Raw genomic sequence first — 53739 nt, forward strand, 5'->3', positions numbered from 1 at the left:
ACCACATCCAGACTTCAGGACGTTCGCTGCATGCGCAGGAAATTGATTTCAATGATATCAGAACGACGCTTCAGGCACTTTACGCAATCTATGATAACTGTAATTCTCTTCACACCAATGCTTACGACGAGGCTATTACAACGCCGACTGAGCAGTCTGTAAGAAGAGCCATGGCGATCCAGTTAATTATTAATAAAGAATTAGGGTTAGCTAAGAATGAAAACCCTCTTCAAGGATCATTTATTATTGAAGAGCTTACGGATCTTGTGGAAGAAGCAGTTTATGCGGAATTCGACAGAATTACAGAAAGAGGCGGTGTGCTTGGCGCCATGGAAACCATGTACCAGCGTTCAAAAATTCAGGAAGAATCCATGCATTATGAATGGTTGAAACACACAGGAGAATATCCGATTATCGGAGTGAATACGTTCCTTGGAAAAGACGGCTCACCAACAGTACGTCCGGGGGAAGTTATCCGTTCTACTGAGGAAGAAAAGCAGGTTCAGATCGAAACTTTACATAATTTCCAGAAATCAAATGAAGACAGATCTGCAGAAGCTTTAAAACAATTACAGTATGCAGCCATCAACCAGCAAAACTTATTTGCCGTGATGATGGATGCTGTTAAATACTGTTCTCTTGGACAGATTACCAATGCTTTATTTGAAGTGGGTGGTAAATACAGAAGAAATATGTAAACCCAGACAATTTTAAACATTGTTGAGCAATATTCAACTTATAAATTAAACCTCAAGGAGATTTCTTTGAGGTTTTTTGTATTTTTACACAACAGCAACATTTTAACTAATGAAATATATTTTATTCCTGATTGGAATTATTTCCTCCGGACTCTTCAATGCTCAAGAAGCTGATAACAACCTCCAGGGTTATTTTATGACCAATTCTAAAGAAACGTTATACCCATATTTTGCTTTTGATGGTAACGGAAAGGTCGATATTGCAGGATATGGAAAAGGAGATTATTTTGTGAAAAATGATTCTGTGGTTGTTTTCCCGGATAAGGATATTTTTATTTTTAAAATGTCTAAAAACCGTTTAACCGGTAATTCAACCTGGGTTAAGGACACCAAGTGGGACCTAAAGAAAGACAGCCTTGCCGAAAACAACAGAAAAGATGATGCCCTGGCTAAGAAAAATGCACAGCTTCTTTATGAATATTACCGTAAAACAAGAATCAAATCCAATGATCTTGACAAATTATTTGATGAAAACGCAATGACAAATTATACAAAAACCATTGACGATTTATGTACCAGAGGTCTTGCAAAGGCATGTATGGAGAAATTTGGATTGATGATCATGAACGATGTCGGCGGAATGGAAGCCGTTTTAAAAAACAAACTGAAAAAGCCTAAACAGAATCCTGAAATCATCAAGTTAGGACAAAAAATAATCAGCATGGGCGAGGTTGAAGGCCATACGGTTTTAGGAAGCTATTATTATAGTCTGGGTGACAAAACCAAAGCAAAAAAAGAATGGCAAACAGCAACTGATAAAGGAAGCACAAAAGCCGGATTGGCACAATTTGAAGCAGAAATGAATGATGCAGCAAAATAAAACGCAGAATGAATTAATGAAACCAAAAGCCGTATTCAACTGGAGTAGTGGAAAAGATTCTGCCCTTGCATTTTATAAAATCCAACAGGAAAATCAGACTGAAGTTACAACTCTGCTTACCAGTATCAATAAAGAGTTTCAGAGGATTTCCATGCATGGTGTTCATGTCTCACTTTTAGAAAAGCAGGCTGAAAATATAGGACTGCCTTTGATTAAAATGGAGCTCCCCAAGGAATCATCCATGGAAGAATACCGTGAGATTATGGGTAAAACGATGTCAGACATTCAAGCTATGGGCATTACGCAGTCTGTTTTTGGGGACATTTTCCTGGAAGACCTCCGGAAATACCGTGAAGACCAGCTGAATTTGATAGGAATGGAAGCTATATTTCCACTTTGGAAGCAGGATACAACCGACCTCATCCACGAATTTCTTAATCTTGGCTTCAAAACGATTGTGACCTGTGTGAATGAAACTTATCTGGACAAAAGCTTTTCAGGAAGAATCATTGACCAGGATTTCATCAATGATCTTCCTGAAAATGTTGATTCATGTGGAGAAAACGGAGAATTCCACACATTTACTTTTGATGGGCCTATCTTTAAAAATCCTGTTCAGTTTGAAATAGGAGAAACAGTAAAGAAAACCTACCCTAAACCTAAAGTAAATCCTGAAGATGAAGACGGTGAGTATGTTTTCTGGTTCTGCGATCTTATTTTGAAATAAGATTCTATTAATTACAAGGCGATTTTTAATTTAATCTGAATTCAGAGATTAAAAATTAACGCAATGATAAACAAGTTTTATTACTTTACTCTAGCGTTGCTATTATGTTTTTCATCACATTAAATATCAGCTCGACATCCTTTTCGGTGGTTTGCCAGTTAACAAAAGCAGCTCTGATTCCTTTATGCTTATTATAAAAAGTTGGAGTCATGAAGACTTTTCCGGTGTCATTCAGTGCTTCCAGAAATCTGTTAACCTGATCCTGTTTTGCTTCCTCTTTTAAAGTAAAACATACTGTATTTAGCCTTACGGGAGCCAATAATTTGAAATCCTTACTGTCTTCAATCAGTTGGGCAAGTTGTTTAGACAGCGTTATATTGCTTTCTACAATATCCTGATATCCTTTTCTGCCATATGCCATGATAGAAAACCATGCAGGAAGCGCCTTTAATCTTCTTGAATTCTCAGGAAGAAAATTCAAATAATTAAAATTCTCCAACGGATCCCCCAGATAAGGAGCATTGGAATTCTGAAAGGTTTCCATCTGTAAAATTTTGTATTGTTCTTTTACAAAAAATACCGCACTTTCATAGGGAACGTTTAACCATTTATGACAGTCTACTGTAATACTGTCTGCGTATTCCCAGCCGTCAACAAGATGTTTATAAGTATCTGAACAGGCTGCAAAACCTCCGAATGCTGCATCTATATGCCACCAAAATTTATATTTTCCTTTCAGCTTTCTGATCTCTGCAAAATTATCAAAATCAACCGTATTCACGGTTCCTCCACTGGAAATTAAGATGAACGGTTCTCCATTAAGCTGTATGATATGATCTTCAAGATCCTGTATGTTAATCGCTTCGCGATCTTCTGCAGCAGTTTTTATCTTTATAATATTATTGCTTCCTATCCCTAAAAGTGACAGCGATTTTATGGATGATGAATGGGGTGTAGCTGTCAGTATTTTAACAGTTCCTGAAATTCCTTCTTTAGCAATATCCCTTCCCTGCTCTTTTCCCAGCCATTGCCTTGCGACAGCCAGACATGTAAAATTAGACATTGTAGCTCCGGTTACAAAACCTCCCAGAAAACTTTGCGGCAGGCTAAGTAGATCCAGCAGCATCTTTATGGTTTCCATTTCTACATTGCCCGAGATATCTCCCTGGCCTGTTGTAGTTTGAGTATTCTGATCGTAGACTGTTGCCAGCCAATCTCCCGCAATGGAAGCTGGAGTAGTGCCTCCGGTTACAAACCCAAGGTACCGCGGCCCTGATGATCCTACTATGATGGGTTCAAATCTTTCATTGAATATTTTTAAAGTCTCTTCAGTTCCAAAACCGGACTCCGGCAATCTTATGTTTTCAGGTGCCCGATTATTATTTACAGAGGTGGGCCTTTCTGCCAGGGTATTCAAGTATTGAGTTCCTTGCTGCTTTATGATTTCAAGTATATGATCTATTTGCACTGAATCGCTTTTCAAATATTCTTTCATTATGATATATTGTAAAATAATTTATTCAAAAATATTAAATACTTGTAAGATTCTACCCTGGCTTAGCACAAATTTTGCTTCTCTTTGAGACTTCAAAGGATTTTCTTACATTTAAATATGTATCAGTCCTAAAGTCAGTAACTTTTAATATAAAACACCTGTGATAAAAAACGTTTCCTTTCTTCTGCTTTTCTGCTTTTTGTTTTCATGTAAAACTGAAACTCTCCAAAAACCGGTTAACAAAAATGTAATTATTGATTCCACAATTACAGCTTTTCAAAAAACACTTTTGGAACAGCAGATTGATTCTGTATTTAAAAAATATAATTTTAATGGAAGTATTGCCATATTTAAAGATTCTCTGCAACTGTACAGGAAAGAAAACGGCTATTCCGATTTCAAGAATAAGGTAAAAATCGACAGCAATACGGTTTTTGCTATTGGGTCTGTAAGCAAACAGTTTACTGCTACTCTTATTCTTCTCCAGATGGAACAGGGAAAACTGAACGTTAGTGACAAAGCATCCAAATACCTGAAATCATTTCAAATCAAAGAGTATGAAAATATTACTATTCACCAGCTTTTAAATCACACTTCGGGATTAAATACTTTCGGAGGAAAACTGATGTTCAAAAGCGGTTCGGATTTTTTCTATTCTAATGACGGCTTTAATGCTCTGGGCCAAATTATAGAAGTTGTTTCAGGAAAATCATACGATGAAAATGTCATGGAACTGTTCAAAAAAGCTGAAATGAAAAATTCTTCCACGGGAAATATCTTTGAGGGTAAGAATTTTGCAGGTGCTTATTTGGGAAATGCTACAAAATTTACAGCCGTTCCGAATATGCCAAAAAGATTGGGAGGAAAGGATATAGGAACTCCGGCGGGTGGCATTCTTTCAACCATAGAAGATCTCCACATCTGGAATAATGCGATCTATAGCGGAAAAATCCTCAAAGCTGAAACTTTAAAGCAGTTTGTTTCTAAAAGTTCGGAAAGGCATCATGCCATTTTAGGGAAAATGGGCTATGGCTACGGCATCATGATCAATATCGGAAGCCCTGAAAGTTATTTTCACAGCGGCTATGTAAAGGGCTCCCCTTCGCTGAATATTTATTATCCTCAAACCAAAACCTCTGTTATTATTTTATCTAATATTGCGGATGAAGAAAAGGGAAAAAGTTCAACTTTCAGGCCTCATGTGGAAGTTAAAAAGATTACGGACCATCTTGAGAACACTTTGCTACAGCTCAAAGCAAAACACTAATTTATTTAACCTGAATTCGGATAAGAAAATTAAGCCTGAGGTGCTGGAAGTTACTATTGGACTGATAGCTACCGCCGAATATCAATTGCCCGCAGGCTGAAGAAAATCCTGCATTCTTTTCAGGGTCTTTTTATGTTCAAAAAAATTGAACAGGGTGAAAATCACAAAGGTCTGCATAACAAAGGGAACAAGCAATGTAATAAGTGTTCCGGCTATTTCGGATGTATTTTGCATTCTGAAAAACTGGTAAGCATAATGCCCGGTTTTTCCAACAATCTGCAACATGGAAATCATACATATTACCATCAAACCCGTATTCTGCTGGTATGAGGTGTAAAAACACTTTCCTTTGTATTTAAAATCTGTTCTCATATATTTCCAGATTTTAATATTTAATAACCATACCGTCCCCATTATCAGTAAAAACAGTCCATTCAGTAGTCTGAAAAATATTGTGTATTCTTCCTGATCTTTTGAAAAATAAATCAGCAGCAGGTTAATTCCAAAGAAAGCAAGACCTATTATAAGAGATTTTTTCAGGAGTATATTAAATTTTTCTTTAATGATCTTTTTTACAATTAGTGGAATCTCTACAGGAGAAAATAAAAAGTAACTTACCATTTTAAATTCTCCGTCCCATGATTTTTTTACGTTCAGAAACGCGTCTTCAAAATTCAGATTTTTGCGAAGCTGAACATCTGCAATCTGGGAGATCATATGGTCCTTTATTTCCACTAAAATATCAAGAGGAAGTTCCTGAAAAATAAGATAATCTGTAACCTGTTTTTCCTGTGCTTTGGTCATCATATGTTAAAAATGGTATTGAGGTTTAACAAATAACTTTTCATCTCGTTTTCCTGAACAGCCTGGTGTTTCTTTCCCTTTTCTGTCAGGAGGTAATATTTACGGTCCCTACCGTTGATCTTTTGGATCTCTGAGGTGATCATCCCGTCATTCTCCAATTTATGCAGCAGCGGATACAGCGCACCTTCCGTCATCTCAAGCTCCCCTTCTGTAAGTTCTTTGGCACGCTGGGTGATCTGATAGCCATACATTTTCACTTCTTTAGAAAGCAGTTTTAGAATAATGTTCTGGAGTGTTCCTTTGTAAAGACTGTTCTTTTTCAAAAACCTTTTTTTTATACCTTGTAAATCTATGCATAATTTTCTTATGTATTATTTTTTTTCTGAAAAATATCTATTTTGCGGCATGAAAAAAATGTATTTCATCGCTATTTATCCTCCACAGGGTATCATTGATGAAGTAAAGGTGTTCAAACAAGATCTTGCTGCGAATTATGATAATTCAAAAGCATTAACCAATGATGCACATATTACTTTATTATCACCTTTTGAAAGAGAACTTGAACTGGAAAGTGATATTCATACTGCTTTCCAGAAGATAGATACGAATATTCCTCCCTTTGAAATACTACTGAATGGTTTCGGAAGTTTTCCCAATCCAAAAAATGCGGTCATTTTTGTACAGCCTGAAGCCAACGAAAATTTAAATTTACTTCATCAAAGGGTAACACAGCACTTCAGTTTTGGCAAGAAATCTTTTACGCCTCACATGACCGTTGGTTACAGAAACCTTAGTTTTGACAACTATCTGAAAGCGTGGGAGATTTACAAGAACAAAGAATACAAAACTAAATTTTTAGTCGACAAAATTCTACTTCTTCGCCATGACGGAAGATGGATTCCTATTGCTGAAAAACAATTAAAATAAGGCTCAATCAAACTTTACCACAATTCAACAAAAAAGATTTATAAACCCTATCTTTGAAGCATGATTTCAGAGAAGATAATTTTAGGGATTGATCCCGGAACAGCGATTATGGGTTTCGGCATTATTTCCGTGACCAAAAGTAAAATGGAAATGATTTCCATCCACGAACTGATCCTGAAAAAGTATCCGAACCACGAAACAAAACTGAAATATATCTTTGATAAGACATTAGCTCTGATCGATGAATATCATCCTGATGAAGTGGCCCTGGAGGCTCCATTTTATGGGAAAAACGTGCAGAGTATGCTTAAATTGGGCCGGGCACAAGGCGTTGCAATGGCCGCAAGCCTGTACAGAAATATTCCCATCACGGAATATTCTCCCAAAAAGATCAAAATGGCCATCACCGGAAACGGAAATGCCAGCAAGGAACAGGTAGCCGGAATGCTCCAGAACCTTTTAAAACTGAAAGAATTTCCTACCAAATATTTAGATGCTTCAGATGGCTTGGCTGTTGCAGTCTGCCATCATTTTAATTCCGGGACTATTGCAGATACAAAATCCTACAGCGGATGGGATAGTTTTTTGAAACAGAATCCGGGGAGGGTAAAGTAGACATCGTATGATTGTAAATAAATTTTAAAATAAAACCACTGTTTTTCACAGTGGTTATTTTTTTTTTAAACGTAAAGACACCGCGCCAGATTGGGTATAAGTTGCGCAATTGAATGAATATGAATCTACTATTTGTCCATTTCTTTTTATTAATTCATTAATAAAAATGTTGCCACGTTATATGTATAAACCCACTGCAATTGCGGTTGGTTCTACTATCTTCACATGCGAATATCCCTGTCAATTAGAAAAATTTTAATCGTATAGATTTATAGAAGAATACCCATAATAAAACTACACTTATTATAATATTATAAATCCCCAGAGTTTTATCCGAAGGAGAATACAAATATGTATAAGTAAAGTATTCCATTGTAAAAAATAATATTACAGAAAGTAAAAAATATATTCCTTTATTTATTTTAAAAATAAAATATAGAGGTAAAATTAAAACCAATATTAAAGGGATTGTATATATTGAAGCAAATAAAATATAATTTAAAGTAAGTTTAGATACTTCAGATGATGTTCCAGCATTATCTAAAACAATATTTTTAAATCGATCTCCAATAAAAGCAAGTAGAAAAAAGAAAAAAATGTACTTAATTATTAAATACAAAAAGATATTGATTAAATTAGTTTTAAGCATTAATTTCTTTTATAAAATTTTGATGGATAGTATGAAAAATCTTTTTTAGGGGATGCTGCTCCTCTTGGAGTTAATTCCTGATGCATTGGGTGTGATTCTTCCAAAGCCTACCCTTACATCCTAAATAATTTTTTATTGTAAACCACCGCAATTGCAGTGTTTTTTTTATCTGCTCAAAGTCACAGACTTTGCGAAGCGGGGTAAAGAGTAATCAAATACTGTTTGTACTGAACCATAAATCATTTGCTGAAAATTTATTATAATCAATTTCCCAATCTAATAATTGATTTTTCAAAATATTATGATCTAGTTTTAAATTCTTATCATCCAAATTTTCAACAATAATTGTACACAAAAATGGAAATTGATTAGTATTTGAACTGATAATATTTTGATAGTTTCTCTCAATAATTAATTTTTCTGTAGCAAGAGCGGGTTTTTGTGTTATATGAATTTATTTTTGCAATAAAATATCTAATTTATTCAATTCTTCGGTTTCCCAGTTTTGTTTTTTACATAATGTACTACATAAGTTTGCAATTTGAAAAACTTCGTTAACTAGAATCTCAAATTTTATTTGCACAGTAGATAAAATATTTTTTGATCTATGATCTTCAAAAAACTCAATTATGCAATCTTCTTCATTTAACATTTTAACTTTTATAAAAAAAGGACCATCAAAAATAACAGTTCAGCGTGTTCGGAAACTTTATATTTAATATCTCTTAATGACTTAACCCAATTATTCATCATCACAATGATAAGATCATTCCAATTTTTTTCAGGAAATAAAAAATCATTAATTTCCAAATAAATAATTCCCGTAATAGTTTCCTTGTATTTTCTGAAAGAATTTTTGTCTATATGTAATTTTATTTTATTCATTTCTGTTTATTTGACAATAGGGCATGCGGTTTCTATCGTTTTAGTGGATTTATTTACCCACATTTCTATCCCGTTTCCTTGAAAGAGAACTCTTTCTCCTTGAGTTTTTACTAATTTACTATTCTTATAAGCGTTTATAACTAATTTTTTAACTTGAGATTTGCTGAAAATAAAGTTTTTAAAGAAGAAACTCTTTCACCTCCAATCATATGGCCTGAAGCAATATGTTCTATCAACAGCAATTTTTTTCCATGAAGGGAAATTTACTGCTTTATTTAATGCAGAAACATTACCATGCTTCACTTGAACAGCAATTGCTGCCAATTGAACAACTTGAATAGCTTCCTGATCTTCAGGGTCTTGATAATCAACCACCGCATCAAGAGTAGCCCATCCTGCAGAAGCTAGAAGATTACTTCCACCTATTAGGAAAGTTCCCATGGTAAAAGCCAGATTTCTTTCAAATTTTTCTGTAGCAAGAGCTGCTTTACTATTTCTGATACCAAAAGCTAATCTATCCTGAGAACCATGATAAGCACTTAAACTTTGGATTCCCATAAATGACAGCTTAGAATCAGTTACATTTTTTGTCAATATAATCTCTCCAATTTCAATAGGATTATTAGGAGTAGAACCTTTCTTTGGTGGATCTTCCTCTCCAATCATTCCTGTTGGGTCGTTAAATCTTATAAGGTTTCCATAAACATATGAATATGGATTGTAAGCAAATTGTAATTCACTCAACGGTTCCACCACACCCCATCTTCTTATCTGCCACACGATGCAATCGTGCGGTAGCGGGGGGCCATATCTGGACCTTCTTTTATAGCTGCTTACTCCACCTTTAGTATATAACCTGCGTCACATCCAATGCCAAACTTTACCTAGTTTTTATACAGCCTCTTTTAATAAAATTAGAGCATTGAAATTCAATACTCTAATTACTATATTTTTGGAAATAATTTTATCCGAAAATCAATTCATTTTCAAATGTTATGTTAATGCATTTTTTGATTTTTGGAAACCACAAATATACATGTTGTGGAATAGATAAAAATAATTTGTTTAGACCTATAAAATCTTTAAAGCTAGCTTCATAACCTAATTCAGTTAAATTATCCCCGATAACTATTAATTTTTCATTCAATAATTCAGGAAAAGCATTTAAAATTTTCAAGAATTCATCATCTACTTTTTCTAAAAGGTTAGCTTCAGAATTGAAATCAATAAAAAATAAAGGTTTCTTTTTATCCCAATCAATACCACTAAATCCCATAGGATAATTTGCCTCTATTTCACTAATAAGATCTTTAATATTTTCGTGAATAATTATTGTATTTTCTTTTATTTCTGTTTTGAGTTTTGCTAATAACTCATTATCGTGGATTGTCTTCATTATTTTGAGAATCTAGTTATAATTTTATTAACTGTTTTTTCAGAACTATTGAATTGGAAATGTGGACCTTTTAATTTACCTGACCAAACATTTATATGTGCTCCGCTACGGGCATCAAATTCAACTCTGAATCCCACTTTACCTTCAGCAGTACTCATCCCAATTGATTTACCTTTTGATGTTCCAAATTTTCCAAATACTTCTTGCTCTGCCTTAAACCCCTGAGTGTCAAGCCATTTTAAAGCAGCGCTTCTAGCTTGGTTATAATCATTATATTTATATCCATTTTCAGCTCCTTTCCCCCAAATACCCGACATCTCTGTTCGAGAAAGAGTTTTCATACTTTTTTCCGCTCCTTCTTCTGCAATTTCTTTAGCAGCAGTTTTAGCAGCATCTTTGGCAGCTAGTTCCAAGCCTTCTTCTACCAGCTCTGTACCAATGGTTTTAACACTTCCTTTGATGATAGATCCTGCTCCCAGTGTTGCTATGTCCAGAGCTAATCCTCCTACACCAATACCAGTCTGCACCCAGTTGCCGTCTCTTATGCCTTCATAAATATCCAATCCACTTCCTACAACAGGAATGAAACCAACTCCAATTCTTGCTGCATCTCCCCAGCTAAAATTAGAACTGTTATTTTGGTTTGATGAAGCACTAAATGTCCCTAAATCAATATTTTCAATATCTCTTGTTCCATCTGTTCCTATTGAGTATTCTGTGTGAGATAAACTCAGTCCATTTACTTCCATATCTCCCTGATCATTAAGAATGTATGCTTCCATACCTTCTATTTCCCAGGCATCAATGACCCTATTTTCAGAGAAATTGTAATGCGACTGATAAGCATATGCTTCACTTAGCGGATCAATATTGAAAAACCTGCCCACATCTGGCATATAGTTTCTCCATTTAAAGCTATACCAACCATTCTCCTGAAGCTCCTGGCCTTGATATTTATACTGATAAGTATTACGAGGCGTAACTGTATAATTATGCAGCATACCAAAAGGATAGTAATTGTTTACTTCAACAATTTCACCTGGCTTCCAGTAATCTATGCAATTGGGTGGATTCCAAGGATCCCAAGGTCCATCGCATTGCTGTACACGGTACTGCCTCGGCTGTATAATTCCATCTTTATTAGTGTCCGTATAGCTTAACCTTATATTTCCTAAATGATCTGTAAAATTATAGATATATGTATTGTTTAGTACATCATAATATCCTTCTGATGTATGAATAATTCTCAGCTTTACTACAGGAATTTCATTAGGATCTGGTTCAGGAATCAAGCCACCTGCTGTGCCTTCCTCCGATGGTCTTGTAGATTTATACTGAAACCCATCCAGATAATCTGTTTCTATATCTCCAAAGAGCTTCTTTACTTTTACTCCGTCTGCTCTGTAGGTGTAATTTGTTACTTTGGCATTCTGAGTAACCTGTTTGGGTAAATTTAGATAATTATATTGTATTGAGGAAATACCCTTATCCAGATGGCTTGTCATATTTCCATTACCAATACCCCCATTATCATATTCAATGGTATTAGGATTGACCAGATAAGGATAGCCTGAAGGGTTTTGCTGTTCATCCGTTACATTTATTAATCTGTTTCCAACATAATCATATTTCAGATTATCAATTACCTGTGCCGTATTACCTCCAATGAGAGCTCCTTCTGACCTTTTTAATCTCTGGATATTACCATTCAGATCATATTCCAGTTTTTCAAAGTATTCTTTTGCAGTTTCACTTCCTGCCTTTTGGTAAAAGCCTCCTAAAAGCCTATTTAATGAATCATAAGAATATCCGTATCTTTTTAAAGGCTCATTTTCTTCAGTAAGTGTTTTCCAATCTACTTCTGCGATATTCCCATTATATTTGGGCTTTACTTTAAGATCAGGAAAATCTGAGTTAGGAATCTCTAAGCCTTCACGCTGGGTGTATTTGATTTTATATCCGAATAGATCATTTCCTAAGTTATTGGGATTATTAACTGCTGTCATCCAGCCTCGAATGTTATAAACGTAATCAACGGTCTGAAGTGGCATTGAAATATTTGTTCCACCCACTTTCTTTGTCTTTAACTGCGAAAGTTCATTATATTCATTCTGGGCTAAAATTTCCTCGGTATTATTGTCAATTTTATGTTTTTGTACTTTCAACCTGTTTTGGTTATCATACTCAAATGTTTCAATAACAATTTTTTCTGTATCTGTATTAAGTCTTTTGTGATAGGTTTTGGTTTGTTTTGCGACACCTGAAAAATCAAGTTCTGCTTCAGTTTTAGTATATCCTCCCAGGTGATTGACAGAATGGGTTCCTACTACTCTTCCTTTTGTATCATACCAAATAAAATCTCTACTCCAATTGTCATCCTCTATATTTTTCACATAAGAAGCCGTGGGAAGACTTTTTGTACTTCTTGATGAGATTTGTGCATCCTGTGTTAATACTTCTTGTGTTGGATTTATGATATAAGAGGGAATCGAAATACCTGCTGGAAGTGGAGGATAAGTATCATAATAATTGATTGTTAAGACCTTTCCTACATTTACAGGAGTAGCTATGTTGGAATAATATATAGGCATTCCATTTATTGTAAAGGTAGCTGTGCTTCTGGATTCGTATAGATTGGTGCTGGCGTTTGCATTGGTTTGTAATGCCTGTCTTGTAAGGGAAGTTATTGAAATACCCGTATAAGCTACTCTTCCAAATTTATCATATTTAGTAAACATCCAATTCGAAGATGACTTCATATTGGCATCCTGGCTCATAATGAGTTTATTAGCCTTGTTATACACCATATATTCCCAGCCTTTTCCTGGAATTTTCTTTTCAACTAATCTATTTTTGTTATCATAACGGTACTGATAGCATAAATTATCTAACATCGTTGTTGTCAGTGCAGATGAAGCAGATGCTAATGGCGGAATCACATAAGCCAGATGATCATTACTATCATAGACATAGTATGTATCAACATTATGAACCCCGTCATTTTTTCTAATCAGTATAATATGACCATAAAGATCTTTAAATATTATCTTTTCATTGTTGTCTTCATCCTTAATACTAAACTTATATAATGAATTTTCATCATACAAAGTTAGCTGAGAGAGATTTGAATTATAAATCTGATTGGTATTATCCCATGCTATAGTAACCTGATATTTCTTAACCTGATCAGCTGTCGAATTGGCATCATAATCATATTTTACAGTATGATCTGAACTCATTTTCCATTCTTCTCCAGGACTGGCAGATTGAAACATTCTGCTTAAAGGTGAGGATTCAAGCTCTTTTTCAGAAAATGCATTGGTAACCCCATAATATGAATTAACCGTACTTTCTGTAACTGAAGTTTGAATACCAGCATTAGAAGTCTGTACAGGAACAGGTAAATAATCTTTTGTTTTCCTTCCGAACTGGTCATATACTATTGGTAAAACCATATCCTGCCCTGATGGCGTAGATTTTACAGATATTACCTGCTTAGGCCTCCCAAGCCCATCTAAATATTGAACTTCTTCTAATTGTTTCTGTACAGGATCAGAAGGGTCAGATAGATATGTTTTTTTGTAAATATAATTTTCAGTATCCGTGAGATTCTGAGAGTAGGAATAACTAAAAATTACCCCTAATAATATGATTAATATTTTCTTCATGATTTTAGTTTTTGTAATGATACTTATATTCCTCTATTACCTTACCATCAACATCTATCACTTTTTCAAGCTTATGGCTCTGAGTATCATACTTATAACTTTCTCTTAATCCGTCAGGATTTGTAAGGCTTGTTATTCCGATCAAAGGATCATAAGTATAAGTTGTGATCTGATAATCCTTAAAAGCTATATTTTTTCTAAGATCATCCAGTAGTGAGATCAGGATATTTTCTGAGGCTGTATCTACATCAACATCTGAAGCGTCCTGCAAGTATCCAATATTAGTATTGGCGTTTACGTAATTATAGGTAGCGCCTACGATTTTTGCAATGGGCTGAGATTTATTGTACCCATAAATAAGGGTTGTCGGAATCCCTGAAGCATCAGTATATTGCAAAATATGTCCCTGTCCATCATATAAATCATAAGTCATTTTTGTATCCACACTTGTATCATTTGCGTAGTCGTTGAGACCTGTTTTTATTGTTCTAGCTGAAACTGGAAGTATAAAATTATTTGTGGTTGAGTTTTTGCCAAAAATAGTTTCAGTTCTGGAAATAGGCTGTTGAGCTTCATTATATTTTGTAACCGCCAAAGGAATTCCTATCATGTTTTTAGCAATCATATCAGAAAAAGGCTGGCTTGAAATATTCATATCTGATGGATACTGAAACTTAACAGTCTTAAACTTGGAAAGATCAAATTTATTAGGATAATCTTCTATTTTATCAATAAGAGTATAGCTGGGATCTATAGGACTTTTATAATAATATTTTTTTAATGATTCTATTTTTCTCCCATCTTTAAAATATTCTGTTGTAATCTCAGAATCTAAAACCTTGTCTGAGTAATAAATAAGATATGGATCCATTTTTGAATTACACTCCATACATCCTGGCTGTGGAATTCCAAAAAAGCCCCCTGGATCTATTGGGTGTGATAAACCGTAATATTGCCAATTGGCTGTGAAAAAATCATAATCAACTCCTCGTGATGTCAAATTTGATATATTTTTATAACTGTAATTGTTTTCGAGGATTTTATTTTGATTGGAATCAAAATATACTTTGCTTTTCGACATTCCTCTTTCAAAGGAAAAGTCAATTTTTTTAGAAAGCTTATTAACAGGTCTTAAACCATTTAAAACATAATAATCTGGATAATCATTAAAATCACTAAATGTGTATTTTATATAACCATCATTATTTTTTTCAAAAGCAGTGCTGTAGGCCACATTAGAATTAAAAAAATCTGATTTTGGTCTGATTCCATTAGCAGATGATGTCCCCCCTGAATTATAAACCTCAGGATTATATGCATCTGGAAAAAGATTGTATACATTATGTCTGGTAAAAAATAGTGGTTCATGCATCAATATTCCTGAAGAAATATTGTTATCCATGTCATCAAAAGAATTATTATAGAAAAAATCTCTTTCTTTTCTTTCATCGTAAATTTTCTTGATTCTTAAACCACCACCCCCGTTAGCAAAAGGTTGTAATAAAACGGCTCCAGTAAGTGTACTGTAATTACTTGATATTCTTTGACGGAAAGAATGGGGTTCAAATACAAAATTTGTGCTTCCTCCTGTAGGCCAGGTAATCTGCTGAAGAGAGCCATATAAAATTTTAGGAGCAACGCTACCTCTTGTAGAATACTTATCAGCTTCAAAATTTTCCCAAAATGCATACCTTCCCGATGTAGAAACAGCAGTATTATAGCCATTGTAATATCCCCACATATCTGTCTTTTCAGATAAATAGCCTGGTAAACTATTAGGATTATTATATAAAAATGTATATTTCTCGTCAATATTTTTGGCAACTTTATATAGAAATACTCTTGGATTGGCATTAGCATATTCAAAGTTTATTATGTTCACTAGTTTATTGACATAGCTAACTTTGATTTCATTTAACAAATAATGCTTATGTACATATGCATTTGTATTAGGAATTTCATCTGTAGATATATTCCCTGCCTCAAAATTCCTCCAAAATCTATTATATATCTCGTTAGGTGTAAATAAATTATTACCCGAATCTGAATATTGTATAGCATCTGTTACTACATAAGTAAAATCAGCTGTTGCTCCAGTGAATGAATTTATTTTCTTCAAATAAGAGGGTTTATAAAAATAACCACTCCCTTTATATTTTTTCCAAAAATTTGCATCGGTAAGATCAACGTTAGAATAACCAGTAGTTGAATTTTGCTCCTCAATAGAAGAAGATGTTTCAAAATTTGCTTCTGTATATAAATTTGTTAACAAATATTCTCCAGTTTTATATTCAAAATTATATACTATTTTTCCATTTGGATCAACTACCTTTTTCAAATTCCATTTCATTACGTAAGGCCATAGAAAATTTGTATCAAAATAGCTTCCTAAATGGATTTCCATACTCTTAACATCATTATCTCCAAAGATATATTGAAAGCCTTTATCATCTATAAGCGTTAGTCGTCCTATTGATTTTCTTTTGTAATCAGAATATGGCGTATGAAGTGACTGATTCATAATCCCATCCATAGGATTAACCATATCAGAATCTTTATTGTAAACAACCTTTAGATTGTCTTTTGAAGATACTTTCCAAGTACCATCATGTCCCATAAAAAAAGATCCGCTTTTGCCAAAAAAATTGAAATAAAAAATATCTGGTTCTGTATCCATTCTCCAATATCCTCCAGATGCACCTGATGCCCAGTTTATCATAGTTTTCAGGTTGGATTCCGTATTCCAATTATCATGATTGATAAAATCTAGTTTTTCGAAAAAGCCCTTCTGGAGCCCCAATAAAGTCCCTAGCCCTGGTTGGCTTGATGATGCCCCATTCTCTAATTCATCAAAACACATTCCCTTAACTTTCCTCGTAATACTTCCTCCTGCATTCAAATTCCAATTTTGTCCTACTATTCCAGACACATTATTTATTAGGACTCCTGTTGCATCATAATTTAAATTTAAATCTAACGAAAGGTTATCTTCCTTCAATTGCTGAAGAGGAATATTAATATTAACAGTACCAGTATATAAGTCAACTCCAAAATCCCTTTCAAAATTTAGAGCTTTATTATTTTCGTAATCAAGTGGATTTTGTCCCCCTGCTGCAGAAGCTTGTGCATTGTACAGCAAAGAATTAATTACAGTTATAAAAATTAAAATCTTCTTTTTCTTCATTTGTTTATTTCTTAATAATTTTGGCATTTGCCGTTTTATTCGTATCCGTTTTAATGGTAACCAGATAAGCCCCCTGTATCAAATTCTGAGTATTAATCTTAGTAACCTTATTCTTTGTTTTCAAACTCTGAAGCTGTCTTCCGCCCATATCATACAGCATAATATCAGCTTCTTTAAAGTCAAAGCCTATTTCTACATAAGCATAATCTGAAACAGGATTAGGATAAATTTTGATGTCCTGTTTTTCTATAAGCTGATCAAGCTGCTTATCTCCTAACTTTACGATCTTCCAATTCTCTTTTCCAAGCTCTTCTGCACTGGTTCCAGCTAGGATAATGGAGCCATCCCTGTTGAGTTTAATATCAGACAATCTTTCCTCACGTTTCCTGGATTCTCCTTTTACGTGTTTTCTCCATTGCTCATTGCCATCTGCACTGAGATAAAGCATCCAAAAGGTTTCATCATCAGTCTCAATTTTTCCTTCTGCCTGGGTATAGCCTCCCAAAAGAATTCCTTTTGAAGACTTATCATCTGCTGAATGAAGCACACTTGCTCCCATCAGGATATCTCTGTTCCCAAAATTGTAGGATTTCTGCCAGATATCTTCGCCTCTTTCGTTTAAGGAGATCAGCCATAAATCTGTTCCTTCTTCTATACCTGCGGTTTTGTTTTCTGATCTCTCGGATCTGGATTCACCGCCGATTAAATATCCTGAAGAGGTCAATGCTAAGGTTCTTAAATGGTCATCTGCTTTGCCCCCAAAACTCTTTTCCCATTCTGTTTTTCCTGTTTTATCAAGCTTGATCACCCAGTAATCTCCTTCACCAAAATTTTCGGTTTTCTTTGATCCGCCTATAGTACTTCTGGAATAGATGCCTAGCAAAGCTCCGCCGTCTTTCGTTGGAATCATTTTCTCTACTTCATCTAAACCTTTTCCTCCTAAAACTGACTGAGAGAGTCCTTTTCCATCCTTATCGAGTTTTACAATCAAAACATCTTTTGAACCATAACCCTTAGCTGAATTCTGAACGTTACCGGCTACAAAGAATCCTAAATCAATAGTCTGAATGACTGACCTTGCTTCTTCATCGGATGCTGATCCTAAAGTTTTCTGCCACAATTCGTCTCCAAATTCATTCAATCTGATCAGCCAAATATCAGATCCACCTTTGGAATCTTCTTTTTTATCCAGACCCTTTCCTGAATATGAGGTACCAGAAATCAAAAATCCACCATCTTGTGTAGCAACGGTTGCAGATAAATAATCATGGTTGTTTCCGGCAAAGAACTTTTCCCAGACCTCTTGACCTTGCTGGTTCAGTTTTATCGCATGAAAATCGTAGCCGTTATTTTGTTTCTGGTTTGAGGTCCCTGAGCCTATTGAAGGGTTGGATTGAATTGAGCTTCCCGTGATCAGATACTGCTGATCTATTGTTGTGGTCACCTGGCTTAGAAAATCCTGTGTAGAGGATTTGATGTCTTTCTGCCATAATATTTCCTGGGCCGACAGACCCAGGATTGTGCACATCGTAAATGCACTTATGTAGAGCTTTCTCATCTATTTATGTATATTAGTCCGTATAATTTTGCAAATTTAACGTTTTTTAACACAATCAAGTCATGTTAATGTGATTTAATATAATTTCTTCACTTTAAAGTGTTTTTTTATCACTTTGCTGATTGTATTAGGCAAAGATATCTGGGCAAAACGACAGAACGTGGCGTATTAAAATCATAGATATAATATTTTAAATTGATTATTGAACGTTCTTATTTGGCAACAATTAGTATAATGTAAATCAATCAATTAAATCAAAATGTTTAATTACTTGGCAAAACATAATACTATCTTTTACATTGGTATGATTTTTAGTGCTACATTTGTATAAATTTTCACTAATGAAAACAAACCAACAAACTATAAATCAAGCGAATCATAAAATAAACTGGTTCCAGAAGTTTCTGATGGTATGCTCCGGAGGAAACATTCATATTTTAAGAAAGACTCCGAGTGAATGGAATAAATTTTCAGGAATTGGAGGAATTGTATTATTCACTGCCGTTTTTGCCACTTTATCTGCAGGTTATGCCATGTATACTGTATTTGACAATATATGGACTTCAGTGGGTTTCGGAATTCTGTGGGGATTAATGATCTTCAACCTGGACCGTTATATTGTTTCCTCCATCAAAAAAACAGGAACATGGGGAAATCAGATTTTAATGGCTATTCCCCGTCTTGTGCTGGCAACATTTTTAGGAATTATTATTTCTAAGCCTCTGGAGCTTAAAATTTTTGAAAAAGAGGTTAACAAACAACTCAATACCATCATTCAAAGAAATAAAAAACAGCTTGAGGGTGAAATGAGCGGCAGAATCCTGAAACAGAGCAGCCCTTTTGAAACTGAAAAAAAACAGATTGCAGAAAAAGCCGTACAATATCAGAAAGCTTATGATTCGGCAGCTGTAGAGCTTGAAAAAGAAATCCTTGGAAAACAGTCCGGGCTTACGAGTGGAAAAGAAGGTTATGGTCCTAACGCAAAACGTAAGCAGGAATTGAAGGAACAGCGTCGTCAGGATCTGGAAAATTTCCAGAAGCAGAATGCCCCCAGAGTCGAATATTTAGATAAAGAGATCTCTAAAGTTTATACGAACCTGGAAACAGAAAGGAAATCTTCGGAAACCTTTGAGGATAAATTCAATGGTTTTGCTGCAAGACTCCAGGCTTTGGATGAATTGGGCAAAAACTCAGCAATTATAGGTTTGGCGGCCGCTTTTATCATGGGGCTTTTCATATGTCTTGAAATCTCTCCGGTTCTGGTAAAATTAATTTCCCATGTCGGACCTTATGATTATCTGTTAGAAAAAACAGAGAATGATTTCAGGCTCTATTCTAAGGAAAAAATTGAAAAGGGAAATGCCCTGACTGATTTCAGAATTGATGATTTTAAGGATAATTTAAAAAAATAGCGTATTTTTCACGCATGATTATTGATAAAGAAGAGATCCAGAAGAAAAAGAAAAAGCTGGACGACTGTAAAGCATTCCTGAAAAAAGAATTCATCGGAATTGATAAGATTATTGATGATTTAATGGAATACATCCAGATCTGGTATCTGATGCCCGAAATCTTAACCCGTCCCGTAGTGATTAATCTGTGGGGAATGACAGGTGTAGGAAAGACAGATCTTGTAAGAAAAACCGTCCGGTTCCTGGAATTTCAAAATCGTTTTGTAGAAATAGAGCTCAGCAACAGCGATGAAACTTCATGGAGTAAAAGTGTATCCGATATTTTCCAGAGTAACCGCCTCAGTGATGAAAAACCGAGCATCGTTCTTTTTGATGAGATCCAGCGTTTTAATACAATCGATCCCGACGGCACTCCAGTACCACAGACAAAGTTTACCGATTTTTGGGAGCTTTTAAGTGATGGAAGGCTAAGCAAAAGAGAACGGGATGATCTTGAACATTATCTGTTCTCCTATCTTTTGCGTAAAAAAGAAAATGAACGGCGAAAGATGAACGGCGAAACGGAAATGGACGAAAATCCTTATCTGAATCTTTGGGACGCCAAGGAACTGAAAAAGTACCTCAGCATGGAAGATGATGTGATGAGCATCATCGATATGAAAGAGGAAGATATGATCAAGCTGATTCTGAAGAAGCAGAAAGAGAAAAAAATCTATGAGCCGGTAGATTACAGCAAAATGCTGATCATTATCAGCGGAAACCTGGATGAAGCTTTTCAGATGTCCCGTGAAACCAGCGAAGCGGATATAGATGCGAATATATATCATGCATTCACAAAGAAAATAACCGTTGTTGATATAAAAAATGCTTTGTCAAGAAAATTCCGCCCGGAGCAGGTAGCACGATTTGGAAATATCCATTTGATCTATTTTTCATTAAAGACCGAAGATTTTCAGCAACTTATCCAAAGGGAAATAAACAATCTTAAAACTAAGACAAAAACAAAATTTGGGATCAGCTTAAAAATCAGCAAAAGCATCAATGAGCTGATCTATAGAAACGGAGTCTTTCCTGTACAGGGTGTGCGCCCGGTATTCAGCAGTGTAGTTGATATCCTTGATACAAACCTCAGCAAATTTCTATTTGAAGCCATCATTAATGATGACAAAACCATTGAAATTGATTATCTGGTGAAGCAGAAAACAATCACCGGGAAAGTAGGAAAACGTATCATTGAAATTCCTTATACCGGAAGAATCGACAGTATACGGCAATCCAGCCAGCAGGATGCAGTAGCCAATATCAGTGTTCATGAATGTGGCCATGCAGTATGTTATATGCTTTATACAGGTTTTGCCCCTTTACAGCTGAAAAGCAAAGTAGCCAGCAGTTATGCTGCAGGATTTACCTTTCCGCACCAGATCCATGATACAAAGGAGAGCCTGCTTGACAGGATTAAAATTTATCTGGCCGGTGGTATTGCTGAAGAAATCATTTTTGGAGAAAATAATGCAAGCATAGGAAGAAGCCACGACAGGGAGCAGGCTACCATACTTGCCACCGATTATATCAGAAAATACGGATTTGATGAAGAATATCAGGCAACATACAGCCTGGAGGATTATCCGCATCGTATGCAGCATGATATTACAGATAAAAAAATTGAAAGGCTGATGCAGGATCTCGCTGTAAAAACGAGGGAAGATCTGCTTCTTCATTTAGATCTTTTGAAAGATATGAGCATTGAACTCAGCAAAAAAGGCAGTATGCTGCCTAAAGAAATCTACCTGACCGCAAAAAAACATACACTTGAGGTGAGCATTAAAGAAGAAGGACATCTGCATATTGCAACGTATCATAAGATGCTCGGCCAGTAGAGAAAAAATCCAGAAAAATAGAAATTAAAATTAATAACATCTTACCTTTCAGTCAATTCTGAGAGGTTTTTTCTATATATAATTATTTTATCCGAATATTTTATAATTTTACTCTACTAAACTAATCCATCATGAAAAACTCAATTTTAGCACTCACGCTGTTCATAAGCGTTGCATTCATTTCTACTTTAAAAGCACAGTATGAACCTTTCCTTGGACAGATTGCTTTTGTACCCTACAACAGAGCACCAAACGGATGGGCAGACTGCAATGGGCAACTCCTGCCTATAGCTCAAAACCAGGCTCTTTTCTCCTTATTGGGAACCACTTATGGAGGAAACGGAACAACTAATTTTGCGCTGCCTGATATGAGAGGAAGAGTTTTAGTTTCCCAGGGACAGGGACCAGGCATTTCGCAGAATTATTTAATAGGCGAAATTGGCGGCAGTGAAACTGTTACACTGACGCAGCAACAGATGCCTATTCATAGTCATACCATAAATGCTGTAACAGCTGAAGGAAATCAAAACACACCTACAGGGAATATCCCTGCAGATACTAAACTTTTAGACAAGGAATATTCAGACGCCAATGCAAATACAACAATGAAGGCTACCATGGTGAATCCAGCCGGAGGATCTCAACCCCATGAAAACAGACCTCCCTTTGTTACAATGAGATGTATCATAGCTTTACAGGGTATTTATCCATCTTTTAATTAATAAGTTATGAAAATTCTATACTTATTAGCAATAGCTCTTGGAAGTACGATGGCCGCACAGACCATTACTTTCAATGGGTGTCATAACCTATTTGACAACCAGAATTTTATATTCACGAAAACCGGAGTTGATGCATTCAACAAAAATATTTACATTACAACACCGGTTGATGGCCAGCCATGTGGTGGTTTGGGGACCTGCGAATTTAAAATTCAATGGAACAATGCCCTTACCAGGTGGGAATTTCTCGCTGATGAAGGAAACGGAACCTTTACTGCTCCTTCGCTTATTTATTACAATTCAACAGGAAATAACGCCAGTATGAATCCACCAAGCAATACGTTTGGAACCTGGGTGGAAAATTCAGCCGTAACGAGTGGGCAATGCGGAGGAAATCTTACCGGCACCAATTCCACAATGACAGGGGATGTACACAGCTCACCATTGGGAACATCGGAGGTCATAAAATCTAAAATTCAGATTTTTCCAAACCCAGTTTCAGATGTTATCCGTATTTCGGGAATTGATACCGGGCAGACGACACAAATCTATAACTTAGATGGGCAGCTGGTAAGGTCTGAACCGTTTGATCAGAAAATTGATGTATCTCATCTTTCTGCAGGAGTATATCTTTTAAAAATTACTACTAAAAATTTTGAAGCTCATGAATTTAAATTCGTGAAAAAATAAAACCTATAATGTCTTATAGCATTACTTGATTATTGATATAGCCTTCGGAATTTCTGAGGGCTATTTTTGGGAATATTTTTTGCAGGTTATATTCCATGCCTTCAAGTGTTGTCAACAGCTATACGTATTTTCCTGAGACTGAAATATTAAGAATTGTATATCAGTCCGGGGCTGTTTATGATTACCTTAAGGTTCCGGTATCTATATCTGAAAAATTCAGAGAAGCCCAATCGAAGGGAAGATTCATGAATAATGTTATCAAGCGAAGATTTAAATATATTAAAATCAACTGAACCAATCATAATAAAAAATGCCTCCAGTACCGGAGGCATTTATATTTTGTATGACCAACTTTTATTTAATGATCAGTTTAGAAGTTTTGCTATCTTTCCCATTGGAAATCTGAACCATATAAACTCCTTTTTCAAGCTGTTGGTTATTTGTAGGTTTTAAATAAAATTGGCCGTACAAATTATGTACAGCCAGTTTTATAATATATCTTTAAAAAGAATAATTCGGAGCTTCCTGAGTAATAATTACATCATGTGGATGAGATTCCTTCAAACCACTTCCAGTGATCATAACCATCTTGGTATCTTTCTGTAAAGCTTCAATATCTTTAGCCCCGCAGTATCCCATACCCGCTCTTAAACCTCCGGTCAGCTGGAAGATCACATCTTCTAACTTTCCTTTGTGTGGTACTCTTCCTTCAATTCCTTCTGGAACGAACTTTTTAGCCTCACTCTGGAAATATCTTTCTTTTCCTCCTCTCTTCATAGCGGAAAGACTTCCCATTCCCTGGTAAGATTTGAATTTTCTTCCCTGGAAAATAATTTCTTCTCCCGGAGCCTCATCAGTTCCGGCTAAAAGGGAACCAAGCATTACTGCTCCTGCCCCACTTGCGATCGCTTTTACAATATCTCCGGAAAGCTTGATCCCTCCATCGGCAATTACTGTTACGTTTTTGGAAGCTGCATATTCGTATACATTGTAGATCGCAGATAACTGGGGAACCCCAACACCGGCAACCACTCTCGTTGTACAGATAGAGCCAGGTCCAACTCCAACTTTAAGAACGTTAGCTCCAGCTTCAATAAGGTCTTTTGCTGCTTCAGCAGTTACAATATTTCCTCCTACGATATCTAAATCCGGATATGCTTTTCTGATTTCTGAGATTTTATCCAAAACTCCTTTGGAGTGTCCGTGTGCAGAGTCAATAGCCACGATATCAACACCAGCATTTACTAATGCTGCAATTCTGTCCATCGTGTCTTCTCCAACGCCAACACCTGCTCCTACGATAAGACGCCCTTTGTGATCTTTATTGGAATTCGGATATTCCAACTGGTTATCAATATCTTTAATGGTAATTAATCCCACCAGCTTATTGTCTTTATCCACGATCGGAAGCTTTTCAACTCTGCTTTTAAGAAGAATTTCTTTAGCCTGCTCAAGGTTGGTATTTTTATCAGAAGTGATCAGATTTTCCTTGGTCATAATCTCTTCAACCTTCATATCAAGATTTTCCTGATATTTTACATCCCTGTTGGTAATGATTCCTATCAGTACATTATCTGCATCCACTACAGGAAGGCCAGAAATTTTATATTTGGCCATAGTTTCCTTAGCTTCAGCCAAGGTGTGATCTTTAGAAAGGGTAACAGGGTCAGAAATCATTCCGTTTTCTGAACGTTTTACACGGTTCACCTGTGCAGCCTGCTCAGCGATCGTCATGTTTTTATGGATAAAACCCAAACCTCCGACTCTTGCCAGAGCAATAGCCAGATCTCCTTCAGTAACTGTGTCCATCGCAGCAGAAACTATCGGAACATTCAGCGTAATTTTGTCGGTAAGTCTTGATTTTAATGATACCTGGTTAGGTAAAACTTCTGAATAAGAAGGGACTAGAAGAACGTCATCGAAAGTGATGGCTGTCTCTACAATTTTGTTATGAATAGACATCTTTACTTTCTTTGCAAAATTAGGTTATTTTGACGAGATATGAAAATCCTTTTCAATAGTTTAAATAAAATTTAATAATCAATAACTTAAATGAAAAAACCGCTCTTATTAAGAACGGCCTTTCTGTACAAAATAATTAGTATAGTATGAAACTACTTGTTATATCTTTAATGATGCGTACTTATGAACAGTGGTTACTTATCTGTAGCGGCATTAATTACGTTTGAAATATCATCTGCTGTAAAGTTTCCCTTCACATCCACGAAAACCAGTTCTTTATCTGAATTGACAGTAATCATCATATTTTTAATGGTTTCCCCATTCTGCTTTACCCTTACATTGACATTTTCACCGTTATGCTTTATGGTTGCCCATTCTTCAAAGTTATTGTCATTCAGATACCTGGAATATTCGTTCAGCATTTCTTTACTCCCGTTATCTACGGTCATGACTTTTATTTTTGAGACCTTTTTAACCAGAGCAATGACTTCTTCACTTTCACCATCTTCTCTCAAAGCTTTCTTGATAAAAGGTTTTGCCATAAATACAGGTACATTGAAGCTGGCAAATCTTGCTCCTTTAAAATCATACCCGGACTGCTTAAAGAAGTCCATATTAGGTTTTCCTGAAACAATACATGACTGAAGCGTAAGTAATGTAAGGATTCCTAAAAAAATGTTTTTTAAAGTTTTCATGGTTATCATTTTTTAATCGATAGGTTTCAGATTACCTCCGGACATTTTACTGATATTGGATTCTATTTCAGGTCTTCCTCTATATTTCACCATTCCTCCTGAAGAAGCTTTTACTTTCAGTTTTGTGGAAACATTTACCGAAAGGTTTGCCCCGGATGTAGCCTCCACTTCAAGGTTACCCAGCCTCAGATCGTCAGCTTTACAAAGAGCACCGCTGCTGATATCTATTATTCCGGAATCTGCTTTTCCTTCAAAGGCTGTATTGGACCCGCTTGATGCTTTTATCATGATAGTTCCCGCCGTAATTCCTGCTCTTATCACTGCTCCTGATGAAGTTCCAACATCCAGTGTGTTAGAGACCTTAAAGTCTCCTTTCACATTAGCTCCGGATGATGCATCAATAACCAGGTTATTTTCTTTTAAGGAGTTCACTACATTAAAGTTAGCTCCTGAAGAAGCTTTAATATTGTCCATTCTTGGAGAGGAAATGTTAACGCTTAAGTTTTTAAACTTTAAATTCTTTGTTCCCTTATTGTCTACGTAGACTTTCAAAACTCCATTTTCCACTTTTGTAATGATATACTGAAGTTTATCAGAATCAGCGATTACCTTTACGTTGGCAGGACTTTCCTGTTTGAAAACCACATTCACTCCGTCACTTACCTGAATTCCTGAGAACTCGCCTACATTTCTTGCTTCCCCGTTAAGATAAGAGGAATTGTTTTCAGAGGTAAGACTGTTCCTTGTATTGGTCTTGGTATTAGTCTTGGTTTCGCTGGAATTAATGATTTTATTCACATCATCCATAGAAAGCTTTCCATCCAGCATGACCAGGATATTTTCGCCTTTTCCTCCATCAATGCTAAGCAGGAGATCATCCAACATTCCGTCTTTTGCATCAGAAGAAAGAAATTTTATCTTTGATCCGGAATTATTGACAGACATGATCTCATTGTAATTAAGGTTTTTTAAATACATAGAAACATCTTTGCTGAGCCTGGAAAGATTATCCTGAACTTTGCGTCCTTCTGTTGTATTAATATTTTCCGGATTTTCTGTAATAAGGATTTTCAATCCGTTAATTTTCGAAAGCAGAGGCTTGATCTGATCCAGCTGGGAATCATCAATATCAAGGCTGCTCAACATACTGAACATTGGCTTTGCAATTTTAATAGAGGTTACTCCTTCTACCTCCTGGTACCTGTCAAAAAGCATGTCGAACTTATCCCGTTGCCCATACACTGTAAAGAAATGGGAAAAAGCGAGTGCGAATACTATAAATATTTTTTTCATGAGTCAATTTTTATTTTCTTAAGCTGATTATTGTTACCTGATCAGAGCATAATCTATTGTTGTTGTTAATAATCGTCGTCTACTACTGTAGGCTGAGCTAACTTTTCACTAACGTTATTGGCAAATATCTGGAATGAATATTTAGTTACATTGATAGCTTCATCTACATTATCGATCCTTTTACCGTTAACTATGACATAAGAATCCTTATATCCGGTAGAATCTTTTAAAGCTTTATTATTTTTGAATGAAGAGTTACTGACAAACTTCGGTTTTGTTTCTTTTTTCAATCTTCCTCTTTTTGGCAATATCTCATCCAGCACATCCTTTTCCGCTACTGAATTTTCCTGGAAGATAGAATCTTTTCTCGTTCCGGAAATGGAATCGGTATGGTTAACCGCTACCTGTTCCTGATGGTCATTATTCTCTTCAATAAATTTTGATTTCTGCTTCAAAACCTCATCTTTAACCAGCTTTTCTCTTTCCATAACTCCTGTACGGTAATCATTAAAGAAAAAACCAACACTGAAAAGAAGCACTAATCCTGCTGCCATCCAAAACCATTTCGGAAATGAAGGCTTATTTTTTTGGAGCGGAATGATGGGCGCCTCGTTCGTTTCGGAGCCTTCAGCCCCACCTTCTGCTTTCTGAAGAAAATCTTCAAAACTCCAGTCCATCTTTTCTTCCTTTATATCGTGGAAGATCTCATCGTATTTATTCTGAAATTGATCTTTGTTCATAGCTCATCAGTTGTGATATTTGTTCTTTTACTTTTTGTCTCGCCCGCATCAGGTTTACTCTTACTGCGTTTTCTTCCATTTCCAGCATTTCGGAAATTTCCGAGACCTCATATTCTTCTACATCTTTCAGATGGATCACCATTTTCTGCTTTTCCGGGAGCTGGTTGATAAAACCTATAATATGCTCCTTCAGATTATTGATGTCCATGCTGTACAATTCTGAGCGGTGAAGCTGCAAATCTGCAAATCCCAACTTCACATCATGGTGCTTCAGCCGATTCAGACATTCATTCCGGACAGATTTCAAAGCATAGGATTTTAAATTTCCAAACTTCTCCAGCTCTTCTTTCTTCTGCCAGAATTTAATCATCAGATCCTGCACCACATCTTCTGCCTCATCACTGCTCATAACGAATCTTTTCGCAAAACGATACATCTCGTCTTTGAGAATAAACACCGTATTCTTGAAAGTTTCTTGGGTCATGAGTTTTGTTTCTATTAGTAAGACAATTAAAATCTTAATTCTATTACATCATAAATAAAAAAAACTTCAAAATTTTGAAGTTTTAATTTTTATCGATAAGTTTTCGGAGATAAGCAATCTCTGTGTCTTTATCTTTTAGTCTTTGTTCATACTGTTCTATTAATTTTTCAGAAGCATTAATTGTTGCATAATTCTGTGCTATTGCAACATCATTATTATTTTGATTTACAGTAATACTGTCCCCACTTAAAAAATCTAAAACACTTACATCCAGGATTTTTGCAATTTCTTCTACCTGCGAAAAGCCAGGTTTGCTTTTATCATTCTCAAAATTAGAATATGTTTTCTGAGATACACGTAGAACTTCCGCAAGATATTCCTGTGTAAAGTTTTTGTTGATCCTCGCTTTTTTCAGCTTTTCACCTAAAGTCATAGCACAAAGTATTTTCATCAAAATTACATATTTTTTTCTTTTAGAAAAATAATACGGATATCAGTAATTTTTGACTGCATTTTCTCCAATTGTTTTTCACACATTTGTAGAGTTATAAAAAAGAATTATATTTAATAACCTAAAAAACAAATGAAAAATGGGGAAAAAAATTATTCTCAGGTTGCTTTTTCTGACAGCCTTTATGGCTCTTCTATGGTCCTGCCGCAGCGAAGATCTATTTCCACAGGAAAGCCCTGTCGTATCTACTGAAAATCTTAGTGCTGCCAAATATGCTTCCCAGAGCTTATGGAAGGAAGACGAGGTCTATATAGACAAAGTACAGCAGGTTTTCCTGAAGCATGCCAACCTAGAACATGTAAGGACTCAATATGGTGAAATGAATTGGGATTATGCCATGACTTTTGGTAATTTTAATGAAACATATGCATTAGTTCCTATTATTAAAGACAATAAGGTTGTACTTTTAATGGAGGCGGTGCGAACAGGAGATAAAGTGTTTTTTTACGAAAAAGATAATAAGGACCTGATTGAATTTTTTAATCTTGCCGTCTATTCTAATGTCACTAAATATGATGAAGTAATCAATACAAATGAAAGTATATCATCTAAAGTGTCTGCTTTTGTATGTACTACAAGGTGGTTATCAATAGGATGTTCCGATAATGAGCCGAATTGTGTCCCTTATGTAAAATCAGTTACCAATTGTGAATTCCAGGGAGGTGGAGGTATCCCGCCAAAGACATTTGATCCTATTGGAATGGATGGTGGTGGAGATGGAAATAATGGGTATGAATATCCTGATCCGCCCGAAGAACAGGATCCTTGTTCGAAATTGAAAGTAATAACAATCAATCCTACTTTCAAAAATAATATTATAGACCTGGAAGGAAAAACAGGAAATGGATATGAAAGTGGGTATAGAATTGGCATTAATCCTGATGGGTCATTACAAAATCAAATGCTTCAAAACAAACCCGGAACCAGCCAGGTAGATATGAAAATATTTTCAAATACCACTACTTTAATGCATTCTCATTACGATACATTATACCCGATGTTTTCACCAGGAGATATCATTTTATTTAATCAATGGATTGTTTGGGCACAAGGCTGGAATGCCGTAGCAACAAATACTCCTAAAATCCCATTAAATAATCTTACTCTTACTGTAGTAACAAGCAATGGAAATTATTCATTTAATTTTGACGGATCATCTGCAACTGCTTTCCCTAATTATACGCAACAGCAATATGATGATTTAAATGATTTATATGCAAAAAAGTTAAATGAAGCAAGAAGTGTAGCTAATGTAAGTGGTAATGTAACCTATGATATGCAAAAATTAGAAAAACAATTTTTAAACTTTATGGAAACTAAAATGAATATGACCGGACTTGTATTATTTAGAACCACAGATGCTGGAAATACAAAACTTGGTCTTAATACTAATGGAACTTTAAACGAATCAAATTGTCCTTAGAATAAAAACATAAAATTATGAAACAAATATTTTTAATCATACTTTCAATCATTACAATTTCTTGTAAAGCACAAATTTATCCTTTAAATACTAGTTTGGATAATCTTCCTGATAACGCGTACCTAAAAGATACTAATAATGAACTTGATCAATATGTAGGCCTTTGGAAAGGAAATTGGGGCGGTAAAACAATTTATTTAGAATTAAAGAAAGTGAAATATTATTATAGTGGGAATAAACCATTTTATGAAGATAAAATATTTGGTGAAAGAAAAATAATCGCATCAAATGGAACGATAGAAATAGATAGGATTACAAATTTTGATGATCAATCTCCTGAATTTAGAGGTATTGGAAATAGTTTAGTAAACGGAAACTGGAAAAGAATATACTTTTCCCCAAAAAATATGTGTAATAAAAAAGCTTTTCTTGATATTACAAGTTTTACAGGAAACCAAATGACTTTACATTTTGAATATCTTCCAAGTTTTATTGATGAAAATTGCCAACATAATGCATATGTAGAACAGTATGGTGATTTCCCTATCAATTTTCCAAAAGATATTGTGCTAACGAAGCAATAAATGAAAAGTTTTTTATTAATAATCTGTTCGTTAGTTCTGTTGGCTTCGTGTACAGTAAAGAATGTCAATTCTGAGTTCATTCAGTTTAATCATATGAATGCTGTTGTAATAGGAGGAGATAAATTAACAATTACATTGATTCCTACTTATAAAAAGAGAACAAGACCTGTAATAGTAAAAATCTTTAGAAGAGGAGAGTACTTTGATAATAAAAGGATTTCTTATGAGCAGTATCAGCAAATTTCTGATATTATTTTAAACATAAAACAAGAAGAACTAGAATTGCCAAAAAAACAAAATTATCTTATTGGAATCTTAGATGGAGGTAGTAATTCGATTTACTTTAAGAAAGATAATACGGAGAAGAAATTCTATACTCATGGAATTTCAAAAGAATATCACGGGAAATTTTATGAAGTAACAGAACTTATTTTAAAGGCTGCAAACCTTGAAATTAAAAATATTAATTAGACAACAAAAGTCATAATGAAAAAGTAATACAAAACCTCCAAATGGAGGTTTTTATCATTTAATACGTATTAAAAATATGTTTCAGTATAGCTTTATCTTCATCCGTTAATGCCACTTTTCTTCTTGCCATTGCTCTTTCTGCCACTTCATAGGCTTTATCCAGCTTGAATCTTTCATCATCTTTACTTCCACCCCATGAGAAATTCTCCACAAGGTTTGGCGGAAAACCTGGCTTAAATATATTAGAAGCAACTCCTATTACTGTTCCGGTATTCAATTGGGTATTGATCGCTGTTTTAGAGTGGTCACCCATAATAAGACCTGCAAACTGAAGCCCAGTGTCTTCAAAAGCTTTCGTTCTGTAGCTCCACAATTTGACCTGGCTATAGTTATTTTTAAGGTTGGAAGAATTCGTATCTGCCCCGAAATTACACCATTCGCCGATCACGGAATTTCCAACAAAGCCTTCATGTCCTTTACTTGAGTATCCGAATATAATGATATTATTCACTTCGCCTCCCACTTTGCAGTGAGGACCAACAGTCGTGGCACCATAAATTTTTGATCCTAAATTAAACTTGGAATCCTCTCCGAGAGAGATCGGTCCACGGAGATTACAGCCTTCCATCACCTCAGCATTTTTCCCAATATAGATTTTTCCTGTTTTTGTATTGATGGTAGAAAATTCCACCTGGGCACCTTCTTCAATGAAAAGATCTTTTTTATCCCCTAAAAATCCATTGGTGGAAGATAATTCCTGTGAAGTTCTTCCTTCAGTCAGCAAATTGAAATCAAAATCGATGGCAAGATGATTATACGTAAATAAGTCTGCAGGCTTTTTAAAGAAAGTCAGTTTCTCTTTTATATCCGTCATCTTTTCGATTTGGTTTAGAGAAAAACCTTTCATATTGATCCTGGCGGCAATCAGTTCATCTTCGTAAACTAGGGCTTCCCCCTGCTTAAGATCTTTAATCTGCTGAATGACTGTTTCGGTCGGCAGAAAATTAGTGACTAGAAATAAGCTTTCTATATCTTCAGGGGATTTAAATTTATTCTGAAGATAATTTTCGGTAAAGTAAGACACCTCAGTATTTCCTAAGACCTTCTGCCATCGCTCGGAAAAGGTAAGAATTCCGCATCGCATGGCGGCAACAGGACGGGTAAAAGTTAACGGAAGAAAATCTTCCCAATACTGGGCATCTGAAAATACTAATTGCATTGTAATATAGAAGTTAGAGATTAGAAGTTAGAAGTTAGAGATCCAAAGTTGAGATAATGATTTGCTAACAATTTGGAGCATCTAATTTCTGTTCAAAACAAAAATACGAAAATAGCTGGAAATAGAATTTGAAATTTAGATTGCAGAACTCAGGATCAATATGTGCCTTCCAACTAGACCTTACCGTTATTCTAATTTCTAAAATAAAAAAAGTCTCCCAATAAATTGGAAGACTTCAGTATGTTTGGTAACAAAAAATTACTTAGCGAATTTTTTGTATTTGTTCATAAACTTATCAACTCTACCTGCAGTGTCAACTAGTTTCACTTTACCAGTGTAGAAAGGGTGAGAAGTTGAAGAGATTTCCATTTTGATTAATGGGTATTCTTGTCCTTCATATTCGATACTGTCTTTTGTTTCTGCAGTAGATTTGCAAAGAAACACCTCGTCGTTACTCATATCTTTGAAAACAACAAGTCTATAATTTTCTGGGTGGATTCCTTTTTTCATAATACAATTTTTAAAAAATTAAAGTTTGCTTCCGAAATAGTAATGGTATTTCTCTGCTAATTTTAGGTTGCAAAAGTACAACATTTTTTCAAATATACAAATACCAGATTCAATATTTTTTATAGATAAGAAATTCAAAGTATTTTCGTTAAATTTGAAATCTTAAACTTAAATTTCGATGAAAATCAAACTATTACTGGCTTTTTCTTTTTGGATGCTTCTTGTAGCAGTATCGTGCAATAAAGATGATATTACTTTTGATGCTCCATCACAGCAGTTAAGTTTTTCAAGGGACACTGTATTCTGTGATACGGTCTATCATCAGGTACGTTCTGAAACATATTTTGTAAAAGTATATAATAATGAGGATAAGGATGTTTTAATTCCGAGGATCAATCTGGAAAAAGGAAGTGCATCATTATATAGAATCAATGTAGACGGGAAACCAGGCTATGATTTCAAGGATGTACCATTGAGAAAGAAAGACAGTATGTATATTTTTGTGGAAATCGCACCTGAAGCTACCGGACCCGAGGCTATAGCTGAAGACAAGATCCTTTTCAGCAGTGGTGCTGGACAGCAACATGTGACTTTATTTTCCGTTGTTCAGGATGCGGAATTTTTCATCGAAACACCAGGCAATCCTAATGTAATTGCTACCCATACAACATGGAATAATAATAAGGCCAAGATCATCTATGGAGATCTAACCATCAATCCCAATATCACACTGGACATCCAGGCGGGAACTAAAGTTTACTTTCACAAAAACAGCGGTATGAAGGTGTCATCTGGTTCAACCTTAAACATCAACGGAGCTTTTGATAATGAAGTGATCCTGCGTGGAGACAGAAATGACCCATATTATGATACAATTCCCAAGAACTGGAATTCTATCCGAATGGAGCCCAATTCTATCCTCAATATGAATTTTGCAAGACTTTTCGGAGGAACAAGAGGACTGGATATGAAACAAAATACGGCAAATATCAAAAACTCATTCATCCATACTTTCTTTGAATACGGTATTTATGCAGTGGGTTCAACGGTTACGGCTAATAATTTAGTGATGAACAACTGTGGAGAATCGTGTATCGGGATTTTCAGAGGTGGAAATCACAGCTACACCCATGCTACGATTGCGAATTATTCTAAAACAATGGGATCTTTTAACAGGAATGGAATTATGGCAGCCAATGAATGGAAAAATGCCGCAGGAACTACAGAACAGGGAGCGCTTCAACGACTTGATATAAAAAACAGTATCGTCTTTTCAGACAGGGATAATTCGGTTAATTTTGAGCAGACACCCGGACAGCAGTTTGAATTCCTTATTCAAAACTCCCTTATCAAATATTCAGGAGTTCCCGAAGCCGGATTTAATTTTGACACCAGTCCTAATGTAATACAAAGTATTAAAAATCAGGATCCTCAGTTCCTCAATTATTTTGCAGCGAAGATGAACCTACGGGTAAAAACAACATCTCCCGCAAGAGGAAAAGGCAACGTCACTGTAGCCGGAACTGTACCTTTTGATATTGTGAATGTGTCAAGAACAACTAACCCTACCCTTGGAGCCTATCAATAATGGAAATCACAAAGTTGCAGGAACAGGTTGACGAATGGATAAAAACCATAGGAGTCCGCTATTTTAATGAACTGACCAATATGGCTATGCTGACCGAAGAAGTAGGTGAAGTAGCCCGCATCATCGCCAGAAGATATGGTGAACAAAGCGAAAAGGAAAGCGATAAAAACAAAGATCTCGGTGAAGAGCTGGCAGATGTACTGTTTGTTACCTTATGTTTAGCCAATCAGACTGGAGTGAACTTACAGGAAGCTTTCGACAAGAAAATGAAAATCAAAACAGACCGTGATAAAGAACGGCATCAGAACAACGAGAAGTTGAAATAATAAATAGATATGAGATGTCAGATATCAGACTTTAAAACAATCTGATATCTGACGCCTGTTATCTAAATATCTTTTAAATTGCAGAAATAATGAAGTTAGAAAAATCAAAATTAGCATCAGATAAAACAGTTCAGATCAGCGGTTCGAAAAGTATTTCGAATCGTTTGTTGATTTTAGAAAGTTTATTCAAGAATATACAGATCGGGAATCTGTCTAATTCCCAGGACACCCAGCTGCTGAAAAAAGCACTGTCTGAAAATACAGAAACCGTAGACATCCACCACGCAGGAACAGCCATGCGTTTCCTTACTTCTTATTATTCTATCTTTGAAGGGAAAACCACTGTTCTTACAGGATCCAAAAGGATGAAGGAAAGACCCATTAAAAATCTAGTCAACGCATTAAAAGACCTGGGTGTTGAAATTGAATATCTGGAAAATGAAGGCTTCCCACCGCTAAAGATCACAGGAAAGAAAATCACTCAAAAACAGGTCAATGTTCCGGCCAATATATCCAGTCAGTTCATTACTTCCTTGCTTCTGATTGCCGGGAAACTTGAAAACGGACTGGAGATTAACCTGGTGGGTGAAGTTACTTCGAGATCCTATATAGAAATGACGCTGGATATCCTGACAAGATTCGGAATAAAAAACAGCTTTGAAGGAAACACCATTAAAGTGGAGCCGTTTGATGTGAATGGCAAATTGTCCGCCACAAGTTACGAAGTGGAAAGTGACTGGAGCTCGGCTTCGTACTTCTACTCGATCTGTGCACTGGGAAGAAAAACCATCCATCTGAAAAGCTTTTACAAAGAATCCACCCAGGGAGATTCTGCCATTGCCAAGATCTATAAAGACTTTTTCGGTATTGATACGACTTTTACTGAAGACGAACATAAGATTACCCTTCAGCCGGAACCTGATTTTATTTTCCCGGAAAAAATCGTCCTGGATATGAATAACTGCCCGGATATTGCCCAGACACTTTGTGTAACAGCAGCAGCCTTAAAAATTCCTTTTGAAATTTCCGGACTGGGCACTTTAAGGGTAAAAGAAACCGACAGGCTACAGGCCTTATATAATGAACTGAAAAAACTGGGCACTGAAACAGAAATTACAGACCTTACCATCAAATCTGTGAGTTTCGGGGAACCGGAAGAAAATATTTCTATCGCCACTTATCAGGATCATAGAATGGCGATGAGTTTTGCTCCTTTCTGCCTTATTAAAGAACTTACTATTGAAAAGGAGGATGTCGTGGAAAAGTCTTATCCGATGTTCTGGAAAGACCTGAATGACATAATGATTAAAGGATAGTAAGCTTTGAAAAATTCTAATATGATAAAAAAGCATGTATTCTTTTTTTCTCTGTTGATCCCTATGTTTTCATGGGCACAGTATCTGTTGCCTAATGAGGAGACTATTTTTTCATTTCAGACGAAAAATGGTAAGACCATGTCTTTGGTTAAAGATAAAAAGAACAGTTACATTCAATATCGGTTTGGAAGTAAAGACCGTGTAGAAATGGAATTTCCAGCCACAAGAACCCAAGAAAGCTGGAAGCAGTTTGCATACAGCTCTTACCATAGAGGTGGCGGAAAACAAAATGCAGGCATGGACCTCAGCTATCTGACATTTACCAAAAACAACTACAAATATCAACTGTTCAGAACCTATACTGCAGAAGATGAATCGTTTTCTACCGGCATTACCGTCACTGACAGCAAAGGAAAAGAAACTGATATTACAGGAGTTTATAAAACCATCAAAGGCTGCATATGTAATCTGGAAAACACAGATGTTAAGAAAGAGGATTTTGGTTCATAATTTAATCCTGTTAAAATGAAACAACTTTTTTCTCTTGCTGCGTCTTTATTAATTGTAGAATTGTATGCACAGAACCTGAAAGATTTTACAGCACCGAAAGGTTATCAAAAAATTGCCGAAGCCAAAGGAGATCTGGACAAAGACGGACAAGATGAAACGGTAATCATTTTCAATACCGATAAAAAAATTAATACGGATGACCACGATGATTTCCTGAGAACATTCTTTATCCTAAAAAATATAGACGGAAAACTTAAGATCTGGAAACAAAACAATACGGTTCTTTTTTCCAGCGGAATGGGGTTTTATTCAGAAGATAATACGCCACCGGAACTATCTATTAAAAATAACACGCTCTCTATTACCCAAATATTCAATACCAATTCGAGACATACACAGACTTATCAACATACTTTCAGATTTCAGAATGGTGATTTCTACCTCATTGGTTCCCATGGCAGATTTGAAGACACCTGTGAGTTCAATTACCTGACAGAGATCAATTTTTCAACAGGGAAAGTAATTACAGATGAAGAATATTCCTCCTGTGATGATGAAGAAAAGGATATTCCGAAAGATGTTCACAAAGAATTCGTCCATCCATTTAAAACTTTGATCAAAATGAACAATTTCAGAATTGGGGAAAACAAAATTAAAATACCCGGCTTAAAAAAAGAATTGAATTACTGAAAATCAACCAGATAAATAAGCAGAATTTTTATTCTGCTTATTTCTTTTTTACGTTGTCCACATACTTATCCACAGAGTTATCCACATTTATAAATACCTTTTCACTTACCCATTCAAAAAAATAAGATATAGCTGATGATTTTGTTTCTGAACAATTATACCGTAATAAATAATAGAGTTCCTGTTTCTTTTTTTACATTTGCTGAAAATACGGTTTGTGCTGAGACACAGCAGCCGGAAGAAAACAAAAGTCTAAAATTATAAACAATCCAATGACTATTATCATCACTGGAACCTCATCAGGAATAGGTTTTGTACTGGCCGAATATTTCGGAAAAAAAGGCCATAAAGTATACGGTTTAAGCCGGAAACATACGGAAAGTCAGTATTTCAGGTCTATTCCAACAGATGTTACCGATAATACGGCCGTTCAGAATGCTATTGCTGAAGTTTTAAAAACAGAATCAAAGATCGATATACTGATCAACAATGCAGGAATGGGAATGGTAGGGGCTGTGGAAGATTCTACTAAGGAAGACATTTTAAAACTGTTCAACCTGAATCTTGTAGGAGCCGTCCAAATGATGAGTGCCGTTCTTCCGACAATGCGTGAAAATAAGTTCGGAAAAATCATCAATATTTCAAGTATAGGAAGTGAAATGGGACTTCCGTTCCGGGGCTTTTATTCTGCCTCCAAATCAGCTTTGGATAAGGTAACTGAAGCCATGAGGTATGAGGTGTATCCATGGAACATCGATGTATGCTCACTTCATCTTGGCGATATCAAAACAAATATCGCAGAGAACAGAGTAAAAACACAGGTTTCCGAACCGTACAAAAGCATATTTGATAAAGTTTATACCTTGATGAACTCGCATGTAGGAGACGGAACCGAACCTCTTGAAGTGGCAGCTTATGTCGAAAAGCTTTTGGAAAAAAATAAATGGAAAGCTCATTATTATTTCGGTAAATTCGGACAAAAGATTGGTGTTCCGCTGAAATGGATTCTTCCTCAGGGAACCTATGAAAATCTGATGAAAAAATATAATAAACTGGATTAATTTCAGTTATTAAAAAATTATTGAAACTGCTTTTAAACCGTTAAGATATATTGAGTTATTAAGAACTATAAGCATGCTCTGTTAATGGTTTATATAAATTGAACATTGAAGTTATTTCTAAAAATATTTTTTATCCTGTTCTGCGTTTTTGTACAAGCGCAGAAGAAGCAGTATTGGCTTATTGATACGGAAACCAATATCAGAAAAAAGGTAAATGATTCTGTTTCAGCAGTGAAATTTCTGGACTCCCTGTCCCAAAGCAATTACTTCTTCACTAAGCTGAAAGAGGTGAAAGTGAAAGGTGACAGTACAGAAATTTTCTATGATAAAGGAAAAAACTTTAATGAAACCTATGTAGACCTTTCTGATTCTGTTGCCTTGAAATTAAAGATCCAGAAGGATTTTTTTACTAAAAATTTAGATTCAACCAAGAAAAGCATCAACAAAAGATATATTGATGACGGATATTCTTTCAGCCGTCTTAAATCTAAATATAAAGGCCAGAAAAACGGTTATCCTGTCATAGAACTGGATATCAACAAAAATGATAAGCGGAAGATTGACAACTTTGTAGTCAAAGGTTACGAAAGAGTTCCTAAAAGGTTTATGAAAAACCTGGAGAAAGAATTCAAAGGAAAGACTTATGATGACAAAAATCTTCTGGCCATCAGCAAAAATTTTCAAAGCCATGCTTTTGTAACCCTTGAACGGCCTCCCCAAACCTTATTCACTAAAGACTCCACAAGCATTTACCTGTTTATGGAAAAGAAAAAGACCAATACGTTTGATGGGGTGATTGGTTTCGGGAACGATAAAACAGAAAAATTCACATTGAACGGAACCCTGAACGTCAACTTCAGGAATATGTTCAACGGCTTTGAAACTGTCAATCTTTACTGGCAGAGAAACCCTGATAAAGGGCAGACTTTTGATCTTCAGACTGACATTCCTTATCTTCTAAAATCTAATGTAGGGATGAACCTGAAAGTCAATATTTTCAGACAGGATTCTACTTTCGCGAATGTAAAATTCCTTCCTGCTTTCTATTATCATATCAATAACCGCAACAAGATCGGACTCAGAGGCACCCTGGAATCCTCCAGTATCATAGACACTTTATATGTTCAGGGTAAGGATTATAATAAAAAAGGGCTCGGGATCTGGTTTGAAATGACAGAACCTACAGATATTGACCTTTTCCTTTACAAGACAAGGATCAATGCCGGCTATGATTACCTGACAACGACCTATACCAAAGATAATATTAAGGCTAACCAGAATCAGTTTTATTTCTTCGGCGAACATAATTATCATATTTCAGGAAACCATTTTCTCAATATAAAGGCAGAAGGCGCCATGATGGATTCCAAGGTGGAATTCTCCGCCAATGAACTGTATCGTTTTGGAGGCTGGAATTCTATGCGCGGGTTCAATGAGAAATCCCTTGCCGCCGACTTCTATTATTACGCAGGCCTGGAATACCGGTACCTCATTGGAAGTCAGGCATTCTTTGATTTCTTTGGGCAGTACGGACAGCTTAACAACAAATCCTTAAATGTTAAACCTAAACTTTACAGTGTAGGGCTTGGATTCAACTTCTTTATCCCAATCGGATTGATGAGTTTCCAGCTTTCAAACGGTAATGAGTTTGGAAATCCGTTTAAGTTTAACGATATTAAAATCCATTGGGGAATCCTGAGTAGATTTTAAAAAGATCTTCATTCTTATTTATCCACAATCTTCAGCAAATCAATTTTTAATTGATTACTGGTCTGCATTCTTAAATAAAGCATCACAAAACTCAAACTTTGCGTTAAATCATATGTTTTTTTAACGCAAAGTTTAAAGAAGTGTGTTCTATTTCTAGATAAGCAAAGAAGTGGGGTTGCGTCACTGAATAAGCATTCGTTTTCAGTTAGTAAGAAATTTTGATGAAAATGCAATGATTTTTAAAGGCATAATATATAGTATAATAAAAGGAAATATTAAAGTATAACATCCTTTTCAGTTTTATTATTATGTTAAATATTCCTGTTAAAAAATATTAAAATAGTATTTTTATTTTAATACCACATTAAAATACTGGTAACACTACACCGCTAAATTTGTCCTCAAAAAAAATGAAGAAGACTTTAGCTACTTTTGCTGTTTTTTTACTCCCCCTTTACCTTACTGCCCAAGAAATTAACATTTCCGGAAATGTAAAATCCGAAAACGGTTCCAGTGTTTCCGGAGTAAGCATTACCGACAAAAACACCGGGAAAACGACGGTGACGGATGAAAGCGGTAATTTTACAATCTCTGCCAATCCTAAAGACGTCCTTGAATTTTATGCTCCTGATTTTTCAATGTATACTGTGGAGGTTTCTTCCAAAAGACAGTATGCTGTTGTTTTGAAAAAAGCGGATGAGAAACAAATTGAAGGTATCGTTATTACCGCCTTAGGAATTGCCAAAAAGAAAGAAAAGATAGGCTATGCCACCCAGGAAGTTGGCACCAAACAGTTTGAAACCATTACCACTCCGAGTATAGGAAATTTATTCTCAGGACAGGTGGCCGGCCTTAATGTATCCAACCCTACAGGAATGCAGCAGGCTCCGCAATTTACGTTGAGAGGAAATTCCAATCTGGTTTTCGTGATTGATGGGGTAATTGTTGAGAGAGAAGTTTTTCAGAACCTGGATCCCAACAATATTGAAAACATCAATGTTCTGAAAGGAGCAACCGCTTCTGCGCTGTATGGTTCAAGAGGAAGATATGGCGCTGTTTTAATCACCACTAAAAGTGCCAGGAAAAAAGGTTTTTCTGTAGAATTTTCACAAAATACAATGGTGACGGCAGGATTTACCAATCTTCCGAAAACCCAAAACGAGTACGGAAACGGATCACATGGAAAATATGAATTCTGGGACGGAGCTGACGGTGGTGTGAATGATGGTGACATGATCTGGGGTCCGAAATTTGTTCCCGGACTGAAAATTGCGCAGTGGAACAGCCCGATCAGAGATAAGATGACAGGACAGGTGATTCCGTGGTACGGTGCGGTAGCAGGAACTCAGTACAATGACAAATCAAGATATGAAAGAGTGCCTATCGATTGGAAGTATCATGATAACTTAGATATCTTTTTAAAGCCTGCGGTGATCAATAATAACAGTTTTGCAGTAAGCTATAGAAACAATAAAGATATCTACAGGCTATCCGGAAATTTTATGAATTATGACGACAGAATTCCCGGTTCCTATCTTCAGCGCTATGGTGTGAACTTTTCTTCTGAAAATCATTTGGGAGAAAAATTAACCTTCGACACCAAATTCAATTTCAACCAAACATTCACGCCCAATATTCCCAACTACGAATATAATCCAAGCGGGCACATGTACACCATCCTGATCTGGATGGGAGCAGATGTAGACGGAAGAGACCTTAAAAATCACATGTGGATCCCGGGGAAAGAAGGTACTGCACAGGCTAACTGGAATTATGCATGGTACAATAATCCATGGTTCGGAGCCGAATATTACAAGAATAAAAACAGGACCAACATCATTAATGCACAGACTGGCCTGGAATATAAAGCCACTGAAGATTTCTCAGTAAAAGGGAAAATATCCATTGTTGAAAATCACAACAAACAGGAAATATTAAGTCCTTATTCTTACTTCAACTACAGTGCTCCAAGAAGTGGAGGTTATCTCCTTAATGATTCCAAAACATGGAATATGAACTCCGATATCTTAGCCACCTACAAGAAAAAGATATCAGATAACTTCGATTTTACAATCAATGCCGGAGGATCAACATTCTATTATAAGAACGATATCGACAATGCTTCAACAGACGGGCTGAAAATTCCGGAACTGTATACCCTGGAAAACTCTACCGGAGCTATAAAGTATTATGATTATCTTAAGGAAAAGCTGATCTACAGTGCCTATTCAACGATTGATATTGGATTGTACAATGCTTTTTTCATCAATGTTTCAGGACGTAATGACTGGTCTTCTACCCTTCCGAAAGCCAACAGATCTTATTTTTATCCTTCTGCATCGGTAAGTGCGGTTATTTCGAACCTTGTTAATATGCCGGAAGCTGTTAATCTTTTAAAACTTTCAGCTTCGTGGGCCAAGGTAGCTTATGATTTCCAGCCCTATTCGATAAGGAATTATTATCTGAATAATAAAGGAGCCACTTTTAACCGAAATCCGATGTTTAATTATCCTACTATCCTCAATGTGGAAAATTCTTTAAAGCCGGAGCAGACCAAATCTTATGAATTGGGCTTAAGCGCAGGCTTATTCAAGAACAGAGTTACTTTAGATGTTACTTATTTCAGTACATTGGATTATAACAATATCCTGGAATTCCCGGTTGCTCCGTCATCAGGTTTTACTTCGCAGTATGTAAACGGGAACGAGTATACAACAAAAGGTTTAGAGATCTCTTTAGGCCTGGTTCCCGTAAAAACAGCCAATTTTACCTGGAGATCTTTAATCAACTGGAGTACGTATGAACAGAAGCTTACTTCTATTTATGGCGATATGCCGAACTACAACAATATCCAGCTTGGCGAAAGAATGGACAGCTACTATGATTATACCTGGAAGAAATCCCCGGACGGAAAAGTAATTCTGAATGCTGCCACAGGAATGCCTACAAGAGCGGATACCCAAAGTAACCTGGGCCACTTCAACCCGGATTGGACTTTTGGTTTCAATAATACTTTTAAATATAAAAAGTTATCCCTGAATATCGGAATTGACGGAAGCATAGGGGGTGTCATGAGATCCCAGGTCGTAGAAAAAATGTGGTGGGGCGGAAAACATCCGAACTCAACAGCCTACAGAGACCTTGAATATGCCAACCCGGGAACGTATTATTTTGTGCCGGACGGTGTCAATTATAATGCGGCTACCGGAACCTATACCCCACACACAAAGCCAATCAGCTTTCAGGACTGGGCACAGAATTATCCTTATCAGGCAAGGGTAACAGAGGATGAAAGTGAATTGTTTGCAAATGTTTTCGACAGAACTTTTATCAAACTGAGATCTGTAGTCCTGGAATATGATTTTTCTTATCTCCTTAATCCAAAAGGAATGATCAAAAATTTCACAGCCAATATTTCAGCTTACAATCTGGCCATGTGGAAAAAGTCTAAGAATCTTTATTCCGACCCGGATTATCAGCTCAAGAAAGATAACAATGATATCCAGGATCCTTCCAGCAGATGGATAGGAATCGGGTTTAATCTTAAATTTTAATTAAAAAGTATCCTGAACAATGAAAAAGACTATCAATTTTATAGCGAAACCGCAAAATAATACAATGATCAAATGGCTAAAGTCGGCAGCTTTTGCAGGACTGCTGATTCTCACTTCATGCGAGACCGATCTTGACAAAATCAACGAAAACCCTAATGATCAGGCCAGTGTAGATCCTAAAGTTCTCCTGACGTATGTTTCAAAAGATGCTTTCCAGATCAACGGCGACAATATGTATGCCTCAAGAATGATGATCGGTACAGACGGAGAAAACACCTATCAGTATATGAAATGGAACGACGCCTCTTTCGAAGTATACACCAAAGGGCTTCTGAACACAGTAAAAATGATGCAGGAAGCCGAGAAGATCAATAATAAGAACTACACTGCTATTGGTAAATTCTACAGAGCATATTATTTTTTTAATTTAAGTTTAAAATTCGGAAGTATCCCATACACAGAAGCTGCCAAAGGTGAATCCGGAATTACCCAGCCGAAATACGACAGCCAGGAAACAGTAATGGCCGGCATTTTATCAGAACTGAAAGAAGCCAATGATCTCATCAATAGCAATGATAAAATTGAAGGCGATATTATCTATAACGGTGATGCTTCAAAATGGAAAAAGCTGATCAACTCTTTCCGATTGAAGATATTAATAACCATGTCTAAAAAATCTACCCTGGGAAGCTATAATGTAGCCACTGAATTTGCGTCTATTGCAGGAAGCCAGGCATTAATGACATCTATTTCAGATAATGGAGAGCTTAAATTTGCTGATGTGGCAGACAGCAGATATACTATGTTCAATAACAGTGGTTACGGATCAAGTTTATACATGGCTGATTATTTTATTAACCTTTTTAAGGCCAGACAAGACCCACGTCTGTTTACCTTTGCAGCTCAAACTACAGGCGCGAAAGAGGCAGGAAAACCCGTGACAGATTTTACAGGATACAATGGAGGTAACCCAACGTCTTCCTATTCTGACAATGCAGCACTGATTACAGCAAAAAATATCTCTAAGGTAAATGACCGTTTTTATAAAGATCCTACCAATGAGCCTTCTTCTGTCTTAAGTTATTCCGAACTGGAATTTATCCTTGCTGAAGCAGCAGCCAGAGGATGGATCCCGGGACCAGCAAAAACACATTATGACAATGCCATAAAAGCGAGCTTTAGTTTTTATCAGACTTATGTAAAAAATCCGGGACAATATTTTTCAGGGTTTAATGTGAATCAGTATCTGGCAACTCCATTAGTCGTTTACAATGAGGCTGATCCTCTTCAAACCTCTTTGGAAAAGATCATGACTCAAAAATATATGACGATGTTCCATCAGAGCCAATGGACCTCTTATTATGATTATTTAAGAACAGGCTATCCAAATTACCCTCTGCAGACAGGTGTTTCTGCGCCATTCAGATTCAGGTATCCGCAAGCCGAGTACAGCTATAACAGCACCAATTTAAAAGCCGCACTGGCTTCCCAGTACGGAGGAAATGATAATATCAATTCTAAACCATGGTGGCTTCAGTAAGAACTTAATATTTATATAAAAAACAGATAAACCGCAGGAAAATCCAATAACTTGCGGTTTATTTCTTATTTTGATTGAACATGAACAGAAGAGAATTTTTAGAAAAATCAAGCCTTTTGCTGGCCGGGCTGGGAACTTCAAGCGTTCTTCACCCTGCTATTTTAAAAGCACTGGCCATTGAACCGGCAGCACTGTCTACTTTTTATGATGCGGAACATGTAGTGATCCTGATGCAGGAAAACCGTTCTTTTGACCATGCTTTCGGAGCATTGAAAGGAGTAAGGGGCTTCCTTGACAAAAGAGCTTTCATTAAAGAAGATGGACATTCCGTTTTTTTTCAAAAGGATGATGCAGGAAAATATGCTGCTCCTGCAAGATTAGATCTCAGAAATACAAAATCTACGTGGATGAGCTCTCTGCCCCATTCCTGGTCGGATCAGCAGAAAGCATTAAACAAAAGAAAATACGACAAGTGGCTGCAGTTTAAAGCCTCCGGAAATAAAGACTACAAAAGTATTCCGCTTACTTTGGGCTATTATAATCGGGAAGATCTTCCATTTTATTATCAGCTGGCAGATGCATTCACCATATTTGATCAATATTTTTGCTCTTCACTTACAGGAACCACTCCAAACAGACTTTTTCACTGGTCCGGTACTCTCAGGGAGCAACAGAACGGCAAAGTAAAAGCGAATGTCTACAATGAAAACATTGATTATGATAAAGCCAGACAGGCACGCTGGAAAAGCTTTCCTGAATTATTGGAGGAACAGAATGTTTCGTGGAAAATCTACCAGAACGAGATCAGTCTTCCCAAAGGAATGTCCGGAGAACAGGAAGCGTGGCTGAGTAATTTCACCGATAATCCCATTGAATGGTTTTCAAAATTCAATGTCAAGTTTTCAAAAGGCTATCATCAGAATATTCCTAAAATTATTGCTTACCTGAAAGAGGAAACCGGAAAAAAACCTGATCAGAAGAAAAAACTGGAAGCAATGATTGCTGAGCTTGAAGAAGACCAGATCAAATACGCTCCCGAAAATTATTCCAAACTTTCACAGCAGGAAAAAAACCTTCACGAAAAAGCCTTTACAACTAATAGTAATGATCCTGACTATTGGAACTTAGAAATCGGAAGTGATGAAAACGGAGAAAGGCTGGTCGTTCCGAAAGGAGATGTACTGTTCCAGTTCCGAAAAGATGTGGAAGAGAAAAAGCTTCCGCTGGTTTCATGGCTGGTGGCGCCTGAGCATTTTTCTGACCATCCGGGATCACCATGGTATGGCGCCTGGTATATTTCGGAGGTTTTAAATATTCTTACCAAAGATCCTGAAACCTGGAAAAAAACCATTTTCATCATCAATTATGATGAAAACGACGGATATTTTGACCACGTTCTTCCATTTGCCCCACCGCTCAACCCGAGCCAACCGGTTGATATGAATGGTAAAGAAGGGGTGGAATATGTGGATAAATCACAGGAATACATGTCTGTTCTTCCATTGAAAGACCATGAAAGAATAGAAGGAACTGTTGGTTTAGGCTACAGGGTTCCGATGATCATTGCATCACCCTGGACGAAAGGCGGCTTTGTCAATTCTGAGGTTTCCGATCATACTTCCGTTCTTCAGTTTCTGGAGAAATTTATTCAGAAAAAATACCGGAAAGATGTTAAAGTTGACACTATCAGCGACTGGAGAAGGGCGATTTGCGGCGATCTGACTTCTGCCTTTAATTCTTCCAATACACAGGCTCCACGGATGGATTATCTGGATCAAAAAGATTATGCAAAGACCATCAATGCTGCCAAAAGCAAGCCTGTTCCGGATCTTAAATGGTATAAAGAAAATGAAATCAGCGACAGTCTTCTTGAAATTCAGGAAAGGGGGATCAAACCTTCCCATCCGCTTCCTTATCATTACCATGTCAATCTGGAAAATAGCAAGATCAAAATGACCAATTTAAAAGAAGCCGGAGTTCCTTTGTTAGTTTATGACAGAATGCAATTGAATAGCAATAATTATCACTTCTCTTATGCCCTTTATTCTAGACAGGAGCTGTCACATACTGTAAATTCCGGAAAATATGATTATGAAGTTTTCGGGCCCAATGGTTTTTTCCGGAAATTCAGCGGAAATAATCCTGACATAGAAGTACAGCTGATTGATAACGGTTTGAAGAATCAGGCAGAATTGGTTTTCAGAAAGAAAAAGGCAAACGTATCTGTTGTTTTGGAAGATCTGTATGAAAAGAAGAAAAAAACAATCGCCTTACATCAAACAGAAGAAAAAATAACAGTTGATCTCAATAAAAATAAAGGCTGGTATGATCTAAAAGTAATATTTGATGATCATATCTGGCATTTTGCCGGAAGAACGGAAACCGGAAAAGTTTCCATTTCAGATCCTCACTGGGCATAACCAAAAAATGATAAGAAGTAAAGCCTTGCACAAATTGTGTAAGGCTTTTGTTATGATTACAATCATAGATTAAGATGCTGGTTTTATATAATTTACATGTAATTATTTTGATGAATAATAGAATATTGTAATGAAATAGTTAATAATATTTAAAAAAGATAATTTTATTGATATTATTGACTGATTTTGATTAAATTCACCTAACTAATTAACAGCGTCATGAAAAAATCAACATTAAGCCTTGCAGTATGTTTTATTACTGCTGCAATTTCCGGCAACTTACAAGCGCAGGATACCAATACTGACAATCACACCATCACAATTTCTATTCCTGAAGTTGCATTGGTAGATATTGAGCCAGCTGCAACGAAGAACATTACATTGGGATTTACAGCTCCAACAGAAGCAGGTAATCCTATTACTCCGACTACTTCCAATAACACCCTTTGGCTGAATTATTCATCTATCAAATCTGTGGCAGACCCTACACGTAATGTATCTGTGAAGGTAAATGCTCTTATTCCCGGAATTGACATCAATGTAACTGCAGCAGCGGCTACAGGTAGTGGTGGAGGTACATTAGGCACACCAGCAGCTCAGCTTACACTGAGTGCAGCAGACCAAACTATTATTTCAGGGATTGGAAGTGCTTACACAGGAAACGGGGCCAATAATGGCCACAACCTTACGTATGCCCTAGCTGCAGGAAGCGGACCTGGAGGAGTAGCGGTATATGCAGATCTGCAGGCAACAGCTAGTACTGTGGCTACGGTAACTTATACGATCGCAGATAACTAATATCATTTCAATTTAAGATAAAACAAGAAGAAGTCGTTTATCAGCTTCTTCTCGGTTTTATATGGTCAACGATTAAATTCTAAACTTTTACATGATTATGATAAAGCGTATTTTTTTTCTGATGTTCCTGATGCTGCAATTTAGCTTTCTACATGCGGGTATCGTGGTCCTGAACGGTCTTACCCATACTTACAAAGTGGAAAACGGAAAAGTATATAAAGGAAAAATTGGGATTGAAAATACAGGAAGCACTCCGCAAAATGTAAAATTATTCTTACAGGATTTCACCTATAAGGCCGACGGATCTATACATTATACCGAAATACGTACTAATAACAGAAGTAATGGCGACTGGATAAAGCTTAATACCAATCTGATCACTCTGAAGGCTAAGGAAAAAACCGAAGTATTTTATGAAATTACCGTTCCCAACCAGCCTGTCGATCCCGGAAGCTATTGGAGCGTTATTATTGTAGAACCTGTAGAAGAGATTAAGCCCAGCAATGATAAAGCAGGAGTAAATATTACTTCTGTGATACGCTACGCTATCCAGGTGATCACTGACTATGAATCTGAAAAAGCAAAACCTGACCTTAAATTTGAAAGTGTAAAAGTAGAGAAAGAAGACGGAAGGCAAACCGCAAAAATTGCCATAGCTAATAACGGCGATCTCTATTGTAAATCCTCTGTAGCCATTGAAATCTACAACCGTAAAACCGGAGAACGATTGGGAAGCTACTCGAGCATTGCAATGGGATTGTTACCCCATACCTCCAAATCATTCCATATTGATATCAGCAAAGTTCCGGCAGATCAATACAAAGCAGTCCTGATTGCCACCGATGAAGAAGAGAATGCATTTGCTCTCAATGTGGAATTAGAAGTTAAGAATGATTAAAACCTGGATTTTATATATCGTCCTACTATCACTATTCCCGGCACATATTTTTTCTCAGCAGCTGCCCAATGCATTGGTCAGTAAAAAAGATAGCCTAATGCCGGGCATGTCTACTTCTATTTCCTTTGCCTTAGAAAACACGTCAGCTGAAAACAAGATATATGATATTACTGTTACTGCTTCAAGTCCTTTCCTCACTCCTATTTTAGAAAAAGCGGAACTCAAAGTACCAGCCAACGAAAAAACAGTTTATATTGTTCCTATCCGAATTGCAGCGGAAGCAGCACAAGGCATATATTCGGTTATTCTACACGGAAGAGATCAATATGACGGAACGGTTTTTACCAAAATCTCCCAGGTTCGTATTTCCGGAAACAGAAAGCTTAGTCTGACTTCATTAAATTCGCCGGAGTTCATCAGAGCCGGTGAAACAATCCGGGCATCTTTTCTTTTAAAAAACAACGGAAATATAACTGAACGACTCATTCTGGAAAGTAAAAATGCCGTAGTTGACCATGATGCATCTATAACTTTAGCCCCGAACGAATCAAAAATAATTAATATCTATAAAATCACGAATGCAGAACTTGGTCAAAATGAATTTCAGAATCTCAACCTTTCCGTTTACTCACCGGACAATCTTAAAGAAAATCAGACAGCCTATGTCAGCGTAAAAGTGATATCGGTAAAACCTGTAGAAGACGATATTTACCACAGGCTTCCTGTTTCCGCTTCCTTATCATTTATCGGGATGAAAAATATGGGCATTTACAATGACGGATTTCAAGGTGAAATATATGGAAAGGGAAGTCTGGACAAAGAAAATAAAAACCAGATCGAAGTTCGCGCTGTATCTCACAATCCTGTAGAATTTAATTCTTTTACTCAGTATGAAGAATATTTTGTTAATTACAAAAGAAATAACTTCTTTGTTCATCTGGGTGATAAAATGTATTCAGCTTCTTTTTTAACTGAATTTGCAAGATACGGCCGTGGAGCAGAAATTCGTTATGATTTAAAAAAAATCAGCTTTGGTGGCTTTTATAATCATCCCAGGTTTTTTCGGGATATTAAGGATGAGTTCAATATTTACTCGACCTTTAAAATCCACAAGGAGTCTGAAATCACTGCAGGATATCTTTACAAAGTTCCGCGGAAGGGAGAAATTAATTTCGGAAATATCAGACTGAATTCTGAAACTCATCTTCCCTACACTGCAGGGAAATTCAAAATTTCAAAAAATATAAGTTTTTCCGGAGAGGCTGCATACAGCAAAAATGAACAATTAGAAGGAACAGCATATATGGCTCAGGCTCAGGCTTCTTTTGAAAAGCTTAACGGCAATGTAATGTACATGCGGGCCAGTCCTGAATTTGCAGGCTACTTTACCAACACCAGCACGTTTAACGGAAACCTGCAGTATAATGTTTCTAAGAAAATTAATGTATTCGCCAATTATGTACAGGATGCCAAAAATTTTCAACGGGATACTTTATTTCTTGCAGCGCCATACAGAAGCTTTCTTCAGTATGGGATACAGTACAAATATCTTCCAACCGGTCTGGTAACGTTTTATAACGGGTTTCAAAAGTATCAGGACCGTCTGGAGCCTAAACAGTTTGATTATTATGAACAATATTTTAAAGTAAGTATTGATCAAAAGGTAGGAATGTTTCAGGTAAACCTTCAGGGACAGCTTGGAAAGACCAATAATTACCTGAGTGGATTTAATGGAAATTCCAGTTTCTATACTACCAATATATCCTTTGAAAAGTTTAGAACTTCCTTCAATCTCTATGCAAGCTATGCCATTACTTCAAGATATCAGTTGCAGAATCAGAAGCAGATTTATTATGGGGCCAGAATCTTCAGCAGGTTTACTGATAAGACCAGTTTAAGTCTTTTTTACCAGAATAACTATATGCCGGAAGAATATTTCAGGGACAGGAATCTTTTTGAAGTATTATTTCATCAGCAGGTTTTTCCTGGCAGCGATATTGATCTTTCGGGCAGGTATTCATTACAGCGCGGTGAGCTGGGTAATAAGGATTTTGTATTTTCTTTACGCTATACTCTGCGCCTTAATGTACCGATAGAAAAAACTGCCGAGTATACTTCTTTGGCAGGAAACATCAGTAACCTGGGGGTGAAAAAGACAGAAGGAATCAAATTAATGCTTGGAAGCCATTTATCCATTACAGACAAAGAAGGGAATTATCTTTTTAAAAATATTGTTCCTGGAGATTATTTTCTTGAAATAGACCGTTCTACAACAGAAATTAATGATATCCCAGATATTTCTTTGCCTGCATCATTGCATCTCATTAATAAAGAGAATACTTTCAATTTCGGACTCACTACTGCATCTACTATTAAAGGGATTATCCTACTTTCTGAAGATGATGAAAAAAATAAATACAGCTTTGTACAGCTTCAGTCTAAAACAGAAAAAAAGAAGAGACAAAGCATCATTATTGAAGTATCAGATGGTGAGCAGACTTACCGCAAAATAGCATTTATTGGAGAAACATTTGATTTTACTTATCTGCGGCCAGGTGAATGGAAAGTGAAACTTTACAGAAACGGTTTGGACAAACGGTATAAAATAGCTGCTGACTCATTTCAATGCAGTCTTAAACCGTCACAAACACAGAATATAGCTATTCATATCGTCAAGCAGCAAAGTGAAATTAAATATCAACAGGAAACAATTAAGGTGGGCTACAATGAAATAAAAAAGAAAAAATGAAATTAAAAGAACCTATAATATATCTGACTTTCTTTATGATCCCCTGCGCAATATTTTCTCAGAGCACTATCGCTGTGACACTTCCTCTTGTGACCTTAATGGATATAGAACCTGCCGGAACATTTACTCTGAATTTTACGGCACCTACTGAGGCTGGCCAGGCTTTAACGGTTCCCCCAGCCAATACTACCAAATGGGTTAATTATACTTCAGCTATTGCATCGGGAGGACTTACGAGAAGAATTACAGCCTCTATAAATCAGTTAATCCCCGGAGTCAGCATAAGAATACAGGCAGCTGCAGCTTCTGGTGCCGGTGGCGGAGTATTAGGGACATCATCCGGGCTAGTTACCCTGTCTACAACTGCTACAAATATCATTACAGGAATAGGTGGTGCATTTACCGGAACCGGAGCTAATAATGGCCACAGATTAACCATCAGCCTTGCTGTGAGCACTTATGCTAATCTTTCTGCCCATACCAATACACCTATTGTTATAACTTATACTATCACGGAATAAAATGAAAAAAGGAATGAACCCTATTGCTATTATAGCTCATCGCAAAATATTTTCTATAAAGTATTATATCTGCTTTACTTTCTTTTTCATATTCTGTTCTCACAGTAAAGCACAATCTGTAACAGTCCCTGTTACCAACTGGAATGCTACCATTCCCGCAATTACAGAAGCGGGAAGTGACTATAGCGGGACTTATAGCAGCCCGACGAACCAGGCTAGCATTAATGTTGGTTTACCGGCATTACTTGGAAGCGTCAAAGTATATGTACATTATGAAGGTAACCCTACCTGGAACAGTTCTTTGGTTTTATCTGCAAAAAGAACAAGCAATGGATCGACACTTTGTGTAGGATGTGCTATATCGGGTGGAACTAATTATATTACCGTTCCTCTTACTGCTGTTGAATTATTCAGAATATCCACTATTTTATCGGTTACATCTTATACTGGTATTAATATACAATACCAGGTAAGCGGTGTATCTGTAACGCTTCCTTCAGCAACTTATAACAGTAGAATAGTTTTTACCGTAAGTAATTAATGAGTGATAAGTTATTAATGATGAATTCCCTAAGGTATAAAAACAAAAAAAGTCTCATACAAACTGTGTTGTATGAGACTTTTAATAAAAACTGGCGGCGGCCTACTCTCCCGCTTTCGCAGTACCATCGGCGCTGGTGGGCTTAACTTCTGTGTTCGGAATGGGAACAGG

General features: G+C 36.2%; 48 protein-coding genes and 1 rRNA gene (1 of these 49 running past the window's edge). 29 read left to right on the plus strand and 20 right to left on the minus strand.

Annotation, left to right across the window (positions count from 1 at the left end):
* The 3 genes from LC418_RS19890 to LC418_RS19900 form a co-directional block, all read left to right on the plus strand.
* Nucleotides 1-698 carry the end of a methylmalonyl-CoA mutase family protein gene (locus tag LC418_RS19890; protein ID WP_111955610.1) on the plus strand. The gene continues 2650 nt to the left of window position 1, outside the view, so only the last 698 of its 3348 coding nucleotides appear in the window; its start codon lies beyond the left edge, outside the window; the stop codon is at nt 696-698.
* 109 nt (nt 699-807) lie between these two features.
* The gene (locus LC418_RS19895) at nt 808-1578 is read left to right on the plus strand and encodes a hypothetical protein (protein WP_223560395.1); all 771 of its coding nucleotides are present in this window, start codon (nt 808-810) and stop codon (nt 1576-1578) included.
* A 16-nt stretch (nt 1579-1594) separates the two neighbouring features.
* The gene (locus tag LC418_RS19900) at nt 1595-2305 is read left to right on the plus strand and encodes a Dph6-related ATP pyrophosphatase (RefSeq protein ID WP_223560396.1); all 711 of its coding nucleotides are present in this window, start codon (nt 1595-1597) and stop codon (nt 2303-2305) included.
* Between the two features lie 85 nt (nt 2306-2390).
* Here the strand turns inward: LC418_RS19900 and LC418_RS19905 are convergent, their stop codons facing one another.
* Nucleotides 2391-3800: a pyridoxal phosphate-dependent decarboxylase family protein gene (locus LC418_RS19905; protein WP_223560397.1), complete on the minus strand. Its 1410-nt coding sequence runs from the start codon at nt 3798-3800 to the stop codon at nt 2391-2393.
* Nucleotides 3801-4089: 289 nt separating this feature from the next.
* Here LC418_RS19905 and LC418_RS19910 point away from each other — a divergent pair, with 289 nt between their 5' ends.
* A complete protein-coding gene (locus LC418_RS19910) occupies nt 4090-5067 on the plus strand; it encodes a serine hydrolase domain-containing protein (protein WP_223560398.1) in 978 nt (325 codons plus the stop codon).
* 81 nt (nt 5068-5148) lie between these two features.
* On the opposite strand, the gene LC418_RS19915 is transcribed toward LC418_RS19910, so the two are convergent.
* Nucleotides 5149-5874: a hypothetical protein gene (locus LC418_RS19915; protein ID WP_223560399.1), complete on the minus strand. Its 726-nt coding sequence runs from the start codon at nt 5872-5874 to the stop codon at nt 5149-5151.
* On the minus strand, nt 5871-6194 hold the full coding sequence (locus LC418_RS19920; RefSeq protein WP_034746505.1) for a PadR family transcriptional regulator: 324 nt from the start codon (nt 6192-6194) through the stop codon (nt 5871-5873). The genes LC418_RS19915 and LC418_RS19920 overlap by 4 nt, the downstream gene beginning before the upstream one ends.
* Nucleotides 6195-6276: 82 nt before the next feature.
* Between LC418_RS19920 and LC418_RS19925 the strand changes: the two genes are divergently transcribed.
* A complete protein-coding gene (locus LC418_RS19925) occupies nt 6277-6798 on the plus strand; it encodes a 2'-5' RNA ligase family protein (RefSeq protein ID WP_223560400.1) in 522 nt (173 codons plus the stop codon).
* A 60-nt stretch (nt 6799-6858) separates the two neighbouring features.
* The gene (gene ruvC / locus LC418_RS19930; protein WP_040997663.1) at nt 6859-7413 is read left to right on the plus strand and encodes a crossover junction endodeoxyribonuclease RuvC; all 555 of its coding nucleotides are present in this window, start codon (nt 6859-6861) and stop codon (nt 7411-7413) included.
* A gap of 1103 nt (nt 7414-8516) precedes the next feature.
* Here ruvC and LC418_RS19935 read toward each other — a convergent pair.
* The 7 genes from LC418_RS19935 to LC418_RS19965 all read right to left on the minus strand — a co-directional run bounded on the left by LC418_RS19935 (nt 8517) and on the right by LC418_RS19965 (nt 18753).
* A complete protein-coding gene (locus tag LC418_RS19935; protein ID WP_223560401.1) occupies nt 8517-8714 on the minus strand; it encodes a hypothetical protein in 198 nt (65 codons plus the stop codon).
* Nucleotides 8715-8722: 8 nt separating this feature from the next.
* Nucleotides 8723-8947, minus strand: a complete 225-nt coding sequence (locus LC418_RS19940; protein WP_223560402.1) for a hypothetical protein — start codon at nt 8945-8947, stop codon at nt 8723-8725.
* A 195-nt stretch (nt 8948-9142) separates the two neighbouring features.
* Nucleotides 9143-9727: a hypothetical protein gene (locus tag LC418_RS19945; RefSeq protein ID WP_223560403.1), complete on the minus strand. Its 585-nt coding sequence runs from the start codon at nt 9725-9727 to the stop codon at nt 9143-9145.
* 184 nt (nt 9728-9911) lie between these two features.
* Nucleotides 9912-10343 (minus strand): hypothetical protein, encoded by a 432-nt coding sequence (locus LC418_RS19950; RefSeq protein ID WP_223560404.1) that lies wholly within the window; start codon nt 10341-10343, stop codon nt 9912-9914.
* Nucleotides 10343-14011, minus strand: a complete 3669-nt coding sequence (locus LC418_RS19955; RefSeq protein WP_223560405.1) for a DUF6443 domain-containing protein — start codon at nt 14009-14011, stop codon at nt 10343-10345. The genes LC418_RS19950 and LC418_RS19955 overlap by 1 nt, the downstream gene beginning before the upstream one ends.
* Nucleotides 14012-14015: 4 nt before the next feature.
* Nucleotides 14016-17222, minus strand: a complete 3207-nt coding sequence (locus LC418_RS19960) for a hypothetical protein (RefSeq protein ID WP_223560406.1) — start codon at nt 17220-17222, stop codon at nt 14016-14018.
* A complete protein-coding gene (locus LC418_RS19965; RefSeq protein ID WP_223560407.1) occupies nt 17200-18753 on the minus strand; it encodes a T9SS type A sorting domain-containing protein in 1554 nt (517 codons plus the stop codon). The genes LC418_RS19960 and LC418_RS19965 overlap by 23 nt, the downstream gene beginning before the upstream one ends.
* 341 nt (nt 18754-19094) lie before the next feature.
* Between LC418_RS19965 and LC418_RS19970 the strand changes: the two genes are divergently transcribed.
* The 5 genes from LC418_RS19970 (at nt 19095) to LC418_RS19990 (ending at nt 23747) form a co-directional block, all read left to right on the plus strand.
* Nucleotides 19095-20165 (plus strand): DUF4407 domain-containing protein, encoded by a 1071-nt coding sequence (locus LC418_RS19970; RefSeq protein WP_223560408.1) that lies wholly within the window; start codon nt 19095-19097, stop codon nt 20163-20165.
* A 14-nt stretch (nt 20166-20179) separates the two neighbouring features.
* Nucleotides 20180-22042 (plus strand): AAA family ATPase, encoded by a 1863-nt coding sequence (locus LC418_RS19975; RefSeq protein ID WP_223560409.1) that lies wholly within the window; start codon nt 20180-20182, stop codon nt 22040-22042.
* A 131-nt stretch (nt 22043-22173) separates the two neighbouring features.
* The gene (locus LC418_RS19980; protein WP_223560410.1) at nt 22174-22764 is read left to right on the plus strand and encodes a phage tail protein; all 591 of its coding nucleotides are present in this window, start codon (nt 22174-22176) and stop codon (nt 22762-22764) included.
* Nucleotides 22765-22770: 6 nt separating this feature from the next.
* Nucleotides 22771-23454, plus strand: coding sequence for a T9SS type A sorting domain-containing protein (locus LC418_RS19985; protein ID WP_223560411.1), 684 nt, complete (start codon nt 22771-22773; stop codon nt 23452-23454).
* 95 nt (nt 23455-23549) lie between these two features.
* Nucleotides 23550-23747 (plus strand): KTSC domain-containing protein, encoded by a 198-nt coding sequence (locus LC418_RS19990; protein ID WP_223560412.1) that lies wholly within the window; start codon nt 23550-23552, stop codon nt 23745-23747.
* Between the two features lie 61 nt (nt 23748-23808).
* Here LC418_RS19990 and LC418_RS21160 read toward each other — a convergent pair whose 3' ends face one another.
* The 7 genes from LC418_RS21160 to LC418_RS20025 form a co-directional block, all read right to left on the minus strand.
* Nucleotides 23809-23949: a T9SS type A sorting domain-containing protein gene (locus tag LC418_RS21160; RefSeq protein WP_420837291.1), complete on the minus strand. Its 141-nt coding sequence runs from the start codon at nt 23947-23949 to the stop codon at nt 23809-23811.
* A gap of 6 nt (nt 23950-23955) precedes the next feature.
* Nucleotides 23956-25416 (minus strand): IMP dehydrogenase, encoded by a 1461-nt coding sequence (guaB, locus tag LC418_RS20000; protein WP_111960872.1) that lies wholly within the window; start codon nt 25414-25416, stop codon nt 23956-23958.
* 194 nt (nt 25417-25610) lie between these two features.
* Nucleotides 25611-26111, minus strand: coding sequence for a DUF4252 domain-containing protein (locus tag LC418_RS20005; protein ID WP_223560413.1), 501 nt, complete (start codon nt 26109-26111; stop codon nt 25611-25613).
* Nucleotides 26112-26123: 12 nt separating this feature from the next.
* Nucleotides 26124-27404, minus strand: coding sequence for a DUF4252 domain-containing protein (locus tag LC418_RS20010; RefSeq protein WP_111960875.1), 1281 nt, complete (start codon nt 27402-27404; stop codon nt 26124-26126).
* A 65-nt stretch (nt 27405-27469) separates the two neighbouring features.
* The gene (locus tag LC418_RS20015; RefSeq protein WP_223560414.1) at nt 27470-28144 is read right to left on the minus strand and encodes a hypothetical protein; all 675 of its coding nucleotides are present in this window, start codon (nt 28142-28144) and stop codon (nt 27470-27472) included.
* On the minus strand, nt 28119-28628 hold the full coding sequence (locus tag LC418_RS20020) for an RNA polymerase sigma factor (RefSeq protein WP_111960876.1): 510 nt from the start codon (nt 28626-28628) through the stop codon (nt 28119-28121). The genes LC418_RS20015 and LC418_RS20020 overlap by 26 nt, the downstream gene beginning before the upstream one ends.
* 82 nt (nt 28629-28710) lie before the next feature.
* Nucleotides 28711-29079 (minus strand): helix-turn-helix domain-containing protein, encoded by a 369-nt coding sequence (locus tag LC418_RS20025; protein ID WP_223560415.1) that lies wholly within the window; start codon nt 29077-29079, stop codon nt 28711-28713.
* Between the two features lie 139 nt (nt 29080-29218).
* Between LC418_RS20025 and LC418_RS20030 the strand changes: the two genes are divergently transcribed.
* From LC418_RS20030 to LC418_RS20040, 3 genes are all read left to right on the plus strand, one after another.
* Nucleotides 29219-30562 (plus strand): hypothetical protein, encoded by a 1344-nt coding sequence (locus LC418_RS20030; RefSeq protein ID WP_223560416.1) that lies wholly within the window; start codon nt 29219-29221, stop codon nt 30560-30562.
* Nucleotides 30563-30579: 17 nt separating this feature from the next.
* Nucleotides 30580-31146, plus strand: a complete 567-nt coding sequence (locus tag LC418_RS20035; protein WP_223560417.1) for a DUF6705 family protein — start codon at nt 30580-30582, stop codon at nt 31144-31146.
* A gap of 93 nt (nt 31147-31239) precedes the next feature.
* Nucleotides 31240-31617, plus strand: coding sequence for a hypothetical protein (locus tag LC418_RS20040; RefSeq protein WP_223560418.1), 378 nt, complete (start codon nt 31240-31242; stop codon nt 31615-31617).
* Nucleotides 31618-31675: 58 nt separating this feature from the next.
* Here the strand turns inward: LC418_RS20040 and LC418_RS20045 are convergent, their stop codons facing one another.
* Together LC418_RS20045 and LC418_RS20050 are read right to left on the minus strand one after the other, a co-directional pair.
* Nucleotides 31676-32836, minus strand: a complete 1161-nt coding sequence (locus tag LC418_RS20045; protein ID WP_223560419.1) for a GlmU family protein — start codon at nt 32834-32836, stop codon at nt 31676-31678.
* A 258-nt stretch (nt 32837-33094) separates the two neighbouring features.
* On the minus strand, nt 33095-33346 hold the full coding sequence (locus LC418_RS20050; RefSeq protein ID WP_111960878.1) for a type B 50S ribosomal protein L31: 252 nt from the start codon (nt 33344-33346) through the stop codon (nt 33095-33097).
* 178 nt (nt 33347-33524) lie between these two features.
* On the opposite strand from LC418_RS20050, the gene LC418_RS20055 reads away from it, so the two are divergent.
* The 15 genes from LC418_RS20055 (at nt 33525) to LC418_RS20125 (ending at nt 53568) form a co-directional block, all read left to right on the plus strand.
* Nucleotides 33525-34934, plus strand: coding sequence for a hypothetical protein (locus LC418_RS20055; protein ID WP_223560420.1), 1410 nt, complete (start codon nt 33525-33527; stop codon nt 34932-34934).
* On the plus strand, nt 34934-35260 hold the full coding sequence (locus LC418_RS20060; protein ID WP_111960880.1) for a nucleotide pyrophosphohydrolase: 327 nt from the start codon (nt 34934-34936) through the stop codon (nt 35258-35260). The genes LC418_RS20055 and LC418_RS20060 overlap by 1 nt, the downstream gene beginning before the upstream one ends.
* 89 nt (nt 35261-35349) lie before the next feature.
* Nucleotides 35350-36576 carry a 3-phosphoshikimate 1-carboxyvinyltransferase gene (locus LC418_RS20065; protein WP_223560421.1) on the plus strand — a complete coding sequence of 409 codons (1227 nt, stop codon included), beginning with the start codon at nt 35350-35352 and terminating at the stop codon, nt 36574-36576.
* Between the two features lie 21 nt (nt 36577-36597).
* Nucleotides 36598-37086 (plus strand): hypothetical protein, encoded by a 489-nt coding sequence (locus LC418_RS20070; RefSeq protein ID WP_223560422.1) that lies wholly within the window; start codon nt 36598-36600, stop codon nt 37084-37086.
* A 15-nt stretch (nt 37087-37101) separates the two neighbouring features.
* Nucleotides 37102-37776 carry a hypothetical protein gene (locus LC418_RS20075; RefSeq protein ID WP_223560423.1) on the plus strand — a complete coding sequence of 225 codons (675 nt, stop codon included), beginning with the start codon at nt 37102-37104 and terminating at the stop codon, nt 37774-37776.
* 272 nt (nt 37777-38048) lie between these two features.
* Nucleotides 38049-38837: an SDR family oxidoreductase gene (locus LC418_RS20080; protein WP_223560424.1), complete on the plus strand. Its 789-nt coding sequence runs from the start codon at nt 38049-38051 to the stop codon at nt 38835-38837.
* A gap of 105 nt (nt 38838-38942) precedes the next feature.
* Entirely contained in the window at nt 38943-40547 is a 1605-nt protein-coding gene (locus tag LC418_RS20085) for a BamA/TamA family outer membrane protein (RefSeq protein ID WP_111960884.1), read from the plus strand.
* A gap of 410 nt (nt 40548-40957) precedes the next feature.
* Nucleotides 40958-44101, plus strand: a complete 3144-nt coding sequence (locus LC418_RS20090; RefSeq protein ID WP_223560425.1) for a SusC/RagA family TonB-linked outer membrane protein — start codon at nt 40958-40960, stop codon at nt 44099-44101.
* A 64-nt stretch (nt 44102-44165) separates the two neighbouring features.
* Nucleotides 44166-45641 carry a SusD/RagB family nutrient-binding outer membrane lipoprotein gene (locus LC418_RS20095; protein ID WP_223560436.1) on the plus strand — a complete coding sequence of 492 codons (1476 nt, stop codon included), beginning with the start codon at nt 44166-44168 and terminating at the stop codon, nt 45639-45641.
* Nucleotides 45642-45721: 80 nt separating this feature from the next.
* Complete coding sequence (locus LC418_RS20100) at nt 45722-48061, plus strand: phosphocholine-specific phospholipase C (RefSeq protein ID WP_223560426.1); 2340 nt, start codon at nt 45722-45724, stop codon at nt 48059-48061.
* 219 nt (nt 48062-48280) lie between these two features.
* Nucleotides 48281-48859 (plus strand): hypothetical protein, encoded by a 579-nt coding sequence (locus tag LC418_RS20105; protein WP_111960887.1) that lies wholly within the window; start codon nt 48281-48283, stop codon nt 48857-48859.
* A gap of 97 nt (nt 48860-48956) precedes the next feature.
* Nucleotides 48957-49757, plus strand: a complete 801-nt coding sequence (locus tag LC418_RS20110) for a WxL protein host-binding domain-containing protein (protein WP_223560427.1) — start codon at nt 48957-48959, stop codon at nt 49755-49757.
* Nucleotides 49750-52506 (plus strand): COG1470 family protein, encoded by a 2757-nt coding sequence (locus tag LC418_RS20115; protein ID WP_223560428.1) that lies wholly within the window; start codon nt 49750-49752, stop codon nt 52504-52506. Before LC418_RS20110 ends, LC418_RS20115 begins: the two co-directional genes overlap by 8 nt.
* Complete coding sequence (locus tag LC418_RS20120; protein WP_111960889.1) at nt 52503-53027, plus strand: hypothetical protein; 525 nt, start codon at nt 52503-52505, stop codon at nt 53025-53027. Before LC418_RS20115 ends, LC418_RS20120 begins: the two co-directional genes overlap by 4 nt.
* A gap of 1 nt (nt 53028) precedes the next feature.
* Nucleotides 53029-53568, plus strand: a complete 540-nt coding sequence (locus LC418_RS20125; RefSeq protein ID WP_111960890.1) for a hypothetical protein — start codon at nt 53029-53031, stop codon at nt 53566-53568.
* A gap of 89 nt (nt 53569-53657) precedes the next feature.
* Here the strand turns inward: LC418_RS20125 and rrf are convergent.
* A 5S ribosomal RNA gene (gene rrf, locus LC418_RS20130) occupies nt 53658-53739 on the minus strand; the annotation flags it as partial.

It is taken from the genome of Chryseobacterium lathyri (genome assembly GCF_019970085.1).
GTDB classification, from domain to species: Bacteria; Bacteroidota; Bacteroidia; order Flavobacteriales; family Weeksellaceae; genus Chryseobacterium; species Chryseobacterium lathyri.

Coding starts and splice junctions, on each gene's coding strand:
- LC418_RS19905 (WP_223560397.1), bottom strand. CDS start 3,800: ATGAAAGAATATTTGAAAAGCGATTCAGTGCAAATAGATCATATACTT.
- LC418_RS20010 (WP_111960875.1), bottom strand. CDS start 27,404: ATGAAAAAAATATTTATAGTATTCGCACTCGCTTTTTCCCATTTCTTT.
- LC418_RS19895 (WP_223560395.1), top strand. CDS start 808: ATGAAATATATTTTATTCCTGATTGGAATTATTTCCTCCGGACTCTTC.
- LC418_RS19955 (WP_223560405.1), bottom strand. CDS start 14,011: ATGAAGAAAATATTAATCATATTATTAGGGGTAATTTTTAGTTATTCC.
- LC418_RS19965 (WP_223560407.1), bottom strand. CDS start 18,753: ATGAGAAAGCTCTACATAAGTGCATTTACGATGTGCACAATCCTGGGT.
- LC418_RS20040 (WP_223560418.1), top strand. CDS start 31,240: ATGAATGCTGTTGTAATAGGAGGAGATAAATTAACAATTACATTGATT.
- guaB (WP_111960872.1), bottom strand. CDS start 25,416: ATGTCTATTCATAACAAAATTGTAGAGACAGCCATCACTTTCGATGAC.
- LC418_RS20050 (WP_111960878.1), bottom strand. CDS start 33,346: ATGAAAAAAGGAATCCACCCAGAAAATTATAGACTTGTTGTTTTCAAA.
- LC418_RS20025 (WP_223560415.1), bottom strand. CDS start 29,079: ATGAAAATACTTTGTGCTATGACTTTAGGTGAAAAGCTGAAAAAAGCG.
- LC418_RS20060 (WP_111960880.1), top strand. CDS start 34,934: ATGGAAATCACAAAGTTGCAGGAACAGGTTGACGAATGGATAAAAACC.
- LC418_RS19980 (WP_223560410.1), top strand. CDS start 22,174: ATGAAAAACTCAATTTTAGCACTCACGCTGTTCATAAGCGTTGCATTC.
- LC418_RS19970 (WP_223560408.1), top strand. CDS start 19,095: ATGAAAACAAACCAACAAACTATAAATCAAGCGAATCATAAAATAAAC.
- LC418_RS19940 (WP_223560402.1), bottom strand. CDS start 8,947: ATGAATAAAATAAAATTACATATAGACAAAAATTCTTTCAGAAAATAC.
- LC418_RS19950 (WP_223560404.1), bottom strand. CDS start 10,343: ATGAAGACAATCCACGATAATGAGTTATTAGCAAAACTCAAAACAGAA.
- LC418_RS20045 (WP_223560419.1), bottom strand. CDS start 32,836: ATGCAATTAGTATTTTCAGATGCCCAGTATTGGGAAGATTTTCTTCCG.
- LC418_RS20035 (WP_223560417.1), top strand. CDS start 30,580: ATGAAACAAATATTTTTAATCATACTTTCAATCATTACAATTTCTTGT.
- LC418_RS20005 (WP_223560413.1), bottom strand. CDS start 26,111: ATGAAAACTTTAAAAAACATTTTTTTAGGAATCCTTACATTACTTACG.
- LC418_RS19900 (WP_223560396.1), top strand. CDS start 1,595: ATGAAACCAAAAGCCGTATTCAACTGGAGTAGTGGAAAAGATTCTGCC.
- LC418_RS20110 (WP_223560427.1), top strand. CDS start 48,957: ATGATAAAGCGTATTTTTTTTCTGATGTTCCTGATGCTGCAATTTAGC.
- LC418_RS20125 (WP_111960890.1), top strand. CDS start 53,029: ATGAAAAAAGGAATGAACCCTATTGCTATTATAGCTCATCGCAAAATA.
- LC418_RS20115 (WP_223560428.1), top strand. CDS start 49,750: ATGATTAAAACCTGGATTTTATATATCGTCCTACTATCACTATTCCCG.
- LC418_RS20075 (WP_223560423.1), top strand. CDS start 37,102: ATGAAACAACTTTTTTCTCTTGCTGCGTCTTTATTAATTGTAGAATTG.
- LC418_RS19990 (WP_223560412.1), top strand. CDS start 23,550: ATGCCTTCAAGTGTTGTCAACAGCTATACGTATTTTCCTGAGACTGAA.
- LC418_RS20120 (WP_111960889.1), top strand. CDS start 52,503: ATGAAATTAAAAGAACCTATAATATATCTGACTTTCTTTATGATCCCC.
- LC418_RS20105 (WP_111960887.1), top strand. CDS start 48,281: ATGAAAAAATCAACATTAAGCCTTGCAGTATGTTTTATTACTGCTGCA.
- LC418_RS20065 (WP_223560421.1), top strand. CDS start 35,350: ATGAAGTTAGAAAAATCAAAATTAGCATCAGATAAAACAGTTCAGATC.
- LC418_RS20095 (WP_223560436.1), top strand. CDS start 44,166: ATGATCAAATGGCTAAAGTCGGCAGCTTTTGCAGGACTGCTGATTCTC.
- LC418_RS19960 (WP_223560406.1), bottom strand. CDS start 17,222: ATGCCAAAATTATTAAGAAATAAACAAATGAAGAAAAAGAAGATTTTA.
- LC418_RS20055 (WP_223560420.1), top strand. CDS start 33,525: ATGAAAATCAAACTATTACTGGCTTTTTCTTTTTGGATGCTTCTTGTA.
- ruvC (WP_040997663.1), top strand. CDS start 6,859: ATGATTTCAGAGAAGATAATTTTAGGGATTGATCCCGGAACAGCGATT.
- LC418_RS19975 (WP_223560409.1), top strand. CDS start 20,180: ATGATTATTGATAAAGAAGAGATCCAGAAGAAAAAGAAAAAGCTGGAC.
- LC418_RS20100 (WP_223560426.1), top strand. CDS start 45,722: ATGAACAGAAGAGAATTTTTAGAAAAATCAAGCCTTTTGCTGGCCGGG.
- LC418_RS20070 (WP_223560422.1), top strand. CDS start 36,598: ATGATAAAAAAGCATGTATTCTTTTTTTCTCTGTTGATCCCTATGTTT.
- LC418_RS20015 (WP_223560414.1), bottom strand. CDS start 28,144: ATGAACAAAGATCAATTTCAGAATAAATACGATGAGATCTTCCACGAT.
- LC418_RS19915 (WP_223560399.1), bottom strand. CDS start 5,874: ATGATGACCAAAGCACAGGAAAAACAGGTTACAGATTATCTTATTTTT.
- LC418_RS20090 (WP_223560425.1), top strand. CDS start 40,958: ATGAAGAAGACTTTAGCTACTTTTGCTGTTTTTTTACTCCCCCTTTAC.
- LC418_RS19925 (WP_223560400.1), top strand. CDS start 6,277: ATGAAAAAAATGTATTTCATCGCTATTTATCCTCCACAGGGTATCATT.
- LC418_RS20020 (WP_111960876.1), bottom strand. CDS start 28,628: ATGACCCAAGAAACTTTCAAGAATACGGTGTTTATTCTCAAAGACGAG.
- LC418_RS20030 (WP_223560416.1), top strand. CDS start 29,219: ATGGGGAAAAAAATTATTCTCAGGTTGCTTTTTCTGACAGCCTTTATG.
- LC418_RS20080 (WP_223560424.1), top strand. CDS start 38,049: ATGACTATTATCATCACTGGAACCTCATCAGGAATAGGTTTTGTACTG.
- LC418_RS19935 (WP_223560401.1), bottom strand. CDS start 8,714: ATGTTAAATGAAGAAGATTGCATAATTGAGTTTTTTGAAGATCATAGA.
- LC418_RS19985 (WP_223560411.1), top strand. CDS start 22,771: ATGAAAATTCTATACTTATTAGCAATAGCTCTTGGAAGTACGATGGCC.